The following is a 57,671-nucleotide window of genomic DNA, read 5'->3' as shown; positions in this document are numbered from 1 at the left end:
AAAGGTGCAGGTTTTCTAAAAATTTAATATCGCTAATATCGGAGTAGCATAAGTTAAGATTCCTTAGGTTAACTAAATTTGCTAAAGGGGAGCTATCCATATGGGATATTGAGCAATAGCTTAAATCTAAGGAAATAAGCTCACTTAAACCAGATAATACATTAAAGTCATCAAAACTAAGCAAACAAGCATTTAATTTTTTTAACTTTGTTAAATTGGCTAATGGGCTGACATCGACTATCCCTGTATATTCTAAATTCAAATTTTCTAACATGGTTAAATCTGAGATAGGTGAAATATCATCGATGTTCGTGTTTGAAATATCTAAATTTTTTAACTTGGTTAACTTTCTTAATTCAGACAAACTATTTAAATGGCGGATTCTCACACCGTTTAAATTAAGAATATTGATAATTGGTGAATTTATAAATGAGGGGAGCCTATCTATTATAGAATTTGATAAATCAATAACTTCAAGTTTACTAAACTTATTAATTATATCTAAATCAGTATAGCTACAACTACTTAAATCTAGCTGAACTATTTCATCTTCGTCGAGCTTAGCTAAAGGAGCAAGCCCTTGAGAAAATTTCCATTTTCGCTCATAACCGAATAAATCGCCTTGATTAATTCCATCCTCAAGCAGTGATTTTTCTTGGGTTAAAAAAGATAACATTACTCTGATTGATTGATCATAACTATTAATACCATCGGCTAGTATAGCTTCAATCAAATTAGATTCTTTAGCAACTTCACAATCCATTTTCTTTATGTCAGTACACAATTTTCGAATATATGAAATTCTATTATCTTTAAAGTAATCCTTTAACATAATGTAAGCGTCAGGCGTTGCAATCTTAATCAATGCTAAAGCACAATAATGGTCTTTAATTATAGATCTTCCCCCTTTAGGTCTAGCAAGGTATGGAATAGCAATATTTCCTGCTGATGCTAAAGCATCTCTTGCTTTTGCTGTGGGAGGTGGAACAACTTTTTTGATTACCTCTTTTAATTGGTAAGAAAATCGAGGGGTAATTTCTCTCATGTTCTCTTTACAACTTAATACTAATAAATATAGAGATGTTGCGGAATTCAAATCATGATCAGACTCGAAGTCTTTGGCTTTCGATAATAATTCAGTTAAATATTTTTCATTTTCTATTTTTGATGTACGTAACCCTATTGCTAACTGTATTGTTCCATTCCAATAGTCATTTCCTGCATTTTTAGACAAACACTCGGTGTCATTCTCAGATATTATATATTTTGCCGTATAAAATTCTTGAAATGTTCGGTGCGTAAACTGAATTTCATTCAATCCGACTTGAACTAATAACCCACTTCGCTCCAGGAAAAACAATTCCAATTCCTCAGCAGATATATATCTCCATAATTCAGGCATATCTTTACTTTTTGACTTTAATCTTTGTTTCAAAATGTCTGGAGATATAGATGTTTTACCGTTATTGGTCATCCAAAAGGCGATATCTGATAAAAGTGATTCTTTGTTTCTCAGGTCTAATAAGGTGAACTTATCTGTTTCAATAACTTTCTTTTCACGATCTCTGCTATCAAGAAACAATCGACATGTTGATTCATATAAATCCGTTCTATCTTTTGGTAAATATCCATTTCGATCATGATGCAACATGCATAAAACACCGCATAAAAGTGGATTTTGAGCTAAGTTTCTTAATACTTTTTGCTGCCTTAACTTTTCTAATAGGCTTACTGCTTGTTGGTGTAGAGCATCTGGTTTGGTTTTGTCGTATTCTAAAGCTATTGCGTGATGCCAATGCTCAACAAAATCAGATTGAGCTTTCCTATCCATCGTTTGCAATTGAATTACATTGAAGTCGAGGTGTTCTAATGAGGTATTTTCATAAGCAGACGGACGTGATGTAAGTATGAACTGGTTTCCATTATATCGTTCACAAAGTATCTCAATCCAATCGAGCACTTCTTGCCTTCTCTCTTTAGGTACTTCGTCAAAGCCATCAATCATTATAATAGCTAGCTTATTTTCCAGAATATTACCTATCCATTCGGTATGTGTTTTCTCAATTTCTATCCCTTCAGTCATAAAGGCATAGAAATCTAATTCATCGGGTAAACAGCTTTCATTTAGAATGGATCTTAGCTGAATTAAAACGGGAACTTTTTTATTGAAATCAGCTTGATCACTTCCAAATGAACGACGACCACATTGAACAGTTAACCATTGTAAAAGAGTAGTTTTTCCCTGTCCTGCTTCTCCTAGAATCACAAGCCTAGTATAACAAGTAAGAGCTTCATTGGTTGACATGACTTTATTATCTTCAGAATTATTAAAATCTGTTTCTGTAGTTAAAGATATATATGCGACACTTAATTGATATTTTCTTGTTCTCTTGCCAAAGCTAAGACCAAAAATTTTCAACTCATCAAAACGTCTTGCTATTGCTCGTCTAAACTCATCCTCGATTAAAACAACTTCATCAACTTCACTTGAACTACTTTCTTTCCATCGCCCTAATTCTTCTCTAAGATTTTTGAACAGAGGTTCATGCTCATTTAGTTGAGCATATAGGTTTTCTTTAGTCCATGAAGGAAGAGCATTGCTACAATCAATTATAAGCTCACAGAATTCTTTCAATATATTACTAAAAGCATTACTTATAATTTCATCATTATAAATACTTTCTTCTTCTGTAGTATGTAAGTGTAAAGAGCCATAAAGTGTATGTGGGTTATAGTCAATTCTTTCGAGTGATAGATGTGTTGGAAAGTGTTTTTTTAAAACTGAATTTAATAGTAGAAAAACTTTTTCTTTAGATTTAAATTCGAGTTTAGTGCCAATTAGCTTTTTGCTAAGCTCAACAAAATCATCTAATAGACTCTTAAATGCTATTTCACCTTGGTTCTTAGTTTTTGCTCCACCTATCGCTTTTAAGTGATCTGTATATTGGGTGTTTTTGGGAACTTCTAACCAAATTGATGCAATAATATCAATCATGCATGGAGAAACAGTCTCATATAGCAGATCATCTAATATTTGTTTTTCTCTTTCTTTTCTTTGCTCCACATCTAAAATAGATAACTCTACTTTACTTACTTTTTCAATATTTGTGTTGTTAAGCTCATTATTAACTTCACTAAATAAAAGAGGAAGTTCATCAAAATTTTCAAAAAATAATGGATGTATATTAGATCGTAAATAAAGTTGCTGAAGCTCTTCTGGCAAACTTTCCCAAGCACTCTCTCTTATGATAACTATAGAGTACTCAAGTTGGCTTGATAGTTTTTTGTCTGCACAATATTGATACCACTCAATAACTCTAGGATCTACCATTGAACAACCAACATATACAATAGAATGAGCAAGTAAGGTAGCTTTGAGTTTTGCGTCAAGAAATGGGTATTTATCTGAAAAATTCAAATAGCTTTGTTCATCTAGAGTCCATTCTCTTATATTGGTAACTCCACCATGAATTTTATATAGCGAAATGAAATCATTTTGTTCGAGTCCACAATTATCCTCTTGAGTTACTAAATTGAAATTAATTTTATTTCTGTCTAAAGCTGATTCCAATAATTGATCATAGTTAGTTGTGAAAATATTCTTCCAAAGGTTGGTTGTTAGGGCTAAATGGGTAGAAGTTGGTTCATTTGGTAAAGGTAAAAAAATGCTTGATAGAGCCTTATTTAATCGGCCATAACCATTAATTTGTGCAAAATTTTGTATCCATAAAGTAAAAGATCTATTTACGGACTCTAAAGGAAATGTAATATCATTTGGCACAAAATTTGGCAGTGGTTTTACACTATTATCTTTTAGTAACCCAATAAGTTGATCAGTGGTTGGGTAGCCCGCAGGAACTGAAAGCCCTGCACCAACCCAAAGAATGGGTTGAAAAGTTGTATTTTTTTGTCCTTGCCTTAATAATTCAAGTAGTGCACACCATTCTTCTGACTTTTTAAAACTATCACCCATTACAATTCCATTTGAATTATTTTTAATAGATTTGATTATACATCATTAGGTTACTGAATAAAGGAGTGTGGTAGAACAGAGAAATTGACCTATAAAATAGTCTATAAATAATTGTGAAATACCCGCAAAAGTATCTTATTTTCGTCTTATGGGGTTTATTAAAGTCACAAAAGAGTTAGCCCCATATATTTTTTGACCTTTTAGTGATGCAATTTAAAGAATAAGTGTGAAGCTATGTTGCTACATAAGTGCTACAGGTTAAAGGTTATCGATAGCCGATCACCGCCACTTGAGTGTTCACTTGGTACGAGATCAAGGTAACTCATTAATTTTCTGGGGTGGTCGAACCGTGTTAAATCACCTAGCTCAGCGATAACACCGGTTGCCACTAACAACCTGACACCACGCAGTGCTTGTACGGCTTTAACAACGCGATAATATCGCCAGTTTTTAACTTGATGCGTTAACTCATTATCCAGTCTCTTTAAACGTTTTAGTCTTTCATCGCGGTTTCCCGTGAACGAGATAAGTCTCTTACTGCTTCATCTTCTGGCTCAGGTACATAAATGGGTGTTAATTCTTCTGTTTTGAGCAGTTTTGCTAATTTCAATGCATCACGTTTATCGGTCTTAATGCGCTCACCAGGTTTTTTGGGGATAAGCGAAGGGGCAATAACATAACAACAGTGATGAAGACTGGTCAGTAAACGATAAATCCAATAGCCACAAGGTCCTGCTTCATACACAAAATGCAGTGTTGCATCAGGATATTTAGACTGAAGTTGTCTAGCGAGTTTCTTGAACGCGGCTTTATTGCTGAGAATTCTGCCTAGGTGGGTTGATTTAGCCCCGCGTTGGTCTTCTATGTAAGCCACTTCAGTAAATGTTTTATGTGTATCTAAGCCAATGAAAAGTATGTTATGTTTTATCATGCTAGCCTCTGTTTTATATTGTTGACACATATAGTATGGCTCTGGTTTGTCAAACTAACCCACGTTCAGAGGCTAGCACCTCGTGGGGAGTCATTGTGTCTATGTGTACGTATGATCCGATAGACAGTTTACGAATTTAATTTTATTTAGAAAGCGGGAACTTAAATGGCAGTTTTAATAATTATAAATCTAATCAGTATTCTTGTGTGTTATTACGTGGCTAAGCATCGCAAAGCTAAAATCACGTTTTGGGTTTTAGTCTCATTAGTTGTAGGACCGTTAGCTATTCCTTTCGTCTTCTTCTCGAAACCTGAAACTTTAACTGAATAGCTTTAATTGTATATGTGTAGCGTGTACACATAAACAAGTCAATTTAAACGGAACTAAAACATTTGGCTGGTTCCGCTTCGCTTTACATTTTAGCCAACGGCTACTTACCGCTTAAGGCAGCCTTAGTACTCAAGGAGGATATCGGTGAATTTGGCACTTTTCGATTTTGATGGAACGATTACTACACAAGATACTTATACTAAATTTATCATGGCTTCGACGCCAACCCTTAGATTATTGTTTGGTTATATACTGCTTTCTCCTGTGATTCTTTTGTATAAATTTAATGTATTGTCTGCATCTAAAGTTCGCCCTTTAATCACCTGGGTTTCATTTAAAAATCGAAAACAAACTGATATTTCACATGTAGCAACAGATTTTGTAAATAATTACCTACCCACAGTTATTAGAAATAATATGCTACAAAAAATCCAGTGGCATCAGAAAAATGGAGATGAAGTATATGTTGTGTCAGCATCCTTATCACCGTACCTAAATTTATGGTGTTCTGAGCAAGGCGTTAAAGTCTTATGCAGTGAACTTGAACTAGTTAATGGTAAGTATTCTGGTAAATACGTGAATGGGGATTGTAGCGGTTACAGAAAAGTATCTTCAATTCATAATGAAATAAACCTGAGCGTATTCCATAAAATTTTTGCTTATGGGGATACTGATGAGGATCTAGCAATGTTAAGTATTGCAGATGTTAAATACTTTAAAGGCAAGCAATTGCCAAATAAATGCTAACAAGAGACTATGGCGTCAATAGTTAGTTAATAACTTTTGGCCATCGCTTCGCGATTATAGCCAACAATTATTTGTCTCTGAATGAGGCGTTACACGTATCATGCCATCGATAATAAGTTGTTGAAGGTATCTGCACGGCGACAGACTTAGCACGAGTAAAATTCAATAAGTTAGTCAATTTATCGGAAAAATTGCGTTGTCGGGTTAATAACTTCACTCCATAAGCCGTTAACTGGCAAAATAGATAACAGCAGTGTGTCACATTACTTGTTATTATCATGGGTGGCATATTAACTTTTTCTCAGGAAATGGAGTTCAAATGAGTTCGACTAATAGTTCAACGAGTGTTTTTCAAGACTTCCCAATCAACGTAAAGCTAGTAATATCGTCGCTTTGGGTCGCTGTTATGTTTTGCTATGTATATGGTGATTATATTGAAGTTTATGTTCCTGGCGTTTTAGCTAACGCGATGCAAGTAACATCAGCTAAGGAAGCGATTCAATTAGAGTTCTTTGCAGTAGCTCTACTTATGTCTATTCCTAGTGTAATGATATTTCTTACTCTAGTATTAAAGCCAAGTATTAATCGTGGGTTAAATATAATTATGCCTACTTTATACGTAGTCCTTCTTATTGCGGTAAACCTAGAAACGACATGGGTTTTCTATTTATATCTAACGGCGATTGAAATATTACTTTCAATCGCTACTGTTTGGTATGCGTGGAACTGGCCTAAAACCAAGCAGAGTCAGTAGCTAATATATAACAACACGCTTTGAGGTGGCAGCAGCCTTAAAACTTAGTTTCCACCGCTTATTTTAATAGCGGGGAAGCCTTGTTTTCCCAAAAATAATAACGTACCGATAACCGACCCACTCGACAAGTTTTTACCTTGTTTAATTTGTGTTATAAATAATTAACGCGCAATGTATTTTTTACGAAGAGGCAATATGAAATTTTTTACGGTGGTTTTTATTATATTGCTACTCAATGCGTGTAGTCATGATAGTTGGCAAACAGCCAGTAGAGAACCAGCAGGTATCGCTTCTTTGCCCAGTGAAGATAGTAGGGCTGTGATAGAGTTTTATGCTGCAGATGCTTTTAGCTGGCGTGGTTGGTTTGCAGTCCATCCTTGGGTTGCTATAAAAGAAGAAAAAGCCATTGAATATAGTGTTTATGAAGTGGTGGGTTGGCAAGTAAAACAAGGGCTACCTGCTATAAAGCACTATCAAACAGCTACGCCAGATAGGTATTGGTACGGTTCAAGGCCAGAGTTATTGCTCTCAATTAAGGGAGATAAAGCGTCACTGCTTATTCCTAAAATTAAAGCGGCAATAGCACTATACCCTTGGATGAATGAATACCGTGTTTTTCCTGGTCCTAATAGTAATACTTTTGTCGCTTGGCTGGGGGCTCAGGTACCAGAGCTTGAATTAGTACTCCCTTTTAGTGCTATTGGTAGTGGTTATATTAACTAGGGTCTGTTGATCTTTCAGGTTTGAAATTTATACGGCGTTATCACATGTTCGTGTAGCTAGCTACACGTCAGATGCTCTGGTTTGTCTAAATACCAAATAAGTTGCTGTAAAAGTAATCTCGAAAGATCAACAGCCGCTAATATCATGTGATTTATTTACTCTGTCAAGGTGACTTATTATGTTCGCAATATATACACCCAATGGTAGAACCTTTTCTGGTCCACTGGAGGAGCTTTACCGTGTTCAAAAGACAATGGTATCTGAGAAGTCACGAAGCTTTGAAGAAATAGATGAATTATCTCTTATCAATAAAAAGGGTTATAAGCCTTCTAACAAAGCACTTGATGCCTATAATAAGGTTATTAGTAAGCCAGACCAAAAAGAGTTAATTTGTCACGCTTATCAAATAATGACTTCTCCGGTAGAGCTTATTACTCATAGTGACGTATTAACATCCGTTATTGAAAAGTTTACTCGGCTCCCTTATCAGGAGTTTCCAATCATCAACAGCCAACAACAACTTATCGGCAGTCTATCTAGACAACAACTTTATGAATATATTTTGAAGCATGGTACTACTTCAAAAGGCGATAAAACAAAAAATGTACAGACGCTGTTCTTAAATGAGCAATCAAAAGTTTATACCGCTGAACCGGTCACAGACATAAGGCGTATTGCGGCATTACAAGTCAATAACCATTTACATACTATTCCTATATTAGAAGGTAATGGCAAAATGGTTGGCATTATTTCACGCACAGATATTATAAAAGCGGTCTCTATGGACCCACCACTATCCTTGTGGTGTTAGTGACTATTGAAGGTCAACATTGTTAGTGATAAGTTTTTTCAAGCGTTTATTGCTAAGTAATAAGCGCTTATTTTCTTAAAAATGAAGCGAGTTGATCAACATGCGATTGAGTTTCATTAATTAAAAGACCAATTTGAACGGCGGCTTGATTAGATGTTTTCGCAAGGTTACGTACTTCATCGGCTACTACGGCAAAGCCTCGGCCAGCTTCACCTGCTCTTGCTGCTTCAATAGCGGCATTAAGTGCGAGTAAATTAGTTTGATCCGCTACCGCGTTTATTGTCGTTACCGTCGTTTGAATTTTGCTTAACACCGTCGACATAGAATGATGGGTTTCGGTCACTAACTTGTTACGCGAAGAGACGTTATTACCAAAGACCACATACTTAGCAATATCGCCATTTAAATCTGTTATTGATGAAATGATACAGTCTAAAATTACCTCAATGCCTTGATGGTTTAGTGTCATCATTACCTCAGTAGCTTCGCCTCGTTGTATCATCTGCAACCCTGACGGGTCTAAATGATCTTTTAAATTACCAATGACGGTAAGCATAGTTGGGTCATTAAAAATATTGAGTTGTTTTTGGGTATATTCATTCGCTAAAATAAAATGACCTTTTTCATCAAATTCTAAAACAGCTGAATGGCTACTGATGGCATCTCTTTGATTAACTTGCTCTAAAACTATTTGCTTTATTTCACGTACATCTGAACTAACACCTACGAAACCGGTATGCTCACCCGCTTCATTGAAAATAGGGTTAACGGCTAAAACAATCCAATAAGGTACACCACTTTTATCAAAATTTAGTATCTCTTCATAAAAAGGCTCTTTCGCTTTAATTTTTTTTGATATGCGTTTAATGGTGTCTTGATTTGTTTGCTTACCTTGTAATAAAGAGCCAGGTTTTTTGCCCTTAACCTCTTCGAGTGTATGACCTGAAAGTTTCTCAAAACCTGGGTTAACGTATTCTACTAAGCCATTTTTATCGGTAATTAATACACTTGTACTGGTATTACTTACTACCTTAGATAACATTTCAAATTGCTTTAAATTTGAATTTTTTGGTTGATGAGACAATACAAACGCCGTTAACTGTTGACCGTTCGGATCAATGGTATGACGCATTACGCGAAAATAAAGGTTATCTTGCTCGGATAAGCACAGCATATGATCTTTACTTTTATAACTACTTTCTAAAATTTGTAGCAAATGAGTATCATTTTCATCTAAATAAAGGTCATCAATATTCACCGACTGTAAATTAGCCATGACTAGGTTTTTATTGCTATCAAATACCACGCAGGCATTTTTACTAAACGTTAATAAGTCTTGCCAAGTTTGTTCAGTCAATGCTTGTATAGGTAGAGGCTTAAACAGATAAAGTGCGTAAGACTCAAGACCTTTAAAGGTTAAAGGCATAACCTGTTGACTTAGATGTAACGAGTCATTATAGATAATGGTGTTGCTAATTTTGTCATAACGCTTAAGTAAAGTGATAAAGGCCTGATTGAGATCGGATTCTGGTAAACGGTTAGCTAACTGGCTAAATTCATCATTAGCCGCAACTATTTTTTGTTGTTTATCTACCACAATAGCGGCTAACGGGTGTGTGACAACTAACTGCTTTGCTAATCGTTTTTTATTAACTTTTGAACTAAACCACATAAAAACTCTTCACTTAATAATAATATCATCAGTTAAACGTTGGCTACGCAAAAATAGATCACAAGTTTTTAGACCGTTATTTTTAAGCACAAGATGCGCTACATTTTCCCTATCACTTTATGAATACCACTAATAAAATTAATTAATTATTGATCTTTATTGGCAAAGTAAGAGTAATGGTTCATCACTTTAGCATTGTCGCTTAAACGAGAAGAAGAAACTCTCTATTCATTCTAGATAAATAAAAGAACTTATTGCCACATCGTTTAAGCGGCAATAGGTAACATTGGCTGTTTTCAGTCTCTCAATATTCTAGCCAATAATAAATAACTCTTTAATAATACCTCATACTACAAATCTGGAAAAATATGAAAAGTGATGATTTACAATCTCTTATACTGAATAAAAATAATAGCGGCAACGTCAATAGTCAGTTAAAGAATATTTTATCTATTATTCGCAAGCACCTGAATATGGAAGTCGCTTTTATTTCAGAGTTTATAGATGGTGAGAGAGTGTTTAGGTTTATTGATGCTAAACATGAAGTGCCACCAATAAATGTAGGTGAATCAGACCCACTAGAGCAAACTTACTGCCAAAGGATTGTCGATAATACTTTGCCTAATATTATTCAAAATACTAACAATGATAATATTACCAAAACCTTATCTGTCACCAATAAATTGTCTATTGGTTCTTATATGGGAGTGCCAATACGTCTTTCTACTGGTAAAACATACGGTACATTTTGTTGCTATAAAAAATCGCCTGATGATACGCTCAACAAAAGGGACTTATCATTTTTAAGCGTTATTGCGGATATTGTTAGTGACTTAATTGAACAGCATATTGACGTTGAAGATGCTCACAAAGCAATAGAGCAGAGAACACTGTTAATGTTAGAGCCTAATAAAATAGAAATTCATTACCAACCTGTTTATAGCCTTATTACTAATCAAGTCACAGGTTTTGAATCTTTATCGAGATTTGTTTCAACCCCTTATATAACTCCAGATGTTTGGTTTAATGAAGCATCACAAGTTGGCTTGGGCGAGGAACTCGAAATGATGGCAATTAACAATGCCATTAAAGGTATGGGGGATTTTCAAAAAGACCTGTATATCTCGATAAACACATCGCCAGAATATATTTTAAGTGGGGCTGTAGCAAAAATATTATCAGGTATTGATACTAGACGCATTGTGTTAGAGATTACCGAGCATTCACCAATCAGTAGTTATGCCGACTTTCGTGAGGCACTCAAGCCACTTAGAGAGCAGGGTGTTCGTTTAGCCATTGATGATGCGGGGGCGGGCTACTCTAGCTTTAAACATATTTTAGAACTTGAAGCAGATATTATAAAACTCGATATTAGTCTTACGCAAAATATTCACAGAGATCGGAAAAAATTTTTACTTGCGAAAGCATTATGCGGATTTGCAAAAGCGATAGATTGCATCATTATTGCAGAGGGTATTGAGACAGCAGAAGAGTTAAACGCCCTTAAAGAACTTAACGTTGATAAGGTTCAAGGATATTTACTTGGTAGACCGATGCCAATTGAACAAGCTATTTCACATGTGCAGAACATTTTAGTTTAGCAAGGGGAGTTGTCTTTTTTACATTTATGGCTTAACAATAAAGTAAATCATTTAATTAATGTAATTTTGAGAGGTTAATCGCACTAAAAGCACTTCAAATTGCTATAACCAAACAGCGTTTTATATACCGCTTGATATAAAAAATGAGTTATAGCAAAGTTAAATTTTTTACTTGAAAATTACTTTTCTTAATCTATATTCACCTGTTAACTCCCTTACTTCAGGGTACTTAGCTGATGTTTCTTCAGAAATTTTTTGATTTTCTTTCCCCCATTTTTTCATAAAATTATCATATTTAGCTTTATTAGGCTCTAAATCTTCCGCGCTAGTAAAGGTGACCGTTAACACCAAATTAAAATCCCCGCTTTGTGGTAATTCACTTGCCCATATATTCCAGTCTTTTATGTAGCCCAATTCCTTTTGAATTTTTACTGCTTTTATCCAGCTCTTTGTTAAACCAGCTAAATAAACATCTTCCATGTTGGGATCTACTTTTACGGTAGTAACAGAGAGTACTTCTTTACTTAATTCATAATCTTCAAACATTTCTAATCGATCTTTCGCAACAACTTGTAGACTCATTAATAGTGTTAGTAAACATAGATTGATTATTTTCATGATCTCTTCTCCTCAAGTTAGTTTAGCTAATACACAACTCAAATCGTATTAAACGTATAGAGTATAGAATAAGCTCTACGTTTCCCTGTATAAATAACCCAATTAAGTCAGATAAAGTAAACTTGCTTTAAAGAGCACTTAAACAAACAGCCGCGTTTAAGTCATGAGTATTGAACTGAGTCGACAAGGCATCTCAATAAGGAGGGGGAGTTAACGGCTTACTCTGCTAAATGATTACCACAGCTGAAAAGCTGTGGTATGTATATTTGGTTGTTTAATGTACAGGCATGGCTGTCTGTACATCTTTTTGCTTTGCTTAGCTAAACAGCTCTGCGTTATCTAATACTGCGGCAATTTTTTGCTTAGCCGATGCTAATAACGTAGCAGGAGAGCCTTTAGAGCCACTCGCTTCTATATGTACAATCTCTTTGACGCCAATAAAACGACAAATATGCTCAAGGTAGTCGCTAGTAAAATCTATATTGCTACCAATAGGCGTACCACCTGTGCCAGTGATAATAAAGGCTGTTTTAATGTCTAATAAGCCTACTGGGCCCTCATTGGTATACTGAAAACTCACACCTGCTCGGCAAACGGCATCAATCCATTGCTTTAAGGTTGCTGGCACACCAAAATTATACATAGGCGCGCCAATAACTAGCACATCAGCCTGCTGTAACTCGGCAATCAAAGTATTTGAAAGCTTAAGCTGTGCCGTAATAGCATCGTCGTCGCTTGCCTTTGAGCCATGCACAGCAACTAACTCTTCGGCGCTAATTGGTGGTAATGGGTTAAACGCTAAGTCTCTATGGACAACATCGCCAGCTAAAGAGTCAGTTAAAAACTTGCCAATTGTGCGAGTGTTTGACTCCTCGATTCTAGTGCTACTGTTAATATGTAAAATATTCATTATTTGTTATTCCTAATTATTGTCACCGAGAAAAATGTCTCGCCATATTTTATTAACTATTTTCTTAAGCACCTTGCAGTTTAATGGCCTTATGGCCATCTTTTGATATCCCCTGCTTGCAATAACTACCATAAAGGTGCTCACGGGATACTTTTGTTTCATCTTGAACATAACGACGCAATTCACGCATAGTGCTGAAAGGCTTAGTGACCATACTCTCAATAATGCCACTACAACAGGCAATGCTGCACCTAAAAAGCTAGTGTTCTGGTTGAACTCCTCAGTAGCTTACGCGACAAAACTTTAAGGTCTTATTAACCAAACTGAAAGGCTGATATTTGCGTTTTAAGCACTTGCTGAGAATAAACTTTAGTACCTTGATCATTACCTGCAGCGCCTGCCACAACCATGAGTGGTATGAGGTGTTCCTCTTCTCCTAACTGATGCGATTTAAGCGCTGCTGGAGCTTGTGACCAATTACTAAGACCTGCGTTTCTTTCGTCGGCAGTAGCGCTAACCGTGTTACTTAGCCATTGATCAAAGACTTCTGACGGTGCGGTAAAATTGTCATCACCGTAGCCGCGCATATTATGAAAGGACATACCGCTCCCGATCATTAATACCCCTTCGTTACGTAATGCGGCAATTGCTTTACCTGCTTGCAAATGTGCTGCAGGGTCGAGATCATTACGCAATGACAATTGCAGCACGGGAATATCAGCGTCAGGAAACATAAGTTTTAACGGCACGAATACGCCATGATCAAAACCTCTGCTAGTATCAAGTTCATTGTTCAACCCAGCGTCTGTCAGTAGGTTACTAATTCGTTTAGCTAAGCTAGGCGCACCGACTGCTTGATAAGTAAGTTGGTAAGTATGCTCTGGGAATCCGTAATAATCATAAATAAGCTCAGGCTGTTTACTCGCCGTTAGGCGAAACTCAGAAGCTTGCCAATGGGCACTGATAAGCAAAATAGCTTTTGGTGACTGTGGTAAGCGCCCCGGGATACTTCTTAAAAAGTCAGCCATCTTGTGCCACATATTGCTCGGTTGCCAGTCCATAAAAAAACAAGGACCGGCACCGTGAGGTATAAAAAATAGCGGCTGCGTTACTGTGGTGTTAAATGAGTCACCAGATCTTTGGTTCGGCATTTGATTTGGCACTTTATTAGGCGTTGGCTTGGTCACGTCATCACTCCTAAGCAGTTACTTACTGTTAATGTATGCCATTAATTAAGCAATACTGTCTATAAGGCTTCATTTAAGAAGCACACTTTACTATCAATGGAATAAAAGAGTAATATGGATAATATTGAATAACTAACAACATTATGTTGATAGTTAAATGGATACTAGTATCCATTTAACGCAGCTAATTTAACAAGAGTGCAAATGAGCGAGACAAAAAATGGATAGAATTGAGGCAATGCGTGCTTTTGTAGCGGTAGTAGCCGAAGGTAGCTTTAGTAATGCTGCCACCAGTATGCAGCTATCACCACAACTGGTAAGCAAATATGTGGCTAAGTTAGAAGATCAGCTTGGTATACGCTTACTAAATAGAACCACTCGTAAGGTGAGCCTTACAGAAGCAGGTACTCACTACGTTCAGCATGCGCAGCAAATATTATTAAGTATTGATGAAATGGACTCGCAGCTAGGTGGCTTACAACAAAATCCTAAAGGCACCTTAAGAATAAGTGCCCCTGTCTCCTTTGCATTAAAACATATGGCTAAGTTGATCACTGACTTTCAATTGCAATATCCCTTAGTTAATATAGAGTTACAGCTTAACGACCGGAAAATAGACATTGTTGATGAAGGGTTTGATATTGCACTGCGCATTGGCAATCTTAAAGACTCATCACTGATTGCCAAATACATCGCTCCTATTCGCGTCATTTTATGCGCTTCACCTGAATACCTCAAAAAGCATGGTACACCTAAGCAACCTGAAGATCTGAAAAACCACCGTTACTTACATTACAATTACTCTGAAATAGATAGTAAAGATAATATTTATCAATGGCTAAATGCTAAAAATATTGATACCCGTGGCGGTTTTGACAGCAATAATGGTGATATTTTAGTGGAAGCGGCAATAGCAGGAGCCGGGTTAGCACTACAACCAACGTTTATTGCCAGTAACGCCATTAGTAGTGGTCAATTAACACAAGTATTAGCTGACTTTGAGTTAAAGCCGCTTGGGTTATATGCCGTTTATGCCCATCGGAAATTACTGCCCAGTAAAGTCAGGTGTTTTATTGATTTCATTGAAAACTATTACGGATCACCACCGACGTGGGACCAGTCATTGCTTAATCAAACGGCACGATCTTATTGAGTATCAAGTGAGGGGGGTTACCACGTCCCTTAAATAAATTATAAATAAAACGTTGTTAATTATTCAATAAATACCAGATTACTCTTTGTTTATGTTGATAGTAAAGTGTGTCCATCTCATCGAACGGGGACAAGATAACCCCCAAGCTATCTACAGGACTCAATTATGAAAACTTCACTTACTAACATATTATTCACCTCTAATGCCGGACTTGCGGGTCTTATACTGCGCGTACCTATTGGGTTAATTTTGGCTGCACACGGCGGACAAAAATTGTTTGCTTGGTTTGGTGGTTATGGATTAGAGGCTACGGGACAATGGATGGAGAGCATTGGTATTGTACCGGGTTTCTTGATGGCACTTTTAGCCGGCAGTGCTGAATTTTTTGGCGGCTTAGCAATAGCCATAGGCGTGCTGACTCGCCCAGCAGCAGCAGTCGCTGCGGTTACCATGTTAGTGGCAATTTTTACCGTGCATATTGGTAACGGTTTGTTTATGTCGAATAACGGTTATGAATACGTACTAACACTTTTTCTTGCACTTGTTGCCATCACTTTACAAGGGGCAGGTAGCTTGAGCGTTGATGGTTTATTTGCCCAAAAAATCACGTTAGCTGAAAAATAGGTGCAACCTTATATTAGCATTTCTATTCATATTAAAGTCAGCCAATGAGTTGACCGTATAACACCGCAACGCTCTATGAAAGAAAGTTGCGGTCAATCAAGTAAGGACAAAAATTAACTAGTGTAGTTATAGATTTTTAACATGCTAACTAGGTTATTTCTTGATGAATTTTTCCACTGTTGTTGTATACTTTTCAATGGAAAGAGTAAACATTACCGACTAAAGCAGCTACTATTGAAAAATAGATGCTATGTTCTCTATATTATCGAGCACTGACGCCTGTTTATGCTAACTTTATGTGGCTGACCTCTAGGATGAGGAAGAGAAATGAATCAAGAGTTAAATTCACTCAATAAAGCTAACAATGAGCTTAAGCGCGCATTAGGCCATTTTGTTAATAGCTTGCCAAGCTCTGGCCCTTTAGGCGGTCAAGTGCAGAGTATTGCCGATACCTTACACGCTAATGATGCTATTTATACTTTTGCTTCGCTTGTAGAGCAATATACTAAAATGCAGCAAAGCATTAATGAATTAGAGCGTGAAGATCTGGAAAGAGATATAGCAGCGTTTAAATTATTAATAAGTCAAAGTGCTAACAAAAATATTTTACCCATCCAAAAAGAAAAACTCACTGCTATATTAGCTAAAATTAACTTAGAACAATCTACTCATACGTTGATGATTGCAGCGGGTAAAGCGTTAGTATATTTAGCTGATGAATTAAGTCAGCTAAAAGAATCAAAAGAAGGCTCCAAGGTAGTTGCTTCTATTAAATATATCGCGACTGAAGACACTGAGTTGGTGACTGGAGATGTGTTTTCAACTAGTAAACGATTAATTAAAGAAGTCGTCACTATTTCAAGACAATTAATTCAGATGTACCCCAATGACACTTTTATTAGAAACCTTTTATACGAGGCTAGTCATCAAATTCCCGATAACCAAGGATCTTTTTCTAAAGCTATTGATTTATTAGCAGGTACTGCAGAGTATTTAGCTTTATTACTTCAACAAGAGCGTTGTTGGGCTGAAGAAATACTTAATGATATTCATACCAACTTAATTAGGGCTTTGAAAGAAACCGCTATCATTGATAAGTTGATGGCCTCGGCCAAAAGTCATACTAATCAAGTACAACTTGCTATGGTGTCGGAATTGGAAAGTATGGAAGTTAAGGCCAAGCGTATAAATACTATTAAAGGTATGCAAAAACATATCAATCATAGTGTTTTATTAATGTCTGAAATTATCAATAATTATGCTAAATCACAAAACGAAACGCATAATGCTAATATTAAAACTATTCAAACGCTAGATGAAAAAATTAGCAATGCCACTAGCTTCATTGAAAAACTTGAGGGACAGTTAAATTTAGCCAAAGAGACTAATTTAATTGATGAGCTCACCGGAGTGGGCAATCGCAAAGGTTATGTGCAGGTTATTAATAAAGAAAGGGGGCACTGGTTAACGACTAAGCGTCCCTTAACGTTAGTACTCATTGATGTTGATAGATTTAAAGGTATCAATGATACTTTTGGTCACAGTATTGGTGATCAAGTGTTGAAAAGTTTAGTAGAAACCTTAAAAAACACTCTACGTTCTTCTGATTATATCGCGCGCTTTGGCGGTGATGAATTTATTCTTATTTTACCCGAAACAGACCTTGATATGGCGTTTGAGCTAACTAAAAAAATACGTAAAGTATTGAGTAGTTTAAAATTTAAATTACGAAAAAAGAACAAAACATTAAAGATAAGCTGTTCATATGGTATTTCAAACTTTACCCATAAAGTGTTCAACACCGTAGATGTTTTTAATGGCGCAGATAAAGCGCTTTATCAAGCTAAAGAAACAGGTAGGGATGATATTGTAGTGTACTCAGACGATAAATTTATCAGTATGGATAAGTAAAAAATAATAATGCTACATTGCTTTACACTGAAGCTTACGCAAAACTTATTTAATAAAGCAGTAAACCCAGCTAAAAGGCATGGTGGGGAAAGCACTAGCTGGTGTCAGTATAGTAATGACGTATAAGTGAGTGACTTAATTTACTAAAGATTATTAATAAATAGCCGATAATAAAGATATCAACAATATTTTTATTTTTATTTTTTTAATCGTTTTTTTAAATCGTTAAAGTAAGGCGTTAAAGTACGGGGAAGTCAAAGGCACTTATAAACTATTTTAATACGTGGAGGAGCTAAAGGTGGACATTTTTACGACTCAGTTAACGCGTGTAGTTCCTGTACCTATTAAACCGACTAGTTTAAAAGTTAAGGCGCTGGTAAAAAATACTGCAATGAGTGCATTGAGCCAAGACGATGAACGCCTTGAAGATGATGAGTACTACTCGAGTAGGGTATTTGCTAAAAAATCCAGTCAAGAAAAGCAATCCTCAGAAAATGCACCGCACGATAATCATGCTGATGCTCCTATTGAGACCCAAGCCGCTATTGATGTAGAAGATGCTATTGAAGAAGAAACCGCAGAGCATGTGAAGCTGAAACAGCCAAAGGTTGAAGCTGTCAAAGCGCTTGATGAGACTTATGATAATATCTTTACCGATAAAAAATCAGTAAAAATCGATAGTGAAAAAACAAACATTGAAAGTAGCGATAAAGAGAATGATAAAGGTAATAGTAAACACTTAGACCTTTATGCTTAAGCTGTTGTTAAGTATACTGCCTGGCTAAATACTCCTTTGCGTCTTCTGGTTTTACATGACCAACAATAAAATTAGTAAAACTTCTCAAGTAAGTAAGGTTAGCCAAGCCTTTTCGCAAGAAGGTGCGTTAGCGAAAGCCATTAACGGTTTTTCTCCTCGTCAAGCACAAACTGATATGGCACTTGACGTTGCTCATGCTATTGACCAGCAATCTTCACTTATTGTTGAAGCGGGCACAGGTACTGGCAAAACGTTTGCTTATTTGATCCCTGCTTTTTTATCGTTAAACCCTAAAAAGCCGATAAAAATTGTTGTTTCAACCGGTACTAAAAACCTGCAAGAACAATTATTTCATAAAGATATTCCACTGATAAAAAAAGCCTTAGCGAGCAATGCGCAAATCGCTTTATTAAAAGGTCGCGCCAATTACTTATGTACTTACCGCTTAGCTCAATATCAAAATAGTCGTGGTCAACTTGACGCACAAATGTTGCAAGACTTGGTTAAAGTAAAAACTTGGGCTAATGGAACACAAAGTGGTGATATTGGTGAGATAGTGAATGTTAATGAAGACTCTAGTATTTTTCCTTTTGTTACTAGTACCTTGGATAATTGTTTAGCACGAGATTGTCCAGACTATGAAGCGTGTTATTTAGTTAAAGCACGTCAAAAAGCTAGTGATGCTGATATTATTATTGTTAATCACCATTTGTTTTTTGCTGACATGGCGTTAAAAGATACCGGTTTTGGCGAACTTATTCCTAAAGCGCAGGTAATGATTTTTGATGAAGCTCATCAAATTGGCGATATTGCTAGTGAATACTTTGGTCAGACATTTTCTAGTAAGCAGTTGGTAGATTTATGTACCGATGTATTACAAGTCCATCGCAGTAGCTTAACCGATGTTAAACAATTAGGTTTGGCTGCAGAAAAACTACAAAAAACCTGCCAAGAATTTCGCTTACTGTTTAATTACGATCCCGAGCGTGGTAACTGGCGCGAAAAGCATAAACAAAGCCATTTTAAACAAAAGTTTAGCGACTTAAAAATAGATTTAGATTTTTTATATCAAGTCATTAAGCTGTGTGTGTCACGAAATGAAGCAATAGATAGCTGTTTTGATAGGGCAGTAAATCTACTGGCTCAATACGATGTTATGTCAAATGTTGAAGCGTATGGTATGAGTTTCTGGTATGAAACCACACCACGTAGTGTGGTATTACATCAAACCCCGTTAACGGTTAGTGATAAGTTTAGTGCAGTGGTTAAAGAGTCTGGCGCAGGCTGGATTTTTACGTCAGCAACCTTGGCGGTAGATAATAGCTTTGATCATTTTGCGCAACACTTAGGCTTACAAAGTGCGAAGCAGCTTATGCTTGGTAGCCCTTTTAATTATAAGGCGCAATCATGGCTTGTTGTGCCGCGTTATTTGCCGCAAGCCAATGATAAAAACCGTGCCTTAAAACTTGCCGAATTGGCCAAGCCTTTAATAGAAGCGAGTAAAGGCGCATGCTTTATGCTTTTTACTAGTTATCGAGTCATGCATCAAGTCGCTGAAATATTGGCTGAAAGTATTGATAATCCATTATTAGTACAAGGTAAAATGGCAAAACAAAAATTACTTGAGCAATTTGTTGAACAAGATGATGCGGTATTACTCGCTACAGCAAGTTTTTGGGAAGGGGTTGACGTGCGCGGTAATAAACTTACCTGTGTTATTATCGATAAATTACCTTTTGCTTCACCAGATGACCCATTATTACAAGCACGTTGTGAGGACGCTAGACGTCAAGGTATAGAGCCTTTTAGTCAAATTCAATTACCTCAAGCGGTTATAGCGTTAAAGCAAGGGGTAGGGCGGCTTATTCGAGATGTTAGCGATCGTGGTGTGTTAGTTATCTGTGATGATAGGTTAGTTAATAAACCTTATGGCGCAACCTTCTTAAAAAGTTTACCTGATATGAAGCGCAGTCGAGATATTAATAAAGCAGCAGAGTTTTTAGCGAGCTTATCTTTAAGTAAGCCTTAAACGCTAAACATTCTTTTCGTAAACTTTTAATCGACCTATAAAGTAAAAAACGCGTGTCGATGACACGCGTTTTCGCTTCATAAACCGGTTAAATATATTTTTTCAAATATGTGTTATAAGGTAAGGTTAAACACTGTTAACGTGAGATATCTACCATTAAATCATTAGCTATTTGTTCTAAGGCACTAACTAGCGCATCAATAGAGTCTTCATTAATAGCAATTTCTACTGTTGCTTTGAAGATATTTTGTCCAGTATAAGCGGCGCTATCTGTAGAGCTCACTAGCTTGATTAAATTACCATCTTTGTGATGTATAACCGAAGAGAGTTCTTGTACTATGCCCGCTCTATCATTCGCGGTAATCTCTAATACTAAGTTAGCCGCAGTGCTGGCTAAATCGGGCTCTGCCATTTCAATTTGACAACGTAAACCACTTATCGTCTTTAATTCATTGATCAAGCTGGCGCTATGCGCACTTTCAACGGCAACTTCAATAACACCGGCAAAAAAACCAGATAAGTGATGTAGACTACTCACTTGCCAGTTGCCTTGATGCTTTGAAATTATTGTTGATAGCGTGTCTACTAGGCCTGTTTTGTCAGGGCCAATACAAGAGATAACTAAATGATTCATTAATGCTCCTAAAAGATCAGGGTAAAAATAACAGCTGATACTAATTTACTTAAAATGATTAACAGCCCCTATACGTTAACTTAACAGCTTAATAACTTTATAGTTAAGATAATCGTGATAAATGACGTAATTCTTTATTCAACTGCTTGCTATCCCCAAGGTTAAGCTCAATTAAACGTCGTAAATGAGTAACGCTGTCAATGTCAATAGCATTGCATTGCAAGCCTGTTTCCTCATCCTCTTCATGGACTACTACAACCGCCATAGTAACGGCTGATTCTTGATCTGATAATAAAAAATGTAAGCGACCAAGCTTACCTTTTAATGAATGATCACTCTTTATTGCAGAAACTAGCGCGCCATTAAGTGATATATCATGAATGGATACAGGGTATGTCTTACCTTCAATTTCCAGCTCTGCGTTGATTGAAAATAAAATACGGGTAAATTGCCGTTTATTTTCCATGTTTTTTATGTCCCTTGCTTGGTAAATAGCTTGGTAAATAGCTCAGGTCAATAGATGAGTGCCTAACCCAGTTAATCGCTTGGTAAGTTACCAAATTTAAATAGCTACAATGTCACTTCAGCATAGCCTTATTGACTTGAAAAGTAAAAAGTTATGGTATAAAAAAAACCAGTTAAAAAGTAAATTTTCAACTGGTTTTTTATTGTTTTTAACCGCTAAAGTTCAACAGAACCTAAGCCATTAGCCTATTTTTTTGTATCTAATTCTATGTGGCTCTGTTGCTGCAGGGCCTAAAGTTTTCTTCAACCAAGCTTCATAATCGGTGAAGTTACCTTCATAGAAGTTGATATTACCTTCATCACGGTAATCTAGAATATGGGTAGCAATACGGTCAAGGAACCAACGGTCATGGGAAATAACCATAGCACAACCTGGAAACTCTAATAAGGCTTCTTCTAAAGCACGTAATGTTTCAACATCTAAGTCGTTGGTTGGCTCATCCAGTAGTAATACATTCCCCCCTGTTTGCACAAGCTTTGCTAAATGGACACGGTTACGTTCACCACCAGATAAGTTACCAATAATTTTTTGCTGATCGTTGCCTTTAAAGTTAAAGCGGCTTACATAAGCGCGGCTTGGAATTTCAAAGTTACCAATCTGTAAAATTTCATGACCTTGTGATATTTCTTGATAAACTGTCTTGGTGTCATCCATGTCATCACGGAATTGATCAACACTGGCTAACTTAACGGTATCACCCAGCTCAACCGAGCCAGAGTCAGCTTGCTCAGCACCTGACATTATTTTAAATAGTGTTGATTTACCGGCACCGTTTGGCCCGATAATACCTACGATTGCGCCTTTAGGTACACTAAAGCTTAAATTATCGATCAGTACTCTATCACCAAACGATTTTGTTAAGTTATTAACATCTAATACTTTATCACCTAAACGCGGTCCAGGTGGAATGTAAAGTTCGTTAGTTTCATTACGTTTTTGATGATCTTGGCTATTAAGCTCTTCAAAACGAGCCATACGGGCTTTGCTTTTTGATTGGCGTGCTTTGGGATTTGAACGGACCCACTCAAGCTCTTGCTTGATGGTTCGTTGTAAAGCACTTTCGCTTTTGCTTTCTTGTTCAAGACGGGCATCCTTTTGCTCTAACCATGAAGAGTAGTTACCTTCATAAGGAATGCCATGGCCTCTATCTAGCTCTAATATCCAACCAGCAACGTTATCGAGGAAGTATCTATCATGGGTGATTGCTACCACAGTACCTGGGTAGTCATGTAAGAAGCGCTCTAACCATGCAACAGACTCTGCATCCAAATGGTTGGTTGGCTCATCAAGTAATAACATGTCTGGCTTTTGTAACAATAAACGACATAGTGCTACGCGGCGGCGTTCACCACCACTTAATACTCTTATTACTTGATCCCACTCAGGTAAACGCAAAGCATCAGCAGCACGTTCAAGAATGTTATCAATATTATGACCATCGTTGCTATTGATGATGTCTTCTAACTCACCTTGCTCTTTGGCTAACGCATCAAAATCTGCACCTTCTTCAGCATACTCGTTATAAACTTGGTCAAGACGCGCTAAAGCATTTTTAACCGTAGCTACAGCTTCTTCAACAATCTCACGCACTGTTTTTTCTTCATCTAAAACAGGCTCTTGCGGTAAATAGCCAATATTAGTACCCGCTAATGCGTGTGCTTCGCCTTCAAATTCAGTATCAAGACCAGCCATAATACGAAGTAGGGTAGATTTACCTGAACCGTTTAAGCCCAAGACACCAATTTTAGCGCCTGGAAAAAATGATAAGGAAATATCTTTTAAAATGGTTCTTTTAGGGGGAACCACTTTAGAAACGCGGTTCATCGAGAAAATAAACTTGTCTGGTAAAGCCATAAATATGCCTTTTTTATAGTAAATTAATTGCGGGTTATTGTAGAGTTATGGCACTAGACAGTCAATGTGACACTGCTACTCTCTGCTGACATTATAGTAAATTAAAAATGGACAACAGTTTCAACGGTGATTAAAAACTATAAACAAGTAGGATAGAGGTTTCAGTATTTAAATTTTCTTTATCTGAGTCAACTTCAGAGTTGTAGTCAATAGTGAATTTAAGCTTAAGTTGTAATGAGTCGATCAATTTACTGGTAATAGCAGATGTTGCTTTATAAACACTGTTTTCACCACTGTCTATTGCATGCTTTATTATTAAATTTTGTTTAAATTCAATATGTTGATTTAATTTTTTTATATAAAGAGCTTGTGCTTGTAAAATAAAAGAATCTCGCGTTTGATTTGACATACCTGTGGCAATCTCTTCCTCAGTAATATTGAGTATATCTCTTTTAAAGCCCGGACCAATATCGGCATCAAAGCTGGTGTCTTTATTTTCAAACCATCGTCGTCCCCAACCTGTTGAAATAGAGCCTTGCGAGTCAAAACCAGAAAAACGGTCTTCTTCATAAAAAATACTGCCGTAGATATAGTTTTGTTTCGTGGCATCAAGCGTGTAGTTAGTTTGTGAAATAATGCTCCACTTATGGTCGGAAGTATCAAAGCTTTTACTGACTTGACCATCGCTACTTTCATTTTCTATTTCTGTTTTTTTCAATAATAAATCAAAACCAAATGCGCTACGCCAAAGGCCTCTTTCAAAGCGCAGATCTAAACCTGTTTTAATATCGGCACTACGTGTATTACCCGTTAGGTAAAGAAGGCCAAGTTGTGCGGAGGCGGTAAATAGGGTGCCCGATGACGGTTGTTTTGATTGATCGGCTTTTTTAAGGCTAAAAAGTATGTCTGAGGCATCGGCAGTTTCTAGCTTTTCTTTGGCATAAGTAAAAGTTGGTAAAGTACACAAAATGATAAAAATAGCGAGTAAGATAAAGCGAGAGAGCATTTGGGAAGTTACTTAATGAAGTGAGCGTGATTAGATTGCGCGAATTATACCTAAGTCGTTTATTTTTTTCGAGCATAAAAAAAGGGCCTAAGCCCTTTTAATTAAGTGTTTTTGTAATAAAAGCTTTACTTGATGATAGCTTTAAGTTTACCGCTTTGGTAAAGGTCAAACATACTATCAAGGCTTATCGGTTTTATTTTACTCGCATTACCCACAGTGTTAAATGCTTCATAACGAGCTTTACATATATCGTACATCGCATTAGTTGATACTTGTAAGAATTTACGTGGATCAAATTCACTTGGGTTTTCAGCTAAAAAGCGACGAATAGAGCCAGTAGCAGCAAGACGTAAATCAGTATCTATATTGATTTTACGTACACCATTTTTAATGCCGTGTTGAATTTGTTCTACAGGGACACCATAAGTCTCCGGGATCTTACCACCAAATTCATTAATAACCGCTAACCAATCTTGTGGCACTGATGAAGAGCCATGCATAACTAAGTGAGTATGCGGTATACGTTGGTGAATCGCTTTAATACGATCAATCGCTAAGATATCGCCAGTTGGTGGGCGCGTAAATTTATACGCACCATGAGAAGTACCACAGGCAATTGCTAGTGCATCTACTTGCGTTTTATTAACAAAATCAGCGGCTTCTTCTGGATCTGTTAACATTTGTTCTTTTGTTAAAACACCTTCAGCACCAACGCCATCTTCTTCACCAGCCATACCGGTTTCAAGAGAGCCTAAGCAACCTAATTCACCTTCAACCGAAACACCACAAGCGTGTGCCATTTCAACAGTGCGACGTGTTACATCAACATTGTATTCATAAGAGCTTGGTGTTTTACCATCATCCATTAAAGAACCGTCCATCATTACTGATGAAAAGCCTAATTGAATAGAGCGTTGACAAATAGTAGGAGAAGTACCGTGATCTTGATGCATAACCACTGGAATATGTGGAAACTCTTCAATTGCGGCTAAAATTAAATGACGTAAAAAAGGTGCACCGGCGTATTTTCTAGCACCTGCAGATGCTTGCATGATCACAGGGCTATCAGTATCACTAGCGGCAAGCATTATAGCGCGTACTTGCTCTAAGTTATTTACATTAAATGCTGGAATACCGTATTCAAATTCTGCCGCATGATCGAGCATCTGGCGCATTGAAATTAAAGCCATTTACTTACTCCTAGATAAGTTTTGTTTAAGTTTTGTTTAAACTTTATTAATGGGGGGTTAAAGTTTATTTAGATAATAAAAATTATAACAAATAGCACTCTTATCTGACAGGATAATTTCAGTAAAGTTGAATTGTTGTCGTATTGATTTAACTTTTAGTTAAAAAGTAGTGAAAAAAAAACGAGGTCTTTGTCTAGACACTCGTTTTTATTTTTTAGCATTACCAGCAGTGCACCATTATTGCTGGGCGTTGTGTTGGTAAGCGTAGCATTTATACTTTAGCGCGTTGTTCTAATATCTCTACTGCAGGTAATTTTTTACCTTCTAAAAACTCTAAGAAAGCACCGCCGCCTGTTGAGATATAAGATATTTTATCGGCAATATTATATTTATCAACGGCAGCTAAAGTATCTCCGCCACCGGCAATTGAAAAGGCTGCGCTATCGGCAATCGCTTGTGCGATAATTTTAGTACCTTCACCAAATTGATCAAATTCAAATACGCCAACAGGACCATTCCACACAATAGTGCCTGCGTTAGCGATGATTTCAGTTAAAGCTTTGGCTGAATCGGGACCAATATCAAAAATCATTTCATCGGCATTAACGTCATTAACTGACTTGATTGTCGCTACTGCAGTGGCTGAAAACTCAGTGGCAACGACAACATCAGTAGGAACAGGGATATTACCATTATTGGCTTGAGCTTGTTTAGTTAAGCGTGCAGCTTCGTTAACTAAGTCGGCTTCAAATAATGATTTGCCAACATTATGGCCATCAGCGGCAATAAAGGTATTGGCAATACCGCCACCAACAACAAGTTGGTCAACAATACCTGCTAGCGAGTCTAGTACCGTTAATTTTGTTGAGACTTTTGAGCCTCCTACAATGGCAACTAGTGGTCTCGCTGGATTATCTAATGCTTTACCTAACGCTTCTAATTCGCCTGACAATAATGGACCAGCACAAGCTGTAGCAGCAAACTTGGCTACACCATGAGTACTTGCTTGGGCGCGATGTGCGGTGCCAAAGGCATCCATAACAAAAATATCACATAATGCGGCTAATTTTTTAGCCAATACATCATCATTTTTCTTCTCACCAACGTTAAAGCGAATATTTTCAAAGACCACTAATTCACCAGCAGCAACCTCAACACCATCTAGGTAGTCGGTAACTAAACGTACAGGGTAGTTTAACGCGGCGCTAAGATAATCCGTAACAGGTTTTAGGGAAAACTCATCTGCTGGTTGACCTTCAGTTGGGCGTCCTAAATGAGACATTACCATGACTTTTGCACCAGCTTCTAAGGCAAGTTTTAAAGTAGGTAATGCGGCACGTAAACGGGCATCAGAGGTGATTTTACCATCGGTTACAGGTACATTTAAATCTTCACGAATTAGCACACGTTGGTTAGCTAATGTTAGATCAGCCATTTTGATAATAGACATTCTTGTCTCCTGTTGTCACTGTGGGGAAGTTATGCTCTGTTATTTTAACAGTATGATTGAGCAATAATATTTTAAATTTTTTGTTAAGTATTTTTTCAAATGCATATATGTAACGTTATGCTTTTGACATTGCTATCGCAGTATCTAACATGCGGTTAGCAAAGCCCCATTCATTGTCACACCAAATTAGCATTTTAATTAAGCGTTTATGGCTAACACGAGTTTGGCTACCATCAACAATACAAGAATGGGCGTCGTGATTAAAATCAACAGACACTAACGGCTCTTCAGTATAATCGAGCACGCCGATTAAATCAGTCTCTTTAGTCGCTGCTTGTATGGCTTTATTAATGTCGTTAATACTGGCATCACTATTAACCGTCAAGCTTAAGTCCATGGCGGTAACGTTTAGTGTTGGTACACGAACAGCAATCGCTTCAAAACGACCTTTAAATTGTGGCAATATTCGTTCAATACCAGCGGCGAGTTTAGTATCGACAGGGATAATAGATTGACTGGCAGCACGAGCTCGGCGTAAATCTTTATGATAAGCATCAATAACTTGTTGGTCGTGCATTGATGAGTGAATTGTTGTGACAGAGCCACTTTCTACGCCAAAGGCTTCATCAATAACCTTGATAACAGGCACGATACAGTTAGTGGTACAAGAGCCGTTTGAGACAATACGATCATCTGAGGTTAACGTATGATGATTAATGCCGTAAATAATAGTTGCATCAATATCTTGGCCACCGGGGTGAGAGAATAATACTTTTTTAGCGCCGCGATTAATATGACTTAAGCCGTCGGCTTTAGTGCCATATTTACCCGTACAATCAAGTACTATATCAATATTTTGTTGCTGCCAAGGTAGGCTAGTTAAATTATCAATATGGGTTAGTGCAATCTCATCGCCATCGATAATTAAGGTATTATCTGTTTGGCTGACCTCAAAAGGAAACCTGCCATGGGTACTGTCGTATTTCAATAAATGGGCAATACCTGAAGCAGGTGCTAATTCATTAATGGCGACTAAGGTAAATAATTCGTTTTTACCGCTTTCATATAATGCTCTTACTACACTACGTCCAATGCGGCCAAAGCCACTAACGGCAATTCTTATTGTCATAATCTTACTGTATTTATCCAATGATTTTAAGCGATATCTAAGCGATATCTGAGTGATAATATTAGCTGTAATAAAAAGCTAGCTTATGTGATAAATGTTGTACGTAGTTGCCACAAGTAAAGTTCAACACTTGTGGCAACTTATTACGTGGTTATAACAGGTTTACTTATTATAACGACTTAAATTATAACTGATTGACGGTATTAACAACGTTATCTACAGTGAAGCCAAAGTGCTCTAGTAATACGTTACCAGGTGCAGATTCACCAAAAGTTGTCATACCTACTACTGCGCCGTTTAGACCCACATACTTAGCCCAAAAGTCAACGTGCGCTGCTTCAATAGCGACACGCTTAGTCACGTTTAGTGGTAATACCGCCGCTTTATAGTCACTACTTTGCTGATCAAAAACAGTCGTTGATGGCATAGATACTACACGTACCTTTGTGCCTTGCTCTGTTAAAGTTGTGGCAGCGTTAACGGCTAGCGCTACTTCAGAGCCTGTTGCTATTAAAATTACATCAGGTGTGCCAGCACAATCTACTAAGATATAAGCCCCTTTTTCAATGTCACTTACTTGTGTTTGCGTACGTGTCATTGCAGGTAAACCTTGGCGTGAAAATACCAAAGCTGTAGGTGCTTTTTGATTTTGTACCGCAGCTTTCCAAGCAACAGCAGACTCAGTTGCATCACATGGACGCCACGTCGTTAAGTTAGGCGTAGTTCTTAAGTTAGTTAATTGCTCAATAGGTTGATGCGTAGGACCATCTTCCCCTTGACCAATAGAGTCATGGGTATAAACAAAAATATTTTGAATGCCCATTAATGCTGACATACGCACCGCATTGCGTGCATATTCCATAAACATCATGAAGGTAGCACCGTAGTTTACAAAACCACCGTGTAAAGAAATACCATTCATAATGCTACTCATGCCAAATTCGCGCACGCCGTAAAATATGTAGTTACCGGCAGCATCTTCTTGAATACCTTTTGAACCAGACCATAAGGTTAAGTTTGAGCCCGCTAAATCGGCCGAACCACCTAACATTTCAGGTAATACATGACCAAAGGCTTCAATAGCATTTTGGGAAGCTTTACGTGAGGCAATATTTTCACTGCTTTCATGGCACTGTTGAATAAAGGCGTTTGCTTTTTCTTCAAAATCGCTAGGTAAGTCACCTTTAATCACACGACGTTCGTATTCACTGGCAAGTGCAGGGTGTGCTGCTTGATAAGCGGCAAATCTTTCATTCCAGTTACTTTGACTTATTTGACCTTTTTCAGTTCTATTCCATTGTGCGTATATGTCACTTGGGATATCAAAAGGTGCATGTGGCCAGTTTAAAAATTCACGTGTTGCAGCAATTTCTTCGTCACCTAAAGGTGCGCCATGGCAATCATGAGAGCCTGATTTATTAGGTGAGCCAAAACCGATAATTGTTTTACAACAAATCATCGTAGGTTTATCGGTAACCGATTTAGCCGCTTCAATAGCCAGAGTAATTGCTTGAGCATCGTGACCATCAACACAAAGTACATGCCAACCGTAAGACTCAAAACGCGCTGGCGTGTTGTCAGTAAACCAACCTTCAACTTCACCATCAATTGAAATGCCGTTGTCATCCCAAAAGGCTATTAGTTTACCTAACCCTAACGTACCCGCAAGTGAACAAGCTTCATGAGAGATACCTTCCATTAAACAGCCATCACCTAAGAAGCAATAGGTAAAATGATCAACAATGTCATGATCTTCGCGGTTAAACTGGGCAGCTAATGTTTTTTCAGCAATAGCCATACCCACCGCATTAGCAATACCCGCACCTAATGGACCTGTGGTCGTTTCAACGCCTGGTGTGTAACCGTATTCAGGGTGACCAGGGGTTTTAGAGTGTAATTGACGAAAGTTTTTTAAATCTTCAATAGATAAATCGTAACCCGATAAATGTAATAAAGAATAGATAAGCATTGAGCCGTGACCATTTGATAAAACAAAACGATCGCGATCGGCCCAGTTGGGATCAGTTGGATTATGCTTTAAAAAATCACGCCATAATACCTCGGCAATATCTGCCATGCCCATAGGTGCACCTGGGTGCCCTGATTTTGCTTTTTGTACGGCATCCATACTTAATACACGAATAGCATTTGCTAACTCTTGACGCGACGACATAATTGCTCCAGATCTTATAATCTTGAAAAATAAAAATTGCCCGTATTTTCGCTTACCAAGACACGTAGCGCAAATTATATTATGCAATTTTTTATATTATTTTGTATTGCGACATCATATTCAAATAATATGCCGTTAATCTACTGTGAGATAATGCTAGTATCAGTTAAAACCTAAGATGAACGACATACTACCGATTTAACCTGCCTATTTTGACCATTAATCCGTTTGGTATAACTATGATGCAACGCCACTTATCACACTTTTTTATTTCAGCGCTTTTATTTATTGTCACCTCGTTTGGCACTGTTTTGCTTATTACTCCACAATCGCTGGTCAGTTTTGTTGGTCCTTGCGCGGCGCTTCTTAGTGGTTTATTACTTGTTTGGCGTCTTGTGCCACTTATTGTTGTCGTCATAATTAGTCCGATATTAGCGTTTAGTTTCGACTACTACCTACACTTAGATGCTAACTTTACCGTGATGACAATTGCGGTATTGGCTATTGTCTTACAAGCGTGCTGGACGAAGCAGCTTGTTTTTCGCTTTATTCATTATAAAAAATGGCTCAGCTCGAGAAAGTACCTGTTTTTCTTTTTATTACGTATTGGCCCTATTGCCAGCTTGGTATCGGCAAGCTCAGTTCTGGTTATTTCTATATTAGATAGCCGAGTAACCCAAGGTGACTTTCTCTATACCTTTATTAGTACTTGGTCGGCGAGTATGTTAATGGCGGTATTTTTTATTCCATTATTATTGCTGTTTAATAATGCAGAGCAGCTAAAATTAACCAAACGTTTTTTTATTGGCTTTACTTCCTTATTAGGTGGTTTAGCCGTATTTCTATTGCTTAAAAGCTCGCAGTATCAACAGCAACAATACCGTCAGGTGTTATTTGAGCAAGCTACGCTTGAAATAGAACGGTTAATTATGGCAGAAGTAAACGCCGTAGTGACTAACGTGACTAGCCTTGCCGCGTTATTTAAGGCTAACGATACTGTGTCGCTAACAGAATTCACCCAATTTAGTGACAATATTTTTAAACAAGATTCAAGTGTTAGGGCACTAGAATGGGCACCTATAGTGCCTTTGAGTGAACGTGCTACTTTTGAAAAAAATAGTTCAACGGTACTAAAGAAAGATTTTAGTATCAAAGATAAATTAGCCAACGGCACTATGGTTGTCGCTCCTCCACGTCCTCAATATGCGCCTTTATATTATCTCTATCCACAAGCAATAAATGAAGCTGCGCTGGGCGTAGATTTTTACGGTGAGTTTAAGCATAGTTTCCCTTTGCAAGCGTTTAATAATGAAGAGATTATGGCTAGTGCGCCAGTTATTTTAGCGCAAGACAAGGTGGCTATACCGGCGATACTGTTTAGACAGGCTATTTTTTCTATCCCTGAAAAACAAAGCGCTGCTGAATTAATTGCACAACGCAAGCTTTCATTAATTACCAAGGAAAAATTATTAGGGCTAGTGATCGCAGTGGTGCAGTTCGATCGTTTTTTTGAACAATTAGCACAAGAAAAATCAGCCAAAGTGAATATTTTTATTCAAGATATCACTGCTGACGAACCTATTACTTTATTCGGTCAATTATTACCTAGCGTAAATAGGCATGTTGATACCTTGACGCTGTCCGTCTTTTCTCGACTTTGGCAGGTTAACATCGCCGAAAAAGAGCCTTGGTTTAGCCAAACTAAAAGCTGGCAAGCATGGGCTGTATTACTTGGTGGTACTTTTGGCGCAGTATTATTTCAAATGCTGCTACTGATGATGGCTGCCTACTCGAGTGAATTAGGGGAACAAGTGCATAGTAAAACCCGAAATCTTATTTTAGCGAGAGAAAAGTCAGAGAAAAAAAGTTTAGCTCAAAGTTATTTTTTAAAAACGCTAAATACAGAATTACGGGTACCATTGTTAGCAATAAGGGCATTTGTTGAGCAATTAAAAGAAAGAGGTATTCATAACAAAGAAGTTACCGGAATAAGTCATGCCAGTAGTAATCTAGCCTTGTTATTAGATACTATGCTAGATGTTTCTAATATTGAGTCGGGTAAGGTGACGGCAAAAAACGACTGTTTTGATTTTTATCGTTTTCTACAACGTACTGAGTCGGTACTTAAAGCGAGCAATGAATACGAAGGCAGATCTATTTACTTTCTTATTGATGACAGTGTCCCGCATTATCTCAATAGCGATCAATTATATATTCAAAAATTGATTTATGCGTTAATTGAAAGCGCGCATCAATTATTGAAAACTAATAAATTACGTTTATCAATAAAACTTCATCAACATAAACCAGCCGAAGCCAGTTTGTTTTTTACTTTATCAGAACAAAACCCCGTAACAACAGCATTAAGTACTAATGTATATCGCCGGCAAACCAATAATAAACTAATCATTGATAGTACAGCATTCTCTTTAGCTACTCACTATAGCCAATTGTTACGTGGTGATACTAATTTAGCTACGTTAAGCTCAGGGGCAGGGGTATTAAATTCGTCTATTCGAGTAAATATTTTGTCAAGCACTGAACAAATTGCTGCACAAGATACAGCCTTTGATTTAAAAAGTTAACTTAGGTGTTAATACCGTAGAATTCACTATATTGCGTAAAAAATCAACTCTACTCTTGTAAATAAAAAATTAATAGTTTAGTGTCGCTGTTACTGTACGTTAATAGAGCAACGTAACGTTTTTTGGCAATTATATACAAGCAGAATATAAAGTTAGCATAGGTAATAACATAGGTATAGAAATGCGCAGTTCATCCTCAGGTGGGTTTAAATTAACAACGGTAATATGTGTGGTTATTATTATGGCTATTACTGCTTTTCTCAGCGGTAATTCAGTGGCCGAAAACAAGGATGTAGAAAAAACACAAGCAGAGGAATAACGAACTAATAACTTGTTTATTAAACTATAAAATGGCGTCTCCACCGGGACTCGAACCCAGAGCAGCGGCTTAGGAGGCCGCAGTTTTATCCAGTTAAACTATAGAGACGTAGGTAGTAGCTATTACTATTAATGATTGATATTGGCATATCAAATCTTAGCCCATTATTTTAAACATATTTGTTATCAGATGCTAATTTTTATTTCCTTGATGTCATGGCAGTTTAGTCCTTTTATTACTTTCACTATTTTCTAAGTATTCGTAGATATTAGTTAACTAAATCAACTAGTAAATAAGTGAGTAATTGCGTAGCATGGTTTTTTACATGAACCGTAGTATAAGAGTGTTATTAAATGAGTAAAATTTTGTTATTGGCTATTGTTATAGGTATTTTAATTTTTGTTGTTATGCGACAAAGTGGTAGTAAAGAAGCAGCGCAAGGTAATATAAAATTAGCTGATGAGTTTTTAGCTACCAATAAAAACGAAGAAGGTGTTATAACAACCCCTTCAGGCTTGCAATATAAAGTATTAACAGCGGGCAGTGGTAGCGAACATCCCAATGCTACCTCGAAAGTTAACGTGCATTATCATGGTACATTACTTGATGGTACTGTATTTGATAGTTCAGTAGATAGAGGTGAGCCAATTAGTTTCGGTTTAAACCAAGTGATCAAAGGCTGGACAGAAGGAGTTCAGTTAATGGTTGTTGGTGAGAAAACGCGTTTTTATATTCCATCAAGTTTAGCTTATGGCAATAAAGCGGCAGGTAAAATAAAGCCAGGATCACTATTAATTTTTGATGTTGAGTTATTAGCAATTAATTGATAATACTTACCCAATTGAGCTAAAGTTCACAGACTTAACGTCGTTAGGTAATTAGCACTAAAAAAAGGCAGGTTTAGTCGAACTAAACCTGCCTTTTTGTTTATGCTTGTTGGTATTAAACCAGTAAATCCTGAATGTTGACTAAGTCTTTTTTACCATTGAGGAGTTCATCAGGAGTTAAGCCTGATAATTCATGAGGAAACACCAACCATTCATCTGAGGTATGCACATAATAATCAGGAGCAAAATCAACCATTGAATTTTGCGGCTTATACCAAGGGCAAGCAACTCTAATATCTTTAGGGATATTATTGCGCATATTACGCTTTAATTGCTTAATTAGCGCTTCGATACTGCGGCCTGAATCAAAAACATCATCAACAATTAATAAACTATCAGCGGCATTTGCATGCTCAATAATATAATGTAAACCGTGTACTTTAATATCTTTATCTTGCTTGTTGATACCGTAATACGATGAAGTACGTACAGCAATATGATCGGTTTCTACTTTCTTAAAGTCAAAATATTCTTGTACCGCGATGCCAATGGGTGCACCGCCACGCCATATACCTACAATAAATTGTGGGCGAAAACCATCTTCAAATACTTTAGCGGCGACACGAAATGAATCTTCTAGTAATTCTTGCGCGTTAATAAAACGTTTTTCCATTGCCGAGGAAACCTTGTTAAAAAATAATGATAAGCGCTAATTATAACCCGACAGTTAAAATAGTGTACAGGATTTTACTCCATGGCTGCCCGCCAATAACTTAGTAATAGCTAGGCTAGGTAAGTAATTGAATAGAATAACTACAATAATTTATTGTATTATTAATCGTATTGCTGCTCAAAGAAACTTTCAATAATCAATCGCGCTGATTCAGCATCAATATTATCTTTTTTTAAGTTTTTAAAGCCACCGCGTGCAAACAGCTGTTCTTTGGCGTCGGCAGTGGTGAGTCGTTCATCTTGAAATTCTACTTTGATGCCAAAACGACCATGAATTCTATTACCAAACTTTTTCGCGTCTAAGGTTAATTGTTGCTCACTACCGTCCATATTCAACGGTAAGCCCACGACAATAAAGTCAGGTTGCCATTCGTTAAGGTATTTAGCGAGGTTATCCCAATGCGGAATGCCGTCGGTTGCTTTTATTGATCCCAACGGCGTCGCACTACCTGTCAACTCTTGTCCGACGGCAACACCAATATATTTTTTACCAAAATCAAAACCGATAACAGTACGTTGACCAATCGGCGATTGAGTTTTCGATGACATTTTTTTCCTTGGGGTTAATCAATGTAGTAGTAAGTTAATAGCGTAAATAAAGCGTAAATAAAACAGACTGCCTAAAAGGACAGCGATTAAGCATGTCCTATATCAGAAGATAAATGGGCAAGATCAATGCCCAACTTTTCAGTGGCTTTTTTCCAACGCATTTCTATTGGGGTATTAAAAATAATATCATTATCGGCAGGCGTAGTAAGCCATGAATTAGCTTTTAACTCTTGCTCAAGTTGACCGGGTCCCCAACCAGCATACCCTAAGGTAACCATAAATTTTTCAGGGGCTTTTTCAGTACCTAATGCCAGTAGAATATCTTTTGAGGTGGTGATCATGAGCTCTTTGCTCAACACCAACGAGCTAGTCCAACCTGATTGTGAACTATGTAAAACAAAGCCTCGTTGCTGGGCGAGAGGACCACCAGTAAGTACTAACTGCTCTAAGCTGTTAGTAATGTCAGTGGTTGCCTTATCAGTTAAATCACTGCTTTCATTGCTATTAGCTTTATCTGACGCTTTACCTTCATCAGGTTCTATTTGCTTGAGTAAGTCAGACAGGGTGATATTAATAGGCAAGTTTATAATTAAGCCCATTGCACCTTCTTCATTATGCTCACAAATATAGGTAACCGTTTTATTAAAATAAGAATCATCGAGAGTAGGCATGGCGATCAGTAATTGGTTTTCTAAACTAATCATTGACGTTGAATCACCAAGCTCTTGCTCACATTTTTTGTTTGCTGTTAGTGTTTTTGTTGCTGATTTTTGTAATTTTGCCATGTTATCCCTACAGTTATTTTTTTATATTCTCTTCAATAGCATCCATCAACTTACCGCTAATGTTTATTGGGTAAGCTGCTTCAATTTCACGAATACAAGTAGGACTGGTCACATTGATTTCAGTAACCTTATCACCAATGACATCTAAACCTACAAAATATAATCCACGTTTTTTTAGTTCTGGGGCAATAGCATCAGCAATGGCTTTATCACTTTCACTCAGTGGCCTGGCAACACCGCGCCCGCCAGCAGCTAAATTACCACGCGTTTCACCCATAGCAGGTATACGTGCTAAACAATAAGGCATAGGTTCGCCATTAACAATGAGAATGCGCTTATCACCATCGGCAATTTCCGGCATAAACTCTTGCACCATAGCATATTGTTCGCCATGGTTGGTTAATGTTTCGATAATAACGCCAACATTGGCATCATCGGCTTTAATACGAAAGATTGATGCGCCGCCCATACCGTCAAGTGGCTTGATAATAACGTCTTTCTCTTTTTGGTGAAATTGACGGATTTTATCGCTGCTACGAGTCACTAAGGTTTTAGGCGTAAACTCACTAAACCAAGCAGTAAAGAGCTTTTCATTACAATCACGTAAACTTTGTGGTTTGTTAACAATCAGTGTACCGGCTTCTTCAGCGCGCTCTAGCATGTAAGTGGCGTAAATAAATTCGGTATCAAAAGGAGGATCTTTACGCATTAATACCGCGTCTAAGTCACTCACTAGCATATCTTGTGGGTCGGTTAATTCATACCAATGCTTACTATCATCAAACACTTTAACTTTGTGTGTTGTGGCGCGACATTGCCCCTGTTCAAGATATAAGTCTTTCATTTCCATATAGTAAAGCTCATAACCACGTTGTTGAGCTTCTAGCATCATTGCCATGGATGAATCTTTTTCGACCTTAACTTGTGCAATAGGGTCCATCACTATGCCGAGTTTTATTACTTTATTTGTAGTCATTTTTTATCCTGTTCACTGTTGATGTTAATCCATCACCGTTTACGTAATGTTAGTAACTCAACAATATATTTAGTGTAAATCGCCAAAACGGCATTGTAATGCGGTGATTGCCGTTAATGCCGCTGTTTCTGTTCGTAATATTCTAGGACCAAGTAATACATCAACAAAGTCGTTTTCATTGGCTTGAGCTATTTCGTCATCACTTAAACCACCTTCTGGTCCTATTAACAAGCGAACACGGGTATTTTCCCTAGGTAAACTCATAATGGAGTGCTGTGCTTTAGGATGCAAATTAATTTTTAAAGCGCTGGTTTCTTGTGTTAACCAGTCAGCTAATAACATAGGTTCATTAACCGTAGGCACACTTGAACGGCCGCTTTGTTCGCAGGCACTAATGACTATTTTTTGCCATTGTTGACGTTTTTTTTCAAGGCGCTCAGCATTAAGTTTTACTCCGCAACGTTCAGTAAACAGAGGAGTTATTGAATTAACGCCTAGCTCAACAGATTTTTGTAAGGTGAAATCCATTCTATCACCACGAGAAATACCTTGGCCCAAATGAATATTGAGTGGTGATTCACTGTTATTTTGTTGTTGAGATATTATGGTGATATCAGCTGATTTTTTACTAACATTACACAAGGTGGCATTGTACTGAAAAGGCTCTTCACCATTAAATACGGTAATGGTGTCACCCGCTTTTAGGCGCAATACGCGCACAACGTGACCAAAAGCATCATCTGATAAGGTCACTGTCTCGTTAATAGAGAATAGGCTTGGTTGAAAAATTCTGGGGTTACGCATAAATAAGCTTAAAAATAAAACATCGTCATATCATTAAGGTAAGGGCGATAGTGATAAAAAACAATAACAGAACAGATAAAGTTACGTGGTAAGTTGTTTTTTGAGTTAAGCAGCAAAATAAAGGCATAAAAAAACCAGCAGCCTTAATAGCGATGCTGGTTTCTCTGTGGGGTATAACTGAGTTAAGCGTTAGCTATAAACCGGCAGCGTTACGTAAATCATCGGCTTTATCGGTTTTTTCCCAGCTAAATGCGGTGAATGTATCACCGTCTACCGTCATTTCAAAAGGTTCGCGACCAAAGTGACCATAGGCAGCTGTTTGCTGATACATAGGATGTAATAGGTCTAACATTTTAGTGATACCGTACGGGCGTAAATCAAAATGTTTGCGTACGAGTTCAACTAATTTTTCTTCAGATATTTTACCCGTGCCAAAAGTATCAATTGAAATTGACGTAGGTTCAGCGACACCGATGGCATAAGATATTTGAATTTCACAACGGTCAGCTAAACCTGCAGCAACAATGTTTTTAGCCACATAACGCCCGGCATAAGCAGCACTACGGTCTACTTTTGATGGATCTTTACCAGAGAAAGCACCACCACCGTGACGCGCCATACCGCCATAAGTATCAACAATAATTTTACGACCTGTTAAACCACAATCACCTACCGGACCACCGATAACAAAACGGCCTGTTGGGTTGATATGATATTTAGTATCTTTCGTTAATAATTCGGCAGGTAATACATGCTTAATAATATTTTCCATGACCGCATCAACTAAGTCTGCTTGCTTAATTTCAGGGTTATGCTGAGTAGAAAGAACGACGGTATCAATGGCTACTGGTTTATTATCTTCATAAATAAAGGTCACCTGTGATTTAGCATCAGGGCGTAACCAAGGTAAAATGCCAGATTTACGTGCTTCGGCTTGGCGTTCAACTAAGCGATGAGAATAATATAATGGTGCTGGCATTAAGGTAGGAGTTTCGTTAGTTGCATAACCAAACATTAAGCCTTGGTCACCAGCCCCTTGCTCTTCAGGTTTACTGCGATCTACGCCTTGCGCAATTTCAGGTGATTGTTGACCAATCAAATTCATAATGCCACACGTTTCGCCGTCAAAACCAACATCTGACGAGGTATAACCTATTTCACTAATAACATTACGGGTAAGTTTCTCTAAATCAACCCAAGCTGTAGTAGAGACTTCACCAGAAATAATTGCTACACCAGTTTTTACCATAGTTTCACAAGCTACACGGGCATTTTTATCTTTGGCGATAATCGCATCTAATACCGCATCAGAAATTTGATCGGCAATTTTATCAGGATGGCCTTCAGAAACAGACTCCGAAGTAAAAAAGTGTCTAGACATAAGTCCTCAGAAAAATTTGAGTTATAAATAATAATGTGGAGATTCTACACAGGTTGAAAACAACTATCTAGCTTTTTTACGCCTAGACGGCTAAACGTCTGTTATTTTTTGTTTTTTGAAGCGACACTACCGATAAAAATTAACTGAACTCATTAGGTGAACAATTAAGGCTTATCCGTTTAACGTATGTAACGTAAGTGGTGCTTGCCATAACTCAGTAAATAAACGCTCTTGGTCTTTACTCTTAAGTGAGCTAAAAAATTGATACTGACCTTGTTGTGAGGACATAGCATTGAGTTTTTTTTCAGACAATATTTTACTTAATTGCAAGGTTACTGGCGCCGCTGTTTCAATAATAGTTACTTGCGGACCGGCAAGTAGGCTTATTTGTTGTTGAACAAAAGGGTAATGAGTACAGCCGAGTACTAAGGTATCAATACCTTTATCAATTAAGGGATCGATATAGCGTTTTAACAAGCTATTACAGGCAACACTATGTTGTTGTCCTTGCTCAATAAACTCGACTAATCCTGGGCAGGGCTGAATGAACACTTGTGCGCCATTGTGGTGTAAATCTATTAAAGCCTTAAAGCGATGGTTTTCACTGGTCGCCTGTGTTGTTAATATGGCTATTTTTTTACTAATACTTAGTTTTGCCGCTGGTTTTATGGCAGGCTCAACACCAATAATAGGAATGTTCACTTGTAATCTAAGCTGTTCAATAGCATTAACTGTTGCTGTATTACAGGCAATTACGATAGCTTTAACGCCTTTGGCAATAAGCTGCTGTGCCATGATGTTTACGCGTTCAACAATAAAGTCGACTGACTTTTCACCATAAGGCGCATAGAGACTATCGGCGATATAAATGATACTTTCATGAGGTAATTGCTGGGCTATACACTTGGCAATAGAAAGACCACCGACACCTGAGTCAAATACGCCAATAGCCTGTGAGTTTTTATGTTGACTGAGGATGTTAATAGCGTGGGATCTTTCTTAGTTATAAGCAATAAGCTAAATTGTATGGTTTTAACTGGATATAAGTAAACAAAAATAAGGAAAAAAATGAAGCAACATATACAAATACTGATCGATTTGTTAACGAAAAATGATTTTTCTGGCTTGACCGAACATTACCTTAGTTCAAGCGAGCTTGAGAATATCTCACAGTTAGCCTTTATTTATCTTCAAGGTCAAAAAAGTTTAATTAAATTTGGTTTTTATCAACAAATAGCGACCAAACTGATAGAGAAAAAAGGCTTACCGCTTGCCCTTATTGCGCGTTTTAAAGACATTGATATACTTAGTTTTTTTACCCCCGCTTTACAGTTGAAAGGGAATTTTAATAAAACCAATCAACAGCAAAGAAACGTGCTGCATTATTTATTAGCGGGTGAGCAATTAGGGGTAACTCCGGTAGTACCTGCGTTTAATTATTTACGTTCAATGATGTTATTTGAACGTAATGAAACATTGTGTAAGGCGTTATGCCAGCGTGATGCTCAAGGGCTAACACCGGTTGAAGTGTATTTATCGACTAATCAAAACGTATTACCGCTAGCGACACATGAGCTGAGTGCTTTATTTGCTTTAATAGAAATAGAAAGTAAACAACAAGCGATCACTGCAGCTAATTACTGGGTAACTATTAAGGCGGTTAGCAAAATATGTCGTAAGCAAATTCAACCTATTAATAAAGAGTTACAGCGATTATTACTCATCGCCACCTATTATAAACAGCCCATTGAACAAGTGATTAACGATAGCCAATAAATAACTTAAACAATATTGAGTTATTTATTGGCTAGTATGTTGAAGACAGTCTTGTTTATGAGCTGATACTTACCTAGCGTCGTTTACCTCTAGTGCTTTTAAAGATAATGATTAAGTGTATCAAAAGCCGTTTTATCATTTAATACCTTAGCTAAAATCATCATACCTTCTAGTGAAGCTAATAATTGCATTGCTTTAACCTTGGCACTTGCTACCGGCATTGATTGTTCTTCAATATACGTTTGCTGTAGCCATTGTATATTTAATTCAAAAAAACGTTTTATTTCTACGTTAACTTTTTCTGGTAGGGCATCAGACTGTGCACCTAATAAGCCACATAAACACATTTGGTTATCTTTTTCTAAGGCTGTTTTAAAAGCGGTAATGTACAGAGCAATAGCGCTGTTATTTGGTTGCTTTTCTTTTTCATTTTGTAATGACGCTAAAAACACATCGGTATACTCGTGCGCTAATTGTGCCGCCAAATCAGCCTTGGTACGAAAATAATAATGAACACTAGAGCTTTTAATACCGATTTCGTCGGCAAGCTCTCTAAAGCTAAAATTATCATAGCCACCAGTTCTTACTTTTTGCTCAGCTAATTTGAGTATTTGAGATTTTTTATTCATAATTTTTATTGATAAATAAGGATTATTTGAAGGAGGAATGAGTTGCTAAATAATTTTTTCTATTATCGATGACTATGTTATTTTATTCAAATAGTTAATCACACTGAGTAAAGTGCTTGGTTTACTATAAGCGTTATGTCATTACATTCTTTTTTAGTAACCTAATAGCGCTATCAGCTGCTTGCAGCGCTCCTTCAAGGTAACCGGCATCTTCTTGTGCAAACTCACTTCCAGCTAAATATAACTTTAATGATGAGAGTTCCGGTAAGAAACTTTTTATATCGAAAAAAGGATGTGCTGGTGGCTCTATTATATCGTTAGCTGTTGCCACATAAGTATCATTGCCCCAACTTTTTAAATAGCAGCAATGATAATTCTCTGCTTGCTTACCAAACAATAAGCTTAATTGTTTAATACATAACGCTTTAACCTGTTCAACTGATAAGTCTTTTATTGCTTGAGAGGAAAGCCCAATAAAGCCAAATAATGCAAAACCCTGTTGCTCTTTTGCTGAGGCATCATGAATTTCTATCATAGGTCCACAGCGACTAAATGCTTGACCAGCTAAACCTTGTTCTCGCCAGAAAGGTTTATGGTAGGTAGCCACAAATTTTGCTTGGCTTGCCATCCAAGTGGGTACAGAGGCTAATACTGTGTTTAACGCTTCACTCGCCCAGTTTTGAGGGGTTAAATATTGGTGAATCATTCTGGGTGGTAGCGCTAATATTAAATGCTCGGTTTCGTGTACCGCTATTGAAGCATCCTTGTTATTTTTAACAACGACCTGCCAGTTATCACCTCGCTTTTTTAAGCTGTCTACTTGGCAATTAAGTTGGTAATTACTTGGGGATAACTTAGCTTGTAACGACAAAATAAGTTGATATAAGCCCCCTTCCACACGATGTAATAACGGCCCTTGTCCCTGTTCGATAATTTGCGGCTTGGTATTTATATTTGTCTGATAAATCATAGCACCAGCAATATATTGCTGAAATAAACGCTCGCCTAACTGCGCGACTAAAGTTTGCATTAAATGGTGATGTGGGAAAATCCACGTTGGCCCCAGATCATGACATAGTGAGGCGTCACTGGGGGGCTCGCTGTAAATACGACCACCCAATTTATCTTTTGCCTCAAAAAGCCTATAGGGAATAGCTAGCTGCTCTAATTGAAGTGCTGTATATAAGCCCGCTAAACCGCCACCAACAATAATTATCGGTTTATTCTTCGTTAATTCTGTCATTATTACTTTAGTTAACTTAGTACCTATCAGTAGGTAGATTTTAAAGTGATAACAAGCTGAAGGCAATATTTTTTTATAGCTAAATATTGACAATAAGACTAAATGCTATCAAGCTACCTATCAGTAGGTAGTTTGTGGTTTTTTACAATATATTAGGTAAATAATCATAAAAAATGACCGTAGATAAATAATAATTGGAGATAAAATGAAAATTTATGATGTAGAAGGTTTTCCTAATCCGTTGCGTGTACGTATGGCTTTAGCTGAAAAAAATGCCATGGACAGTGTTAGCTTTGTCGCCGTTGATGTGATGAAGGGAGAACATAGAAGTGATGCCTTTGTGGCTAAAAACCCTGCGGCTAGCGTGCCCGTTTTGGAGTTAGACGACGGAACTTATATCGCGGAATGCTCTGCAATTATTGAATATATCGATCACGCGTTTGAGGGGATTTCATTGACAGGAACCTCTGCAAAAGAGCGTGCCGTTATTAGTATGATGCAGCGCAGGGCTGAATCAATGGTACTTGATGCTGTTGCCACTTATTTTCATCATGCAACGGTAGGTTTAGGTGCTGAGCTTGAAACTTATCAAAATAAAGAATGGGGTATAAAACAAGGTGAAAAAGCACAGGCAGGTTTTAAATACTTTAATGATATTTTAACCACGAATACCTATTTAGCAGGCGATGCATTTTCAGTAGCAGATATCACCTTATTTGCTGGGCTTGGTTTTGCTGATTTTGCTAACGTATCTATACCCAACGAATACACCGAGCTAATTGCCTGGCGTGAAAAAGTTGCTGCACGCCCAAGCTTACAATAACCAACGGCTTAAGTTATTACTTAAACCGAGATAAGGTTAAGTAAAATGATAGAGCCTGTTACACTTTTGTCGCTCTCTAGACGATTTAGCAGGCCTATATTATGTATTCATAGGTAATAGGATTTAATCATGGAAATTTTAGCAGATTTTAGTCAACGAGTTATTGTGCATAGTGCCTTAATGGATTGGATAGCATCACCCATGCCCGGTGTTGAAAGAAGAGCATTAGATCGAGTCGGTGGCGAAGTTGCACGCGCAACAAGCATCGTTCGATATGCACAAGGTAGTCATTTTTCATCTCATGTTCATACGGGCGGCGAAGAGTTTATTGTTCTTGATGGCGTATTTCAAGATGAACACGGTGATTATCCTGCAGGCTCGTATGTAAGAAACCCTCCGCAATCTAGTCATACTCCAGGCGCTAAGCAAGGCTGTACCATTTTTGTAAAGCTTTGGCAGTTTCAACCTGAAGATCGCACCCATGTAAGCTTAAAAATAAATAAAGTACCCGCTATGCCTACTCAATATGCAGGTGTCTCTAGCAGGTTATTACATCAAGATAGTCATGAAAAAGTCACTATTGTTGATTTTTCCGCTCACGCCAAGCTTAGTTTCACTGTACCAGAAGGAGCAGAAGTATTGGTGCTAGAAGGATCGTTACAAACACAAGGCGAGTTATTACAAAAGCATAGTTGGATGCGTTTGCCGTTAGGCGACACCCTAGCACTAACAGCACAAGATGAGGGAGCTAAAGTGTGGCTTAAAATAGGCAATTTAGCCGATGTAGAAAATCAAATAAAGCGCGTTCGAGCGGTTAGTTAAGTAAATAATTAATGTTTTGCTTACGTTAAGACACAGATGTGCGTAAATATGAGTGGTATTTGCAGTAGGGGATAGTTAAGAATGTCTTCCAAGATGCCGCAGCTCACTGTGTTTTGAATATCGTGTGCTTACTTAGAGAGGTGCGTAAATATGAGTGGTATTTGCAGTAGGGGATAATTAAGAATGTCTTCCAAGATGCCGCAGCTCACAGAGTCCTGAACACCGTGTGTTCAGGGCGGAAATATCATACCAACCGTAGGCTTCCCGATACGAGCCGGGCATGCTCAAAAGTTAACAATCAACTTCCTAAGGTAAAACTTATCGGCTCAGGGACACAGTTCACATACAAACATCCCAGAAGACAAAATCAGTATAACTAAAAATTCTCAGCAATTAAGCTTTTTTTGAAAAAAATTTACTAAGTGATGGATATTTGCACGTTATGTTTTGATTTTAAACGTTATATAGTTTTTTTTGCACACGAAAAACTAAGTCAATTAGTGTGCTTTAGTTCGCTAATTTCATCAGGAAGGATCTAAAGAGATGTTTAGAAAATATTATCGATAGTATTATTGACAACATTAGCGTGTCTATATGGAGTAATTAAGCTTACGCTATTTTTTTTTTTGTCTCTGAAAGGGCTTGTTCAATAGTGGATTGTAACAAAGTGATTTTTTGTTGATTCCCTTGTTGCTCGACTTTTAATTGTTGTTGAGTTTTCAATAAATCATTAGCCAAGTTTAACGCAGTCATTAATAAGGTTTGTTCAGGCGTACTAATGACTTTACGCGCACCTGCCTTAGTTAAACGGTCGCTCAGTTCCTGCGCCGCAGATAATAAGGCAGTTTCTTGCCCTATGGGGCAAGCAACTTTTAGCTTGCGATCAACAATGTTGATTTCTACGGTTCGTTGCGACATTTGCACCAAATTCCAAGTATTATTAATAATATAGGTGATAAAAATATAATAACCTATTACTTTAATGATAACGATGCTTAGCCGCCTATGCAAGTAAATAGCGCAGTTTATGGGCATTTTCTGTAATTTTACTTTTTTGTTATTTTCGGCAGTGATACCATAAGCCCCCATAATTCAAAGTAAAGATAGAAAGCAGCCCATGACTGAATCAACCTCAAATCAAACCGCCGAACATAACCTAATCGACTTTGCTACTATGCAAGCTATTTTAACCAGCGAAAGTGTCGAATGTCATGCCAGTGAACTTCATGGTGTATTAACAGGCTTAGTTTGTGCAGGTTTTGAATTTGAAAATCAAGGCTATGTCGTTATGCTGCACGATTTATTTAATGAAGGTGATGGCTTTCCAAGTGCGGTGAAAAAAGCACTTAAGCAAATGTATCATCAATTATGGACCAATATACTTGATGATAATTATAGCTTCAGTATGTTATTACCTGATGACGATGACACTATTGCGGAACGAGGTCATGGTTTAAGTATGTGGGTACAAGGTTTTAATCTCGGTTTTGGTTTACAACATAAAGATAACCCCGTTGTTTCTGATGAAATTAAAGAAGTACTGACCGATTTTGGTGAAATTGCTAACTTGTCTGACGAAATGGAAGAAGATGAAGATACTGAGCAAGCGTATTTTGAAATTAGTGAATATGTTCGTATTTCTGCTCTATTGTGCTTTAGTGAACTTGCAACACCGCCTAACAGTGGAAGTAATGAGGTAGAGAAAAAGGTAATACACTAATATTTTAGGTAAGGTTTCAGCTAAGAGAATTCGCACTATTATTCGGGGGATTACTGCTCGTGAATAAACTGAATTAACGTTAGTTAAAGTAAAGTCATCATTAAAACCAATAGGTATCAATTATTTCATGAGCACTATACCTTTAAACAAAACACCTTTAAAAGCATCATCGTTAAATGAAGTACCTGCTAATCAAGCCACTATAAGTCAATTACCGTTAAGTGATTTTGGTAAACATCGCAACGCTTTGGTGGCTAAAATGCCAAATAACAGTATTGCACTGTTTCCAGCGGCCAAAGAATTAACCCGCAGTAACGATACTGAATATGCTTTTTGTCAACATAAAAACTTCTATTATCTAACGGGTTTCAACGAGCCAGATGCGTTATTAGTGTTACTTAAAAATGAACAAGGTAATAGCGAGTCTATTTTATTTTCATTGCCCAAAGATCCATTGCACGAGATTTGGCAAGGGCGACGGATAGGGCAAGTTAAAGCCGTGCAAGAATATGGCGTTGATGCTAGCTTTAGCGTTGCTGACATAACCACCTTACTGCCAAGTTATCTTAATAATAAAGACCAAGTACTATTTGGCTTTAGTGATCATGACTTTGCCGCACAAGTTTTTACTTGGTTAAAGCAAGTACAAAGTAGCGTACGTCAAGGGATTAAAGCTCCACAACATTTAATTGATTCAGACCCATTGGTTGCCGAGCTACGTTTAATTAAAACAGACAATGAGCTAGCGTTAATACGCCAAGCTAACTATATCTCTGGTTTAGCACATCAACGCGCCATGCAACAATGTCATGTAGGTAAATTTGAATATCATGTTGAAGCTGATCTTCTTCATGAATTTGCACGTAATGGCGCTAGGCACCCTGCGTATGCTTGTATTGTTGCTGGTGGTGATAACGCTAATATTTTGCATTATACGGCTAATAGCGATACGTTAAAAAATAACCAATTATTGCTGATTGATGCAGGAGCCGAACTCGCTGGTTATGCTGCTGATATTACACGTACTTTTCCGGTAAATGGGCGTTTTACTGCCGAGCAAAAAGCGCTTTATCAACTAGTACTAGATGCCAAAAAACTTGCTATTAATGCGATAAAACCAGGTATGTGTTTTGCTAAATTAAATGAACTCACTAATGCTTTTTTAACAGAAGGCTTAGTCGGTTTAGGCATACTTCAAGGCGAGGTAACTCAGCTAATTCAAGATAAAAAGATAAAAGACTATTTTATTCACGGTCTTGGGCATTGGTTAGGGTTAGATGTGCATGATGTCGGTGATTATCATATTAATACTGATAGAGAGCAGCGCCGAGCGTTTGAACCTGGCATGGTGATGACTATTGAGCCGGGTCTTTACATTCCTCTGTCTGATAGTAGTGTGGCAGAGAAATGGCGCGGTATTGGTATACGTATTGAAGATAATATTGCCGTAACTGCAACAGGTTTTGAAAATTTAACCGTTAACTCGCCAGAAACTATTGCCGATATTGAAGCCTTAATGCTCACGGCAAAAGCATAAAGTGAGTGCAACAGGCTCTTGATAAAATAATAAGATGAACGCTATGGAAAACAGTAATCAACATTTTGATGTTATTATCTCAGGCGGCGGCTTATCGGGTAGCTTAATGGCGTTAAGCCTAAGTAAGCTCACTAAAGCTGATGGTAGTTTGCTAACTATTGCCATTGTTGAAGCACAAGCTTTTACGCAAGCAAACACGGGCAGTAACAAAAACAGCCCACAAGACACTAGCCTCTTTGATGCGCGGGTATTAGCGCTTTCTCATGGTAGTGCTAAATATCTAGAAAAGCAGGGCGTTTGGCAATATTTGAAAGACGATGCTTGTGCCATTACCACGATTGATATTTCTGATCGCGGACACTTCGCTAAAGCAAGATTAACAGCGAAGGAACATAAGGTGAATGCCCTAGGGTATGTTGTTGATATGGCACTTATTGGTAAAGCGCAATTAAAAACACTCGCGCATAGCCAAGCTGCCAGTAAGAATGTCCACTGGTTTAGTCCCGACTCTATCATAGATATTATTTGGCAAGAACAATCACCGCAACAAAGTCATAGTGAAACGAGTAAAGCTTTAGCAGAGCAAGTAAAGGTTAGTCTTAGCTCAGGTAAAACCTTATCTGCTAACTTACTGCTAGCCTGTGATGGTGTGCAGTCACCCGTGAGAGAGCTTGCTAATATTGAGGTCAGTTGTGATGATTATCAACAGGTTGCTTTAATTGCTAATGTATCAACCAGTAAAGCACACCAGCATAGAGCTTTTGAGCGCTTTACCGAGTTTGGCCCTATTGCCATGCTACCGTTACGATCGCTTAAACAAGCGGATAAAGGTGCTATTGGCGTATCACGTTGCTCACTAGTATGGACAATGACACCAGCGCAAGCCGAAGAAATTAATCAACTAAACGATGCTGAATTTGCCGTTGAATTAGAGCGCGCTTTTGGCAGCTACCTTGGTGAAATAACCCATGTCGGTAAGCGCTATAGTTATCCCTTAGTATTATTACAGGCACAGCAACAAACCTATCATCGTATGGCGTTGCTTGGCAATGCCTCACACACCATTCATCCTATTGCCGGGCAAGGTTTTAATTTAGGCTTGCGTGATGTGGCGGTAATGGCTGATTTAATCGCTAAAGCCTTAGCCGCTGGGCAAGATATTGGTCACTTTTCTTTGTTATATAATTACCAAAACAATAGAGCTAAAGATCAGCAGCACGTGATAGAGCTTACTGATTCACTCGTGACTTTATTTGCTAATGAATTACCGCCGTTAGTTATTGGTCGAAATATTGGCTTACAAGCGCTTAATATTATTGCGCCACTTAAAAACAGCTTAGTTAAGAAAACAATGGGTTATTAGCTTAGCCAGATTAATATAATAAATAGATAAAAAACTGCATCCTCGATCAGATACTTCGACGATGACGGCTGCAAGTGTAGTATTTTTAACTTAGAGCATGACGGCTAATAAATTTTCACCCGTATTACTGTCATCCCCATGGCTATTTCCATGATCAGTTAGTCAGGGATCCACTTAGCATTATTTGATTTTAAGAAGAGATAAGATGCAAAAATTTGATGTGTTAATTGTTGGTGCAGGCATGGTTGGTTTAACACTAGCGTTAGCGTTGCGTAAAAAAAGCCAGCTTAAGATAGCCATAGTAGATACAAATATAGTAACCGCGTTAGATGACAGCATCGACGCTAGAGTGAGCGCTATTAATGTGGCTAGCAAAAATATTTTTGATAACCTAGGCGTTTGGTCAACCCTGAAAAATAGCCGCGTACAAAACTATCAACACATGCATGTTTGGGATAAATCAGGACTTGGTAAGCTTGATTTTTCTGCTCAAGACAGTGCAATTTTTCCTCATGAAGATAACTTAGGTTGGATCATCGAAAATAAAGTGATCCGCCATGCCTTGTGGCAGCAAGCTGAGCTTGATGAAGGCATTCATTTTTTTACGGACAATAAGTTAGCTAGTATTAGTCATGGTGATAGCGAAGTGTTTGCTACTTTTGCTCATAACAGCTCATCACAAGAAAGTGCCGGTCAAGTAACGCCTCCTATTATTGCTAAACTTGTGGTCGGTGCTGATGGTGCCAACTCATGGGTACGTCAGCAAATGGATATTGCCATGATCTTTAAAGATTATGATCATCACGCTATTGTTGCTACGGTAGCATGCCCACAAGGTCATAAAAATACCGCATGGCAAGTGTTTTTACCAACCGGACCGTTAGCGTTCTTACCACTGTATAGCAAAGACTTACACAATAAAAATGCCAGTAAGGATGATAATAACAATGACCTATGCTCTATTGTTTATTCAACCTCACCTGATGATGCCAAACGCCTAATAAACCTTGAAACTAGTGAGTTTGCCAAAGCATTAACCGCGGCCAGCGATGGAAAGTTAGGGGATATAAGCCTTAAAAGCGAACGCTTTACCTACCCGCTAACCATGCGCTTAGCACAAGACTTTGTTAAAGACCGCGTAGTGATTATTGGCGATGCGGCGCATACTATTCACCCACTTGCCGGTCAGGGCGTTAATTTAGGTTTACTTGATGCCGCAGCGTTAGCGCAAACCTTAACGGCGAAGTTACATGATGATAAGGCGGATTTTGTCAATCAGTCAGACCTTAAAGCCTTTTCACGCTGGCGTAAAAGTGAAGCCACTGAAATGATTGCCGCCATGGCAGGTATCAAACAAGCTTTTGCTGTGCAACCAGCTCCTATTCAATTATTGCGCGGTGTTGGTATGAATATGATTAATCACTTTTCACCAATTAAAAACCGTTTAATTGCGCAAGCACTTGGTATTAAAGCTGACCTTCCTGAACTCGCCTACCAAAAAGACTCGCTGTAATTAGCGACTAACTAATAGAGATAAGCAATTAACCCTCGCTTATCTCTATAACGACCACTCACTTGTTTAGCTATTAATTCATGATGGCATTTCTTAGTTAATTTTATCAATAAGTTAGCTCGTTTTCTCTCGTTTTATTTTTGGTCTGTAAAGACATTGTTTACTCATTCTACATTTTAAAAAACACTACTGTTTTAGGGATATAATTCAGTTATTCTATAAAAGACGGTTTTATATTTTTATAATGTTTGTATTGCTGTTGAATCAACAACTGGCGAGGGCTATAATCGGACAACTCTGACAATTCTTAGGTGGAATAAGTGACTAATAAAACAATATTACATGCAAAGCATTTAGCTGCAGGCGCAAAAATGGTTGATTTTTATGGCTGGGACATGCCGATTAACTATGGCTCTCAAATTGAAGAGCACCACGCTGTTAGACAAAGTGCTGGTATGTTTGATGTTTCACACATGACCATTGTTGACATTCAAGGCGTTGATGCAAAAGCATTTTTACGTCGCCTAGTGGCTAACGATGTCGCCAAATTAACACAACCAGGTAAAGCACTTTACACGGGGATGTTAAATGAAGAAGGTGGCGTAATTGATGATTTAATTATTTATTTCTTCAGTGATACCGATTACCGCTTAGTCGTTAACTCGGCAACACGCGAAAAAGACCTTGCTTGGATGGCTAAGCAATCTACAGGTTTTGACCTAACTATTACCGAACGCCCTGAATTTGGTATTATTGCGGTACAAGGTCCTGAAGCAAAAGCGCAAGTAGCAAAACTATTAACGGCTGAGCAAATAGCTGCTGTAGAAGGTATGAAGCCATTTTTTGGTATGCAAGTTGGTGATTTATTTATCGCTACTACTGGCTACACTGGTGAAGAGGGATACGAAATTATTGTCCCTGAAGCTGCTGCAGAAGATTTTTGGCAAAAACTAGTAGACCTAGGCGTAGTGCCTTGTGGTTTAGGCTCACGCGATACCTTACGCTTAGAAGCAGGTATGAACCTATATGGTTTAGACATGGACGAAAGTATTTCACCTCTTGCGGCTAATATGGCGTGGACTATTGCTTGGGAACCTACTGAACGTGACTTTATTGGTCGAGACGTACTTACTGCGCAAAAAGCAGCGGGCGACCAACTTAAGCTTGTTGGCCTGGTACTTGAAGAAAAAGGTATTTTACGTGGACATCAAGTCGTTGTTACTGAATTTGGTCATGGTGAAATTACCTCGGGTACTTTCTCACCAACATTAGGTCACAGTGTTGCTTTAGCACGCGTTCCTCGTAGCGTAAAAGAAGGTGACGTTGTAGAAGTAGAGATGCGTAAGAAATTAGTAAAAGTTACCGTAACTAAGCCTAGCTTTGTACGTAACGGTAAAAAAGTTTTCTAATTCATCCGTTATACTAGTAACCGCAGTTTTGTTGTCGGCATTGATATAGCGTTTGGCAATTTCACGGCTTCACTGCGATTACCATTATTTAGGATGAGTTAAACAGTATATATCGTATTATCTAGTCGTTTTTGTGCTATAAAAATTTACATACATTAAAAATTTACATAGGAAAAATTAAAATGAGCAACATCCCTTCAGAATTAAAATATGCAACTTCTCATGAGTGGGTTCGCGTTGAGAGCGACGGTATTGTTACTGTTGGCATTACCGAACACGCGCAAGGTCTTTTAGGTGACATGGTATTTGTTGAATTACCAGATGTTGATGATTCAATTAGCACCGGCGATGATGTTGCTGTAGCTGAATCTGTTAAAGCAGCGTCAGATATTTACGCACCTGTGTCTGGTACCGTTGTTGAAATCAACGAAGAGCTAGAAGATTCGCCAGAGCTAGTTAACTCTGACGCGTTCGGTGAAGGTTGGTTATTCAAAGTGAAACTTGATGATGCCAGTGAGTTAGACAACTTACTTGATGCAGAAGGTTACGCGAACTCTATCGACGAAGATTAGTTTTCGGTCACATTCGACGTTTATGCTACGTTGCTTTTATTACTCGCCTACATCACTTAGTACACTAAGCTCAGTACACTAAGCTCAGTAGACTCGTAATTTCACCGCCTGCCTAAAAGCCGACTGTTTACGAAAATATTTTTTAGCGTTGTTAATCAGCTTTAGTCGGCTTTGTCTAAAGATTGATTATCTTAGCTATAATGGCTACCTAATATTGAGCCTCTTTCTTCTTTAAGAATATGAGGCTTTCTTTTTATACCAGTTTCATTAATGCAGTTATCTACTCTACTTGTAGAAATGATCTTATCGTTAATGAAACCAGTATTATCTACATTTACGTAATTTATTTAAGTGAAACTGTTATGACTTCCAAAGTAATTGTTAACTCATTAACTGAGTTAGAACAAACTCAAGACTTTATCCGTCGCCATATTGGGCCTAGTCAATCGCAAACTCAAGCTATGTTGAAAGACATTGGTGCAGAGTCGGTTGATGCTCTTATCGATGAAATAGTACCAAGTGATATTCGTTTAGCCGATTTACCAAATATTCAAGAAAGTAAAACAGAAGTTCAAGCCTTGGCTGATTTAAAAGCCGTTGCTAGCTTAAATAAAGTGAACGATACATATATCGGCCTAGGTTACTACGGTACCTTAACGCCAAACGTTATTTTGCGTAACGTGTTAGAAAATCCAGGCTGGTATACGGCATACACGCCATACCAACCAGAAATTGCCCAAGGTCGTTTAGAATCCTTATTAAACTACCAACAAATGTGTTTAGACCTTACCGGTTTAGACCTTGCTTCCGCGTCATTATTAGATGAAGGCACAGCAGCAGCAGAAGCCATGGCATTAGCCAAACGTGTTTCTAAAAACAAAAAATCTAACTTATTCTTTATTTCAGCCGATGTTTACCCGCAAACTATTGATTTGGTTAAGCAACGTGCTGAAATGTTTGACTTTGACATCATTGTTGCGCCAGCAGACGACGTAGTAAACCACGACGTATTTGGTGCCTTATTACAATACCCAAGCGCTTCAGGTGAAGTACGTGATATTTCAGCGTTAATCGCCAAAGTACAAGAACGCAAAGGTATTGTTGCCGTAGCTGCCGATATCATGAGCTTAGTATTACTGAAAGCGCCAGGTGAATTAGGTGCTGATGCGGTCATTGGTTCAAGCCAACGTTTTGGTGTACCAATGGGTTACGGCGGTCCACATGCCGCTTTCTTTACTACCTCAGATAAATACAAACGTTCATTACCAGGTCGTATTATTGGTGTATCAAAAGATACACGCGGTAACAACGCATTACGTATGGCGATGCAAACGCGTGAGCAACATATCCGTCGTGAAAAAGCTAACTCAAACATTTGTACTGCACAAGTATTACTTGCCAACATGGCAGCGTTCTACGCGGTTTATCACGGTCCTCAAGGCTTAAAAACTATTGCTAACCGTATTCACCGTTTTGCCGACATTTTATCTTTAGGTACAGCGGCTAAAGGCTTAACTGCTGTTCATGCAAATTACTTCGACACGTTAACGTTTAACTTATCTGACGGTGAGTTTAACAAAGAAGATATCGTAACTCGCGCATTAGCCGCAGGCGTTAACTTTCGCACTGACGTTGCCGGTCAAATCAGTATCTCACTTGATGAAACGACTACCCGTGCCAAAATCGCTGGTTTATTCGATATATTATTAGGCGAAGGTCACGGCTTAAACGTTAGTGAACTTGATGAGCAAATAGTGACTTCTGGTCATTCATCAATTCCAGCGTCATTAGTACGTGAATCAGCTATATTAACGCACCCGGTATTTAACTCATACCACAGCGAAACAGAAATGCTTCGTTATATTAAAAAACTTGAGAACAAAGATTTAGCATTGAACCACTCAATGATATCGCTTGGCTCTTGTACGATGAAGTTAAATGCAACCGCGCAGATGATCCCAGTATCATGGCCAGAATTTGCTAACATGCATCCGTTTGCGCCAATGAACCAAGCGCAAGGTTACAAGAAAATGATTGACGAACTAGCCGACTGGTTAGTTGAGTTAACAGGTTACGATAAAATGTCGATGCAACCTAACTCAGGTGCGCAAGGTGAATACGCCGGTTTAATTGCTATTCACAAATATCACGAAAGCCGTGGTGACTCGCATCGTAACATCTGTTTAATCCCAGCGTCTGCCCATGGTACAAACCCAGCATCAGCGATGATGGTTGGTATGAAAGTCGTGGTAGTGGCTTGTGATAAAGAAGGTAACGTTGACATGGCCGACTTGAAAGCGAAAGCTGAAGAGTTAGCAGATAACCTTTCTTGTATCATGATCACATACCCGTCTACGCATGGTGTTTATGAAACGACCATTGCTGAAATTTGTAACATAGTCCATGAGCATGGTGGTCAGGTTTACCTTGATGGCGCGAACATGAACGCACAAGTTGGTTTAACCTCACCAGGTTTTATTGGCGCTGATGTTTCTCACCTTAACTTGCACAAAACGTTCGCTATTCCACATGGCGGCGGTGGGCCAGGTATGGGTCCTATCGGCGTTAAAGCGCATTTAGCACCATTCTTACCTGATCACGCGTTAATTAACGTAGATGAAGCAACAGCAGGTAACGGTGCAGTATCAGCAGCGCCATACGGTAGTGCCGGTATTTTATGTATCTCTTATCTCTATTGCGCCATGTTAGGTAAGCAAGGTGTTACTGATGCAACTAAATACGCGATCACTAACGCCAACTACTTAGCAACTAAACTAGGCCAACATTACCCACTGTTATACACAGGTAAAAATGGTCGTGTAGCGCACGAATGTATTATTGATTTACGCCCAATTAAAGCGGAATCAGGTATTACTGAAGTGGATATCGCTAAACGTTTAATTGATTACGGTTTCCATGCACCAACCATGTCGTTCCCAGTAGCGGGCACGTTCATGATTGAACCAACGGAATCAGAGTCTAAAGTTGAGCTTGACCGTTTCATCGAAGCCATGGTTTGTATTCGTGATGAAGTACGTAAAGTGGTATCAGGTGAGTGGACACTAGAAAACAACCCACTACACAATGCACCACATACGTTAGCAGATATTACTGATACGTGGGATCGTGGTTACACGGTTGCTGAAGCAGTATTCCCAGTACCGGCAGCGGCGGCGAATAAATTCTGGCCAACGGTTAACCGTATTGATGATGTATACGGTGACAGAAACTTGATTTGTTCATGTCCTCCAGTTGAGACTTATATCGACTAGTAACTAGTTGTTGTCACTTTCGAATTAAGTTTGAAACAATAGAAACAAGTTTGAAACTTTAATAAAGTTTGAAAGTAAAAATAGTGAAAGGCGAGCTTAATAGCTCGCCTTTTATTTATAAATTTGGTCTCTCAAAAAGGTCGTCAATTTCATCTAGAGAGTGATGAGAATCCTTCTCACTATCACTGCTAAAGTCATGTTCTATCCCTGAGTACCTATCTACCATACTGGTGTATATATCATCTAAATCAACACAGCCTAACAATTGCTCATTTAATTCTTCTAATTCAAGATTATATTCTGACAATACTGATTTGATATGCTTGTTGACTTCATCCTTTAAGGACTCGAAGCTACAGTCTTCTATATTATCATTTACATCGTCATGTATTTCTTCTGACCAGTATTCAATCACCGCTTTTTCAAAGAATTGTTTTATTGATGTCGTATTGATCTCCGTTGAAAATTCGATCTCAGAAATAAACTCTGCAATAGTGAGTAATTCATCATGATTTAAAAATTTTGAAAATATAATGGAAAAGAACTTATCCCAAACAAAAGAATCGAATTTATCTAAACATTCGCTGACAAGAAACCTCAATAAATAAATAGAGTCGTTCAGAGCAGTCATATCAATGTTGTTTATATATATATCATTTATAAACAGATTAATTAATGACGGAGGGGCTGTGTCTACAGGGTTTCGTGAGCAATATTCTCCTAGCGCTTTAATAGAAAAGTGTTTATTTTGTTGGTATTCTTGGTCGAGAGAAATTTTATTGATAATCTCTTTGAGAATTGAGTTATATAATTTATCTGAAATTAAAGAGGAATATTTTATTTTACGTAGGGACTCCAAGGATATGGTGGATTTTGATAAATAAATTATTTTTGTAAAAATATCTTTTTCTCTTCTAAAATTGCTAAATAAATAATCAGCAATAGAAGGATTAAATAAAGTTAATTCAACACTATTATCTCTATAAACAGTCCTATTTAAAAAAGAGCCGGATAGCATTTTAATTGCACATTCAAACGTTTTGTCTGTTATATGGAACTGGGAACCCTTGAAGTACTTTACAGCAATATCTTCTACGTATTCTTCATCTAAACTATCTTTATTTCCATGAAAAGCGACAATGTAAACTAATACTCTTTCATATTCTTCTAATTGTGAATCTATTGCAAACTTCCAAATACCTTTAGGATTATTAAGGTTTCCTACAACAAACTCCCAGTATTTGACGTGGTTTAATGGATTCGACTACCCCAGTTAAGACATAATAAGCTTAACTGGAGAACAGAAATGGCAAAACGTAAAAAATATACCAAAGAATTTAA

The 57,671-nt window shown here is 37.8% G+C and carries 48 protein-coding genes, 1 tRNA gene, 1 other RNA gene and 1 pseudogene (1 of these 51 running past the window's edge); 23 read left to right on the top strand and 28 right to left on the bottom strand.

Annotated elements, in window-relative coordinates; all coding sequences use genetic code 11:
* Both FCS21_RS15040 and FCS21_RS15035 read right to left on the bottom strand, forming a co-directional pair.
* Window positions 1-3,973 carry the 5' portion of a leucine-rich repeat domain-containing protein gene (locus tag FCS21_RS15040; protein WP_138624366.1) on the bottom strand. It extends 542 nt beyond the left edge of the window, so only the first 3,973 of its 4,515 coding nucleotides appear in the window; it begins with the start codon at window positions 3,971-3,973; its stop codon lies off the left edge, out of view.
* 275 nt (window positions 3,974-4,248) lie between these two features.
* Window positions 4,249-4,904 (bottom strand): annotated as a pseudogene (locus FCS21_RS15035) (IS110 family transposase); the annotation flags it as partial.
* A 474-nt stretch (window positions 4,905-5,378) separates the two neighbouring features.
* Here FCS21_RS15035 and FCS21_RS15030 point away from each other — a divergent pair.
* The 4 genes from FCS21_RS15030 to FCS21_RS15015 all read left to right on the top strand — a co-directional run bounded on the left by FCS21_RS15030 (window position 5,379) and on the right by FCS21_RS15015 (window position 8,269).
* Window positions 5,379-5,981: an HAD-IB family phosphatase gene (locus FCS21_RS15030; protein WP_138624365.1), complete on the top strand. Its 603-nt coding sequence runs from the start codon at window positions 5,379-5,381 to the stop codon at window positions 5,979-5,981.
* Window positions 5,982-6,300: 319 nt separating this feature from the next.
* The gene (locus tag FCS21_RS15025) at window positions 6,301-6,735 is read left to right on the top strand and encodes a DUF6326 family protein (protein WP_138624364.1); all 435 of its coding nucleotides are present in this window, start codon (window positions 6,301-6,303) and stop codon (window positions 6,733-6,735) included.
* Window positions 6,736-6,930: 195 nt separating this feature from the next.
* Entirely contained in the window at window positions 6,931-7,458 is a 528-nt protein-coding gene (locus FCS21_RS15020; RefSeq protein WP_138624363.1) for a DUF3750 domain-containing protein, read from the top strand.
* 178 nt (window positions 7,459-7,636) lie between these two features.
* On the top strand, window positions 7,637-8,269 hold the full coding sequence (locus FCS21_RS15015; protein WP_138624362.1) for a CBS domain-containing protein: 633 nt from the start codon (window positions 7,637-7,639) through the stop codon (window positions 8,267-8,269).
* A gap of 67 nt (window positions 8,270-8,336) precedes the next feature.
* On the opposite strand, the gene FCS21_RS15010 is transcribed toward FCS21_RS15015, so the two are convergent.
* Window positions 8,337-9,941, bottom strand: a complete 1,605-nt coding sequence (locus tag FCS21_RS15010) for a methyl-accepting chemotaxis protein (protein WP_138624361.1) — start codon at window positions 9,939-9,941, stop codon at window positions 8,337-8,339.
* Between the two features lie 368 nt (window positions 9,942-10,309).
* On the opposite strand from FCS21_RS15010, the gene FCS21_RS15005 reads away from it, so the two are divergent.
* Window positions 10,310-11,542 carry a sensor domain-containing phosphodiesterase gene (locus FCS21_RS15005; protein ID WP_138624360.1) on the top strand — a complete coding sequence of 411 codons (1,233 nt, stop codon included), beginning with the start codon at window positions 10,310-10,312 and terminating at the stop codon, window positions 11,540-11,542.
* A gap of 168 nt (window positions 11,543-11,710) precedes the next feature.
* Here the strand turns inward: FCS21_RS15005 and FCS21_RS15000 are convergent, their stop codons facing one another.
* The 4 genes from FCS21_RS15000 to FCS21_RS14985 form a co-directional block, all read right to left on the bottom strand.
* Entirely contained in the window at window positions 11,711-12,160 is a 450-nt protein-coding gene (locus FCS21_RS15000; protein ID WP_138624359.1) for a hypothetical protein, read from the bottom strand.
* A gap of 316 nt (window positions 12,161-12,476) precedes the next feature.
* Entirely contained in the window at window positions 12,477-13,070 is a 594-nt protein-coding gene (locus FCS21_RS14995; protein ID WP_138624358.1) for an FMN-dependent NADH-azoreductase, read from the bottom strand.
* Window positions 13,071-13,134: 64 nt separating this feature from the next.
* Entirely contained in the window at window positions 13,135-13,284 is a 150-nt protein-coding gene (locus FCS21_RS14990) for a siderophore-interacting protein (RefSeq protein WP_138624357.1), read from the bottom strand.
* A gap of 100 nt (window positions 13,285-13,384) precedes the next feature.
* Entirely contained in the window at window positions 13,385-14,257 is an 873-nt protein-coding gene (locus tag FCS21_RS14985; RefSeq protein WP_246047293.1) for a DODA-type extradiol aromatic ring-opening family dioxygenase, read from the bottom strand.
* A gap of 220 nt (window positions 14,258-14,477) precedes the next feature.
* Between FCS21_RS14985 and FCS21_RS14980 the strand changes: the two genes are divergently transcribed.
* The 5 genes from FCS21_RS14980 to yoaA all read left to right on the top strand — a co-directional run bounded on the left by FCS21_RS14980 (window position 14,478) and on the right by yoaA (window position 20,731).
* Window positions 14,478-15,410, top strand: coding sequence for a LysR family transcriptional regulator (locus tag FCS21_RS14980; RefSeq protein ID WP_138624356.1), 933 nt, complete (start codon window positions 14,478-14,480; stop codon window positions 15,408-15,410).
* A gap of 165 nt (window positions 15,411-15,575) precedes the next feature.
* Entirely contained in the window at window positions 15,576-16,034 is a 459-nt protein-coding gene (locus FCS21_RS14975; protein ID WP_138624355.1) for a DoxX family protein, read from the top strand.
* A 327-nt stretch (window positions 16,035-16,361) separates the two neighbouring features.
* Window positions 16,362-17,945, top strand: coding sequence for a GGDEF domain-containing protein (locus FCS21_RS14970; protein WP_138624354.1), 1,584 nt, complete (start codon window positions 16,362-16,364; stop codon window positions 17,943-17,945).
* 298 nt (window positions 17,946-18,243) lie between these two features.
* Complete coding sequence (locus tag FCS21_RS14965; protein WP_138624353.1) at window positions 18,244-18,702, top strand: hypothetical protein; 459 nt, start codon at window positions 18,244-18,246, stop codon at window positions 18,700-18,702.
* Window positions 18,703-18,757: 55 nt separating this feature from the next.
* Complete coding sequence (gene yoaA, locus FCS21_RS14960) at window positions 18,758-20,731, top strand: DNA repair helicase YoaA (protein ID WP_138624352.1); 1,974 nt, start codon at window positions 18,758-18,760, stop codon at window positions 20,729-20,731.
* Between the two features lie 136 nt (window positions 20,732-20,867).
* Here the strand turns inward: yoaA and FCS21_RS14955 are convergent, their stop codons facing one another.
* From FCS21_RS14955 to tkt, 8 genes are all read right to left on the bottom strand, one after another.
* Window positions 20,868-21,365, bottom strand: a complete 498-nt coding sequence (locus FCS21_RS14955) for a glycine cleavage system transcriptional repressor (protein WP_118056197.1) — start codon at window positions 21,363-21,365, stop codon at window positions 20,868-20,870.
* A gap of 103 nt (window positions 21,366-21,468) precedes the next feature.
* A complete protein-coding gene (locus FCS21_RS14950) occupies window positions 21,469-21,831 on the bottom strand; it encodes a PilZ domain-containing protein (RefSeq protein ID WP_138624351.1) in 363 nt (120 codons plus the stop codon).
* Window positions 21,832-22,071: 240 nt separating this feature from the next.
* Window positions 22,072-23,745, bottom strand: a complete 1,674-nt coding sequence (gene ettA / locus FCS21_RS14945) for an energy-dependent translational throttle protein EttA (protein WP_138624350.1) — start codon at window positions 23,743-23,745, stop codon at window positions 22,072-22,074.
* A 130-nt stretch (window positions 23,746-23,875) separates the two neighbouring features.
* Window positions 23,876-24,751 (bottom strand): DUF481 domain-containing protein, encoded by an 876-nt coding sequence (locus FCS21_RS14940; RefSeq protein WP_138624349.1) that lies wholly within the window; start codon window positions 24,749-24,751, stop codon window positions 23,876-23,878.
* A gap of 125 nt (window positions 24,752-24,876) precedes the next feature.
* Window positions 24,877-25,941, bottom strand: a complete 1,065-nt coding sequence (fba, locus tag FCS21_RS14935; protein ID WP_138624348.1) for a class II fructose-bisphosphate aldolase — start codon at window positions 25,939-25,941, stop codon at window positions 24,877-24,879.
* Between the two features lie 271 nt (window positions 25,942-26,212).
* Window positions 26,213-27,391: a phosphoglycerate kinase gene (locus FCS21_RS14930; RefSeq protein WP_138624347.1), complete on the bottom strand. Its 1,179-nt coding sequence runs from the start codon at window positions 27,389-27,391 to the stop codon at window positions 26,213-26,215.
* Window positions 27,392-27,506: 115 nt separating this feature from the next.
* Window positions 27,507-28,520: an erythrose-4-phosphate dehydrogenase gene (gene epd, locus FCS21_RS14925; RefSeq protein ID WP_138624346.1), complete on the bottom strand. Its 1,014-nt coding sequence runs from the start codon at window positions 28,518-28,520 to the stop codon at window positions 27,507-27,509.
* 184 nt (window positions 28,521-28,704) lie between these two features.
* Entirely contained in the window at window positions 28,705-30,693 is a 1,989-nt protein-coding gene (gene tkt, locus FCS21_RS14920; protein WP_138624345.1) for a transketolase, read from the bottom strand.
* Between the two features lie 239 nt (window positions 30,694-30,932).
* Here tkt and FCS21_RS14915 point away from each other — a divergent pair, with 239 nt between their 5' ends.
* Together FCS21_RS14915 and FCS21_RS16830 are read left to right on the top strand one after the other, a co-directional pair.
* A complete protein-coding gene (locus tag FCS21_RS14915) occupies window positions 30,933-33,278 on the top strand; it encodes a CHASE domain-containing protein (RefSeq protein WP_138624344.1) in 2,346 nt (781 codons plus the stop codon).
* Between the two features lie 181 nt (window positions 33,279-33,459).
* The gene (locus tag FCS21_RS16830; RefSeq protein WP_171035719.1) at window positions 33,460-33,597 is read left to right on the top strand and encodes a hypothetical protein; all 138 of its coding nucleotides are present in this window, start codon (window positions 33,460-33,462) and stop codon (window positions 33,595-33,597) included.
* Between the two features lie 32 nt (window positions 33,598-33,629).
* Here the strand turns inward: FCS21_RS16830 and FCS21_RS14910 are convergent.
* A tRNA-Arg gene (locus tag FCS21_RS14910) sits at window positions 33,630-33,705 on the bottom strand.
* 245 nt (window positions 33,706-33,950) lie between these two features.
* Here FCS21_RS14910 and bamJ point away from each other — a divergent pair.
* Window positions 33,951-34,424: a BamJ family beta-barrel-assembly machinery protein gene (gene bamJ / locus FCS21_RS14905; protein WP_138624343.1), complete on the top strand. Its 474-nt coding sequence runs from the start codon at window positions 33,951-33,953 to the stop codon at window positions 34,422-34,424.
* Window positions 34,425-34,539: 115 nt separating this feature from the next.
* On the opposite strand, the gene FCS21_RS14900 is transcribed toward bamJ, so the two are convergent.
* From FCS21_RS14900 to murI, 7 genes are all read right to left on the bottom strand, one after another.
* Window positions 34,540-35,097 (bottom strand): phosphoribosyltransferase, encoded by a 558-nt coding sequence (locus tag FCS21_RS14900; protein ID WP_138624342.1) that lies wholly within the window; start codon window positions 35,095-35,097, stop codon window positions 34,540-34,542.
* A gap of 161 nt (window positions 35,098-35,258) precedes the next feature.
* A complete protein-coding gene (gene ruvX / locus FCS21_RS14895; RefSeq protein ID WP_138624341.1) occupies window positions 35,259-35,705 on the bottom strand; it encodes a Holliday junction resolvase RuvX in 447 nt (148 codons plus the stop codon).
* Between the two features lie 86 nt (window positions 35,706-35,791).
* A complete protein-coding gene (locus FCS21_RS14890) occupies window positions 35,792-36,409 on the bottom strand; it encodes a YqgE/AlgH family protein (protein ID WP_138624367.1) in 618 nt (205 codons plus the stop codon).
* A gap of 94 nt (window positions 36,410-36,503) precedes the next feature.
* A complete protein-coding gene (gene gshB, locus FCS21_RS14885) occupies window positions 36,504-37,466 on the bottom strand; it encodes a glutathione synthase (RefSeq protein WP_138624340.1) in 963 nt (320 codons plus the stop codon).
* Window positions 37,467-37,535: 69 nt separating this feature from the next.
* On the bottom strand, window positions 37,536-38,270 hold the full coding sequence (gene rsmE / locus FCS21_RS14880) for a 16S rRNA (uracil(1498)-N(3))-methyltransferase (RefSeq protein ID WP_138624339.1): 735 nt from the start codon (window positions 38,268-38,270) through the stop codon (window positions 37,536-37,538).
* Window positions 38,271-38,463: 193 nt separating this feature from the next.
* Window positions 38,464-39,651 carry a methionine adenosyltransferase gene (metK, locus tag FCS21_RS14875; protein WP_138624338.1) on the bottom strand — a complete coding sequence of 396 codons (1,188 nt, stop codon included), beginning with the start codon at window positions 39,649-39,651 and terminating at the stop codon, window positions 38,464-38,466.
* Window positions 39,652-39,822: 171 nt separating this feature from the next.
* Window positions 39,823-40,599: a glutamate racemase gene (gene murI / locus FCS21_RS14870; protein ID WP_138624337.1), complete on the bottom strand. Its 777-nt coding sequence runs from the start codon at window positions 40,597-40,599 to the stop codon at window positions 39,823-39,825.
* Window positions 40,600-40,719: 120 nt separating this feature from the next.
* Here murI and FCS21_RS14865 point away from each other — a divergent pair, with 120 nt between their 5' ends.
* Window positions 40,720-41,427 carry a hypothetical protein gene (locus FCS21_RS14865; RefSeq protein ID WP_138624336.1) on the top strand — a complete coding sequence of 236 codons (708 nt, stop codon included), beginning with the start codon at window positions 40,720-40,722 and terminating at the stop codon, window positions 41,425-41,427.
* Window positions 41,428-41,525: 98 nt separating this feature from the next.
* Here the strand turns inward: FCS21_RS14865 and FCS21_RS14860 are convergent, their stop codons facing one another.
* Both FCS21_RS14860 and FCS21_RS14855 read right to left on the bottom strand, forming a co-directional pair.
* Window positions 41,526-42,056 carry a TetR/AcrR family transcriptional regulator gene (locus FCS21_RS14860; RefSeq protein ID WP_138624335.1) on the bottom strand — a complete coding sequence of 177 codons (531 nt, stop codon included), beginning with the start codon at window positions 42,054-42,056 and terminating at the stop codon, window positions 41,526-41,528.
* A 133-nt stretch (window positions 42,057-42,189) separates the two neighbouring features.
* Window positions 42,190-43,299, bottom strand: a complete 1,110-nt coding sequence (locus FCS21_RS14855) for a flavin monoamine oxidase family protein (protein WP_138624334.1) — start codon at window positions 43,297-43,299, stop codon at window positions 42,190-42,192.
* 205 nt (window positions 43,300-43,504) lie between these two features.
* On the opposite strand from FCS21_RS14855, the gene FCS21_RS14850 reads away from it, so the two are divergent.
* Window positions 43,505-44,122, top strand: a complete 618-nt coding sequence (locus tag FCS21_RS14850) for a glutathione S-transferase family protein (RefSeq protein WP_138624333.1) — start codon at window positions 43,505-43,507, stop codon at window positions 44,120-44,122.
* A 129-nt stretch (window positions 44,123-44,251) separates the two neighbouring features.
* Window positions 44,252-44,944 (top strand): cupin domain-containing protein, encoded by a 693-nt coding sequence (locus FCS21_RS14845; RefSeq protein ID WP_138624332.1) that lies wholly within the window; start codon window positions 44,252-44,254, stop codon window positions 44,942-44,944.
* Window positions 44,945-45,127: 183 nt separating this feature from the next.
* Here the strand turns inward: FCS21_RS14845 and ssrS are convergent.
* Window positions 45,128-45,308, bottom strand: a non-coding RNA gene (ssrS, locus tag FCS21_RS14840) — 6S RNA.
* Between the two features lie 245 nt (window positions 45,309-45,553).
* Window positions 45,554-45,862: a cell division protein ZapA gene (locus FCS21_RS14835; protein ID WP_138624331.1), complete on the bottom strand. Its 309-nt coding sequence runs from the start codon at window positions 45,860-45,862 to the stop codon at window positions 45,554-45,556.
* 199 nt (window positions 45,863-46,061) lie between these two features.
* Here FCS21_RS14835 and FCS21_RS14830 point away from each other — a divergent pair, with 199 nt between their 5' ends.
* The 7 genes from FCS21_RS14830 (at window position 46,062) to gcvP (ending at window position 56,330) form a co-directional block, all read left to right on the top strand.
* Complete coding sequence (locus FCS21_RS14830; RefSeq protein ID WP_138624330.1) at window positions 46,062-46,664, top strand: UPF0149 family protein; 603 nt, start codon at window positions 46,062-46,064, stop codon at window positions 46,662-46,664.
* Window positions 46,665-46,866: 202 nt separating this feature from the next.
* Entirely contained in the window at window positions 46,867-48,201 is a 1,335-nt protein-coding gene (gene pepP, locus FCS21_RS14825; protein WP_371287248.1) for a Xaa-Pro aminopeptidase, read from the top strand.
* A 43-nt stretch (window positions 48,202-48,244) separates the two neighbouring features.
* Complete coding sequence (ubiH, locus tag FCS21_RS14820; RefSeq protein ID WP_138624328.1) at window positions 48,245-49,564, top strand: 2-octaprenyl-6-methoxyphenyl hydroxylase; 1,320 nt, start codon at window positions 48,245-48,247, stop codon at window positions 49,562-49,564.
* Window positions 49,565-49,769: 205 nt separating this feature from the next.
* Window positions 49,770-51,077: a UbiH/UbiF/VisC/COQ6 family ubiquinone biosynthesis hydroxylase gene (locus tag FCS21_RS14815; protein ID WP_138624327.1), complete on the top strand. Its 1,308-nt coding sequence runs from the start codon at window positions 49,770-49,772 to the stop codon at window positions 51,075-51,077.
* 320 nt (window positions 51,078-51,397) lie between these two features.
* On the top strand, window positions 51,398-52,486 hold the full coding sequence (gcvT, locus tag FCS21_RS14810; RefSeq protein WP_138624326.1) for a glycine cleavage system aminomethyltransferase GcvT: 1,089 nt from the start codon (window positions 51,398-51,400) through the stop codon (window positions 52,484-52,486).
* A 182-nt stretch (window positions 52,487-52,668) separates the two neighbouring features.
* Window positions 52,669-53,058 (top strand): glycine cleavage system protein GcvH, encoded by a 390-nt coding sequence (gene gcvH, locus FCS21_RS14805; protein WP_138624325.1) that lies wholly within the window; start codon window positions 52,669-52,671, stop codon window positions 53,056-53,058.
* Between the two features lie 362 nt (window positions 53,059-53,420).
* The gene (gcvP, locus tag FCS21_RS14800; protein WP_138624324.1) at window positions 53,421-56,330 is read left to right on the top strand and encodes an aminomethyl-transferring glycine dehydrogenase; all 2,910 of its coding nucleotides are present in this window, start codon (window positions 53,421-53,423) and stop codon (window positions 56,328-56,330) included.
* 115 nt (window positions 56,331-56,445) lie between these two features.
* Here gcvP and FCS21_RS14795 read toward each other — a convergent pair whose 3' ends face one another.
* A complete protein-coding gene (locus FCS21_RS14795) occupies window positions 56,446-57,348 on the bottom strand; it encodes a hypothetical protein (protein WP_138624323.1) in 903 nt (300 codons plus the stop codon).
* Window positions 57,349-57,671 lie beyond the last annotated feature (323 nt).

Source organism: Colwellia ponticola (genome assembly GCF_005885605.1).
Classification (GTDB): Bacteria; Pseudomonadota; Gammaproteobacteria; order Enterobacterales; family Alteromonadaceae; genus Colwellia; species Colwellia ponticola.
This window is presented reverse-complemented; position numbering and strand designations above follow the sequence as displayed.

Bases quoted from the DNA above. Each gene is read 5' to 3' on its own strand.
- FCS21_RS14815 (WP_138624327.1), top strand. From the start codon at position 49,770: ATGCAAAAATTTGATGTGTTAATTGTTGGTGCAGGCATGGTTGGTTTA.
- FCS21_RS14955 (WP_118056197.1), bottom strand. From the start codon at position 21,365: ATGAATCATTTAGTTATCTCTTGTATTGGCCCTGACAAAACAGGCCTA.
- FCS21_RS14930 (WP_138624347.1), bottom strand. From the start codon at position 27,391: ATGTCTATTATCAAAATGGCTGATCTAACATTAGCTAACCAACGTGTG.
- FCS21_RS14835 (WP_138624331.1), bottom strand. From the start codon at position 45,862: ATGTCGCAACGAACCGTAGAAATCAACATTGTTGATCGCAAGCTAAAA.
- gcvH (WP_138624325.1), top strand. From the start codon at position 52,669: ATGAGCAACATCCCTTCAGAATTAAAATATGCAACTTCTCATGAGTGG.
- FCS21_RS15005 (WP_138624360.1), top strand. From the start codon at position 10,310: ATGAAAAGTGATGATTTACAATCTCTTATACTGAATAAAAATAATAGC.
- FCS21_RS14975 (WP_138624355.1), top strand. From the start codon at position 15,576: ATGAAAACTTCACTTACTAACATATTATTCACCTCTAATGCCGGACTT.
- FCS21_RS14860 (WP_138624335.1), bottom strand. From the start codon at position 42,056: ATGAATAAAAAATCTCAAATACTCAAATTAGCTGAGCAAAAAGTAAGA.
- FCS21_RS14890 (WP_138624367.1), bottom strand. From the start codon at position 36,409: ATGATTAGTTTAGAAAACCAATTACTGATCGCCATGCCTACTCTCGAT.
- rsmE (WP_138624339.1), bottom strand. From the start codon at position 38,270: ATGCGTAACCCCAGAATTTTTCAACCAAGCCTATTCTCTATTAACGAG.
- ubiH (WP_138624328.1), top strand. From the start codon at position 48,245: ATGGAAAACAGTAATCAACATTTTGATGTTATTATCTCAGGCGGCGGC.
- FCS21_RS14830 (WP_138624330.1), top strand. From the start codon at position 46,062: ATGACTGAATCAACCTCAAATCAAACCGCCGAACATAACCTAATCGAC.
- FCS21_RS15000 (WP_138624359.1), bottom strand. From the start codon at position 12,160: ATGAAAATAATCAATCTATGTTTACTAACACTATTAATGAGTCTACAA.
- ettA (WP_138624350.1), bottom strand. From the start codon at position 23,745: ATGGCTTTACCAGACAAGTTTATTTTCTCGATGAACCGCGTTTCTAAA.
- FCS21_RS14950 (WP_138624351.1), bottom strand. From the start codon at position 21,831: ATGGAAAATAAACGGCAATTTACCCGTATTTTATTTTCAATCAACGCA.
- epd (WP_138624346.1), bottom strand. From the start codon at position 28,520: ATGACAATAAGAATTGCCGTTAGTGGCTTTGGCCGCATTGGACGTAGT.
- FCS21_RS14980 (WP_138624356.1), top strand. From the start codon at position 14,478: ATGGATAGAATTGAGGCAATGCGTGCTTTTGTAGCGGTAGTAGCCGAA.
- bamJ (WP_138624343.1), top strand. From the start codon at position 33,951: ATGAGTAAAATTTTGTTATTGGCTATTGTTATAGGTATTTTAATTTTT.
- FCS21_RS14845 (WP_138624332.1), top strand. From the start codon at position 44,252: ATGGAAATTTTAGCAGATTTTAGTCAACGAGTTATTGTGCATAGTGCC.
- yoaA (WP_138624352.1), top strand. From the start codon at position 18,758: ATGACCAACAATAAAATTAGTAAAACTTCTCAAGTAAGTAAGGTTAGC.
- FCS21_RS14795 (WP_138624323.1), bottom strand. From the start codon at position 57,348: ATGCTATCCGGCTCTTTTTTAAATAGGACTGTTTATAGAGATAATAGT.
- gshB (WP_138624340.1), bottom strand. From the start codon at position 37,466: ATGACTACAAATAAAGTAATAAAACTCGGCATAGTGATGGACCCTATT.
- FCS21_RS14865 (WP_138624336.1), top strand. From the start codon at position 40,720: ATGAAGCAACATATACAAATACTGATCGATTTGTTAACGAAAAATGAT.
- FCS21_RS14990 (WP_138624357.1), bottom strand. From the start codon at position 13,284: ATGGTCACTAAGCCTTTCAGCACTATGCGTGAATTGCGTCGTTATGTT.
- FCS21_RS14855 (WP_138624334.1), bottom strand. From the start codon at position 43,299: ATGACAGAATTAACGAAGAATAAACCGATAATTATTGTTGGTGGCGGT.
- FCS21_RS14915 (WP_138624344.1), top strand. From the start codon at position 30,933: ATGATGCAACGCCACTTATCACACTTTTTTATTTCAGCGCTTTTATTT.
- FCS21_RS14995 (WP_138624358.1), bottom strand. From the start codon at position 13,070: ATGAATATTTTACATATTAACAGTAGCACTAGAATCGAGGAGTCAAAC.
- tkt (WP_138624345.1), bottom strand. From the start codon at position 30,693: ATGTCGTCGCGTCAAGAGTTAGCAAATGCTATTCGTGTATTAAGTATG.
- FCS21_RS14970 (WP_138624354.1), top strand. From the start codon at position 16,362: ATGAATCAAGAGTTAAATTCACTCAATAAAGCTAACAATGAGCTTAAG.
- fba (WP_138624348.1), bottom strand. From the start codon at position 25,941: ATGGCTTTAATTTCAATGCGCCAGATGCTCGATCATGCGGCAGAATTT.
- ruvX (WP_138624341.1), bottom strand. From the start codon at position 35,705: ATGTCATCGAAAACTCAATCGCCGATTGGTCAACGTACTGTTATCGGT.
- FCS21_RS14850 (WP_138624333.1), top strand. From the start codon at position 43,505: ATGAAAATTTATGATGTAGAAGGTTTTCCTAATCCGTTGCGTGTACGT.
- FCS21_RS15025 (WP_138624364.1), top strand. From the start codon at position 6,301: ATGAGTTCGACTAATAGTTCAACGAGTGTTTTTCAAGACTTCCCAATC.
- FCS21_RS15015 (WP_138624362.1), top strand. From the start codon at position 7,637: ATGTTCGCAATATATACACCCAATGGTAGAACCTTTTCTGGTCCACTG.
- FCS21_RS16830 (WP_171035719.1), top strand. From the start codon at position 33,460: ATGCGCAGTTCATCCTCAGGTGGGTTTAAATTAACAACGGTAATATGT.
- FCS21_RS15020 (WP_138624363.1), top strand. From the start codon at position 6,931: ATGAAATTTTTTACGGTGGTTTTTATTATATTGCTACTCAATGCGTGT.
- gcvP (WP_138624324.1), top strand. From the start codon at position 53,421: ATGACTTCCAAAGTAATTGTTAACTCATTAACTGAGTTAGAACAAACT.
- FCS21_RS14900 (WP_138624342.1), bottom strand. From the start codon at position 35,097: ATGGAAAAACGTTTTATTAACGCGCAAGAATTACTAGAAGATTCATTT.
- FCS21_RS15010 (WP_138624361.1), bottom strand. From the start codon at position 9,941: ATGTGGTTTAGTTCAAAAGTTAATAAAAAACGATTAGCAAAGCAGTTA.
- FCS21_RS14940 (WP_138624349.1), bottom strand. From the start codon at position 24,751: ATGCTCTCTCGCTTTATCTTACTCGCTATTTTTATCATTTTGTGTACT.
- metK (WP_138624338.1), bottom strand. From the start codon at position 39,651: ATGTCTAGACACTTTTTTACTTCGGAGTCTGTTTCTGAAGGCCATCCT.